This is a genomic window from Agrobacterium sp. NPDC090283, from assembly GCF_044769685.1.
Classification (GTDB): domain Bacteria; phylum Pseudomonadota; class Alphaproteobacteria; order Rhizobiales; family Rhizobiaceae; genus Agrobacterium.
Genome location: NZ_JBIVYG010000021.1, coordinates 1 through 57,203 on the forward strand (window position 1 = coordinate 1; position 57,203 = coordinate 57,203).

The window sequence follows — 57,203 nt, forward strand, 5'->3', positions numbered from 1 at the left end:
CCTATGCCCGGCGTCATTACCGGCATCTCGGTCGGCGAGGGCGACGAGGTGGAGGCCGGGCAGGCGCTGGCGACCGTCGAGGCCATGAAGATGGAGACAGTCTTGAAAGCGGAAAAGCGCGGGGTCGTCAAATCCGTCACCGCGCGGCCCGGAGCAAGTCTCGGCGTTGGCGAGACCATTCTTGAATTCGAATAGTGCTTGGAGCGTAAACGCCGTGGAACAGGCACGCGAAAGATAAGGGGATCGTCATGACGGCATTTTCGCCTGCGCTTCTTGCGGGCTATCGCAGCTTTATGGGTGGACGTTACAGTGAAGAGCGCGAACGATATCGGAGTTTAGCCGAGGTCGGCCAAAAGCCCCATACGCTTGTAATTGCCTGTTGCGATTCCCGCGTGGCGCCCGAGACAATCTTCGATTGCGGGCCGGGAGAGCTTTTCGTGGTTCGAAACATAGCGAATATGGTGCCGCCCTGCGAGCCGGACACGCACTTGCACGGAACCTCGGCTGCGTTGGAATATGCAGTTCAGGTCCTGAATATCCGCAACATCATCGTTATGGGGCACGGCAATTGCGGCGGAGTTAAAGCGGCCCTCGACCCTCTTCTCCAGCCCTTGTCGGCCGGCGACTTCATCGGGCGGTGGATATCACTCGTTCGACCGGCTGCGGAGCAGATCCGGGGCAGCGACTTTATGACGGCGGTGGAACGCCAGACAGCTCTTGAGCGCGTGTCGATCCGGAATTCGCTGGCGAACCTCAAGACCTTTCTTTTCGTCAAAGAGGCCCTCGACCGGGGCGATCTCGTCTTGGGTGGCGCATGGTTCGATGTCGCGAGCGGTGAGTTATGGATCATGAACGATGATGGGGGTTTCATTCGCCCCAGTATTGAGGAGGCTGTCCCGATCGATTAGCGATCGGCCTTATCGGAGTCGGACTCTTGGCGCCACCTTCTTTGCAGTATTGGATGGTTGCTTTCCGAGGTGGTTACTGCGAACTGTTCCGCTGAACGGCGCTGAACATGCATCAAAATCTAGGATTTGAAGTGTTGCGAACATCTTCGTGAAATGTGCGCTGCGGCAAGCGGGTAATTCTCCTTTCTCTCGAAAGAGATTTATCGCCGCTTCTACACTGTAGTACACAATAGGCCGTTTCGGTTGCCGGTATGAAGAGATTTTAGAAAAGCAAGGAGCGGTTGCTATGACCGCAAGTAATGATTAAATCCTGCCCCCCAAACCAACGAAACAAAACTCCCGCCCAAAATTCCGCAGGCCTTTTTTGCGCTTCCGAGTTCGGGAAATCACTCCACGAGGCAAAACCCGAATACCCCAAATCGACTCCCTGTAATCGCGGAAAAGCCGGATAGGACGTTTGCGATGGATCGCTCAAGGCGAAAGATTTGGGAGAACAGCGCGGATGTATTCCCCAAGCGTTCTGGCTGCCGACGTCGCCTGTGAGTCGGCAAACTCGATGGCAATACCGATCGTCGGCAGGGGTGGTAGTCCGCTTTTGACGATATGAAGGTCGGGTGGAACGGCGGTCCTTGTCAGAACGCTGATGGCGTGGCCGGAGCGCGCGATTGCGATGAGGCCGGCAAGGCTGTTGCTGGCGAAGGCGACACGGTAGCGGCGATTGGCGGTTTCCATGGCGTCGCACGCCGCGCGGTGATCCAGCGTCACGGGTGCGGAGAGCGCAAGCGGCAGCACGTCCTTGGTGATGAGACCCGGCTCCGGTCTGTCCGCCACCCAGACGAAGCTTTCCCTGCGGAGCACGTCGCGGTGATCCGGATCGGATTGCGAAACCAGCGCCATGTCGATCTGGCGGCGCTGCAGGAGGGGCCGCAATTCCGTCGTCGGCGCACAGACCATGCGCAGATCGACTTTCGGGTAAGTGCCGAAGAAGCCTCTCAACAGTTCCGGCAGGAAGGCGATGGAGTAATCTTCAGGGCAGCCAAGGCTCACGGTTCCCTGCAGCGTCGCCTCGCCCATATCGGCAAGGATTTCATCATGCCGGGCAAGCAGGGCGCTGGCATGGGCAAGCAGTTTTTCGCCCGCCGCGGTTACGCGCACTCCAGAACCCGTTCGCTGCAGCAGGGTGTGGCCGACCAAATCTTCCAGCCGCTGCATCTGTGTGCTGAGAGCGGATTGGGTGCGCCCGATCTGCGTGGCGGCGACGCTGATGGAGCCCGCACGAGCGACAATGATAAAGTTCTTCAGCAGCGTAAGGTCGAGCATGGCGATATCAAAATTATCGATATCGGAGTAAAATACTATCAATTGGACTGGGGTGGCAATGGGTTGTTATGGTTCGGCAAGATAAACTTTTGGGGAATGTGCCATGGACAATCTTGCGAAGAACTTCGCCTCGCTCAATGACGAACCGGCCTTCTGGGAGGCTGCCAACAAACACCTGACCCGCTACGGACCGGCCTTTGAGGAGATCATCGTCGAACGGGCCGAGGGAAGTTTCGTTTACGATGCGGATGGGCGCGCCATTCTCGATTTCACCTCCGGCCAGATGAGCGCTTTGCTCGGGCATACCCATCCGGATATCGTCGCCACCGTCAACCGGCAGATGGCATCGGTTGCGCATCTCTTCTCCGGCATGTTGTCCCGTCCGGTCGTTGAGCTCGCGGCGCGGCTGGCGGCGCTCGCGCCGGGTCTCGATCGCGTGCAATTGCTGACAACAGGGGCTGAATCCAACGAAGCGGCGATCCGCATGGCGAAGCTCGTCACCGGCGGGCATGAGATCGTCGCTTTCGCGCAGAGCTGGCACGGCATGACCGGGGCTGCGGCATCCGCGACCTATAGCGCCGGTCGCAGGGGTTATGGCCCGGCCACGGCCGGCTCACTCGTTATTCCCGCGCCGAATGCCTATCGCCCTCGCTTCAGGAATCCCGATGGATCGAATGACTGGCAGGCCGAGCTCGACGATGCCTTCGAACTGATCGACCGCCAGTCGACCGGCAATCTCGCTGCCTTCATTGCCGAACCGATCCTGTCGAGCGGCGGTATCCTCGAATTGCCCGTCGGTTATCTCGCTGCGTTAAAGAAAAAGTGCGAGGAGCGGGGCATGCTGCTCATCCTCGATGAAGCGCAGACTGGTGTCGGCCGGACCGGACACATGTTCGCCTTCCAGCGCGATGGCGTAACGCCCGATATCATGACGCTGTCGAAGACGCTCGGCGCCGGCCTGCCGCTTGCGGCGGTGATGACGAGCGCGGAGGTCGAACAGAAGGCCTTCGAGAGGGGTTTTCTATTCTACACGACCCATGTTTCCGATCCCCTGCCGGCGGCAGTCGGCGTGACGGTTCTCGATGTGGTGGCGCGCGATGGCCTGGTGGAACAGGCGATTGCCCGTGGAAATCGTTTGAAAGAAGGATTGCTCTCGTTGCAGCAGCGGTTCGAATGCGTTGGAGATGTGCGCGGGCGCGGGCTTTTGCTCGGACTTGAAGTCGTCGCCGACCGGCATACGAAAGCCCCGGGTTTCGAACTTGGCGCGCGTATCATGCAGGAAGCGATGCTGCGCGGCCTCAGCATGAATATCGTCAAGCTGCCCGGCATGGGCGGCGTTTTCCGCATTGCGCCAGCACTGACGGTATCGGATTCGGAAATCGACCGCGGGCTGGAGATACTGGCGGATTCGATCGAATCCGCCCAGCTTGCCCGCTAGGTGTGGCCGGCATTTGCCGGGAAGGTCAGTTCCACCCTGGCTCCTTCGCCGGGCCTGGAGCTGATATGCGCTTCGCCGCCGCTCTGGCGAACAAAACCATAGACCATGGCGAGGCCGAGGCCCGCACCGCCATGGTCGCCCCGGGTGGTGAAATATGGCTCGAATGCCTTGTCCACGGCCTCCGGCGTCATGCCGATGCCCTCGTCGGTGACGGCGATCACAAGCATCTCTTTTCTGAAGGCGGCTTCGATGGAAATCAGGCCGCCATCGGGCATGGCGGCTGCGGCATTGAGGCAGAGATTGAGGATGGACTGCTCGAAAAGGGCCGGGTCGAGCGGTATCGAGGGAAGGTCGTCATCGATATCGAGCGCGATCCGGCATTTGGGACCAACGGCGATTTCGAGAATATCGGCCATGCCGCGCAGCAGGCTTGCGACATTGATGACGCTTGGATGAATCGGCTGCTGGCTGCCGATGGTCAGCATGCTGCTGGCCAGAGACCGGCCGCGATCCGCCGCCTTGCGGATACGGGCGATGTGCCGGTTCTGGCGATCGTTGAAACCGGCTTCCCGTTCCAGAAGTCCAAGACTGCCGGTGATGATGCCGATCATGTTGCCCACCTCATGGCTGACCTGGTGAGTCATGCGCATGATGCCATCAAGCCTCTGGGCTTTGACGGCCTCCGCTTCCTGGCGATCGAGAGCGGTCACATCGCGGGCGAGCAGCACGATGCCGCCGTCCGGCTGGCGTGAGATCGATACTTCGATTACCCGCTGATCGTCAGTGCGATGGCGCAAGACTGCGCGGTCAAGCAATTCCCCCGGCTCCGTATCGAAGGGCAGCAGAGCCGGATCGATTTCCGGGATCGGTTCGACGAACCGGCGAAGCGGCAGTTTTCGCGACGAGCCGGAACGTCCGACGAGTTCGATGATGCGGCGGTTCATGGTGATGGGCCGGCCGGCCGGATCGAACAGCGCTATTCCCTCATTCATGGTGCGAAAGGTCGAGCGGATGGTGCGGGCTGCCGCTTCCGCCGTGCGTCTGAGGCGTGACACGCGGTCGACGCTGTCATGGAAGGCGCGGAATGCATCGAGCAGACGGATCAATTCCGTTTCCGGCCCCGAATAGGAGGGCGGGCCGACATCCGTCTCGCCCTTGGCAAGGGCATTCATGCCGTTGGAGAGCGTCACGATTCCGCGCGAGACACGCATCACCGAGCGGATCGAGAAGATCGCGACGACGAGAACCAGAAGCGAGGCGACGGCGACAATGATCAGCAGCCGGTTGAGAGCATCGGAGGTCGAAATCAGGTCTTCGTTCAGGCTGCGCGCAACCGCATCGCCCTGGGTCTCGGTCACATGGGAAAGATCACGCGACACGGTGTGAAGCTGGGAGACCGAGGCGCGGATGGCGAACATTTCCAGAAGGTAGCGGCTCTGGGCTTCGAAGACCCGCTCATAGGGCTGAAGCTCCGCCACGGGCAGGCGCTCACCGGGGTAACCCTGCTGGCGCGCGGTGGTTTCCGCCACGTAGCGGCGGCGCAGTTCGCCAAGCTGGAAAAGGCTGTCGGATGCGGATGCGGCCTGCACGATGCCGTTCATTCGCCTGCGCAGTTCGGGATCGAGGATGCCCTGACCGGTGGCGATTTCTCCGAGCGCCGCTGCCGCTTCCGCCTTATGGCCCTGTGCCGCATCGGCGTCCTTTGCCAGATCGAGTGTTTGGGCCCGGATAAGCTGGAGCAGTTCAACGATGCGCTCGCTCGCAAAGCCGCGTGCTGCCCGCTCGCCGCTGCCCGGCTCCGTCATCTCAAGCAGCAGGTCGACCTGCTGGACCACGGAGCGACTTTCGCTGGAAACGCGATAGGGCGAGGCGGCATTCATCAGGAAAGGCGCGCTGGAAACGAGATCGGAGACCTGCCGCGAGACCAGCGATGCCTTGGCGAGACTGGAAAAGGCCTGCAAGCCATAGGCCGCCATCTCATCGCGGGCGCGCTGCAGGCCATAAATGGCGATGGCGGACAGGCTGAAGACGAGGAGGCAGGTAAAGACGATCGCAAAGGGCAGGCGAAAGGCGATGGAGGACAGGAAGGAGCGGCTGATCACGGGGAAAGCTCGCCCTCATCGGTGTGGAGCACATATCCCTTGCCGCGCCGTGTCTTGATATGGCGCGGCAGATCGGGGTTGATCTCGATCTTGCGCCTGAGCCGCAGCACCAGCACATCGACATTGCGATCGATATAGCGGTCGCTTTCCGAACCCAGCCGGTCAAGGATCTGCGAACGGCTGACGGGCTGGTTGGGTGTTTCGGCAAGAATTTCCAGAAGCGCGAATTCGGCGCTCGTCAGCGTGCGGCTTGGATCCGCAAGGCAGACGGCGCGGCGGGCATCGAGATCGACCGCCCAATCGCCGAGGCGCAGCGCCCCGCGTCCGTGATCGCGCTCGCTGTCCTTCTCCTGTTTCAGCGAAGGGATCGTCCGGCGCAAAACGGCCTTGATTCGCGCCGTGAGTTCGATGGGTTCGAAGGGTTTGACCACATAATCGTCGGCGGCCGTTTCCAGGCCGAGAACCCGGTCGGCGGCGCTGCCGGCGGCCGTGACCATGACGATGCCGATATCACTATCGACCTTGCTGCGCAGCCGCTGGGCGAAGGTTCGGCCGGATGTGCCGGGCAGATTGTGATCGACAAGCACAAGCTGCATCCTGTCGCGCGCCAATATCTCGTCCGCCTCCTCGGCGGAGCGGGCGCAGGTGGGCAGCCAGCCCTCGGCCTCGACGAGGTCCGAGATGAGCTCAGCCATATCCGGATCGTCCTCGACGATCAGAATGCGAACCTTCTGATTAAGCACTGCGTATTCCTCCCGCTGTCATCATAGGCGCGGCTGCGACGATCTTCAAAGGCTCGCTGGTTATCTTCCCTGTCATAATTGTAATATCTGTCATCTTGTTCGGCGGTGCAGTGAAAGATTGGTAACCATTCTTCGATTGCGGTGCGGACAGGATGTGACATGCTGTTGGTGGAGACTGGAACGGGGAGGTTCCAGGCAGGGAGGCTTTAAGTGAAACGATTGACCGCACTTGCGGCGAGCATGGCTTTATGGCTGTGCGGCGCAGGGCATGGCATGGCCGAGCCGAAGTTGAACGTCCTGTGCGGCGTCGACGAGGCCTGGTGCGTGGCCATGCAGCGGGCTTTCGAAGTAAAAAGCGGCCTTGAGATTTCGATGGTGCGCCGAAGCACCGGCGAAATCCTCGACCAGATCCGCGCGGAACGATCTCATCCGACTGTCGACGTCTGGTGGGGTGGCACCGGCGATACGCATCTGCAGGCCGGCTCGGAAGGGTTGCTGGATGAATACCAGCCCGTCCATCAGCAGGATTTGCTGCCCTGGGCGCAGAACTTCTCCGTGATGTCGGGATCGCGATCTGCGGGAATCTATGCCGGCGCGTTGGGTTTTGCCTATAATTCGGAACTGCTTGCGAAGAACAATCTGCCGGCGCCGACCTGCTGGAAGGATCTGGCGAAGGATGTCTATCGCGGCCACATCCTGACCGGCAATCCGAACTATTCCGGCACGGCCTTCACCATGCTCGCCACCCTGGTGCAGCTGTTTGGCGAGGAAGAGGCTTTCGGTTTCATGGCGAAGCTCAACCAGAATGTGGTGAGTTATACCAAGGTTGGTGCAGCACCGGTCAAGGCGGCGGCGCGGGGCGAGATCATGATCGGGATTTCCTTCATGCATGACGCCGTGACGCAGAAGATCGAAGGTTTTCCGCTGGTGATCGTCGCGCCGTGTGAGGGCACGGGCTATGAAATCGGGGCTGTCAGCATCGTCAAGGGCAACAGCAATACGGCCCTTGCGCAGGACTTCGTGGAATTTGCGCTGAGCCCGGAAGGGCAGGCGACCGGGGCTGCGGCGGGCCAGAACCAGGTGCCTTCCAATGCCCGGGCGATATTGCCGCTGACGGCACCCGATATATCGATGATCAAGATGGTGGATTACGACTTCGCCACCTTCGGACAGCCGGAAGAGCGAAGTCGGTTATTGAGCCGCTTCGACAGCGAAATTCACCCGAGCCAGACCCAGTAAGGGCCAGAAAACCGACATCCCAAAAAGACAGCGTGCGCGCCGCAGGGCGCCGCGACCGGCGGCGCCATGTCCGCGCGTTGCCCAAGAATTCAGACGCAAGCTACAGGAGGATAACCATGCGACTGACGATACTTTCCACCCTGCTTTTTGCCGGTACGGCACTCAGCGCCGTTTCCGCGCAGGCGGCGGGCGAACTCAACCTGATCTGCTCGGCCGACGTCGTCATCTGCGAACAGATGAAGGGCGATTTTGAAAAGTCGCACGACATCAAGGTCAATATGGTGCGCCTGTCTTCGGGCGAGACCTATGCCAAGGTGCGCGCGGAAGCCCGCAACCCGAAGACCGATATCTGGTGGGCTGGCACCGGCGATCCGCATATGCAGGCGGCCTCGGAAAACCTGACGCTGGAATACAAGTCGCCGATGCTCGACCAGTTGCAGGACTGGGCCGTGAAGCAGGCCGAAAGTACCGGTTACAGGACGGTCGGCGTTTATGCAGGCGCGCTGGGCTGGGGCTACAACACCGAAATCTTCAAGTCCAAGGGTTACAAGGAGCCGAAGTGCTGGGCCGACCTGCTGGCGCCGGAACTGAAGGGCGAAATCCAGATCGCCAATCCGAATTCCTCCGGCACCGCCTATACGGCGCTGGCGTCGCTCGTGCAGATCATGGGCGAGGATCAGGCGATCGACTATCTGAAGAAGCTCAACGCCAATATCTCGCAATATACCAAGTCCGGTTCGGCACCGGTCAAGGCGGCGGCGCGTGGCGAAACGGCGCTCGGCATCGTCTTCATGCATGATGCGGTGGCGCAGACGGCGGAAGGTTTCCCGGTCAAATCAATCGCGCCATGCGAAGGCACGGGTTACGAGATTGGCTCCATGTCGATCATCAAGGGTGCCCGCAACCTCGACAATGCCAAGACCTGGTACGACTGGGCGCTGAAGCCGGAAGTGCAGTCGCGCATGAAGGATGCCAAGTCCTTCCAGCTTCCCTCCAACAAAACGGCGGAAGTGCCGAAGGAAGCGCCGAAGTTCGAGGACATCAAGCTCATCGACTACGACTTCAAGACCTATGGCGACCCGGCCAAGCGCAAGGCGCTGCTGGAGCGCTGGGACCGCGAGGTCGGTGCGGTCGCCAACTGATCTGAACGACTGATCTTCACTCCGGCGACAGGCATCCCGGCTTTTTAAGCCGGGGTGTCCGCCACTCTTTCATCGGCATGAAACAAGCGAGGTCGGCCATGACACGTGGCAATCGCAGGCTGGACATCGTCCTGGCGCTCGGGGCTTTTGCCCTCATTCTTCTCCCCTGGTATCGCATCGAAGGCGGCTTTTTCAGCTTCCGCTGGCTGTCCGGATTTTTCTCTTCCGCCAGCAATGCGCCCGGTGTGCTGCAAATATTGTCCTATGGAAAACCATGGCTCGTCGGTGTTGTCGTCTTTTTCCTTGCCGCATGCCTTGTCCGGCCGATGCGTGATCCGATGCGGCGCGGCGGGCTGCTTGCCGTCATCGGCGCTGCCGGTCTCGTTTTCCTCGCCTTGCAGGGACTGGCCATCGGTTTTACCGGCTGGAGCTGGACGGTGAGCGAGAACCTCTTCGGCCTGCTTGCCGATGGCCAGCCCTCCATGGGTGCCGGCGCCGTCGTCCTGTCGTTCGTCTTCGTGCTGCTTTTCGCTTTCGGGCTTGCCGAACGCGGCGTCATGAAAGGCGACGCCTTCGTCGTCGGCGCCATTTCCGTTCTGGTTTTCCTCGTTACGGTTTTTGTCTTCTACCCGATCGGCAGCATGCTGGTCGCCTCCGTTCAGGATTTCGATGGCTCCTTCAATGCCGATGGCTTCATCCGCAATATCAAGGATCCCGGCATCTGGAGCCTTGGCTGCGTGGTGGGCGAAGAGCGTTGCGGCGTCGCTTGGCGCACATTGTTTCTGGCCCTGATGACCGCCTTCGGTTCGACCGTGCTCGGCCTCGGCTTTGCGCTGATCGCCACCCGCACGCGCTTTCCTTTCAAGAAGGGGTTGCGGCTTCTGACGGTTCTGCCGATCATCACGCCGCCTTTCGTCATCGGTCTTGCCCTGACACTGCTTTTCGGCCGTGCCGGTGTCGTCACCGAATGGCTTTCCTATCTCTTCGGCATTGAACCGGGTCGCTGGCTTTACGGTATGACCGGCATCTGGATCGCGCAGGTGCTTTCCTTCACTCCCATCTCGTTTCTGGTGCTGATCGGCGTGGTTGAAGGCGTTAGCCCGTCGATGGAAGAAGCCTCGCAGACGTTGCGTGCCGACCGCTGGCGCACCTTTTGGCGAGTGTCGCTGCCGCTGATGAAGCCCGGTCTCGCCAATGCCTTCCTGATCGGCTTCATCGAGAGCATGGCGGATTTCGGCAACCCTCTCGTCCTTGGCGGCACCCACGGCGTCTTGTCGACGGAAATCTTCTTTGCCGTCGTCGGCTCGCAGAATGATCCCTCCCGCGCCGCGGTTCTGGCGATCATCCTTCTGTGCTTCACGCTTTCGGCTTTCCTTGCCCAGCGTTTCTGGCTGGCCGGCAAGAATTTCGCCACGGTGACCGGCAAGGGCGACAGCGGCGCGCATATTGCCCTGCCGCGCGGCCTGTCCATTGGTGTTCACGCCATCGTCGTGCCGTGGATGGTCTTCACCATCGTCGTTTATGGCATGATCCTTGTGGGCGGTTTCGTGAAGACTTGGGGCCTCGACAATTCCCTGACCCTCGACCACTACATCCGCGCCTTTTCCGTCAGCTTTTCGAATGGGTCGATTGCCTGGACCGGCGTTGCCTGGAACTCGTTCTGGACGACGATGAAGATCGCGCTGGTTTCCGCGCCATTGACCGCTGCCGTCGGCCTTTTGACCGCCTATATCATCGTGCGGCAGAAATTCGCCGGGCGGAACCTCTTCGAATTCGCGCTGATGATGAGCTTTGCCATTCCCGGCACGGTTATCGGCGTGAGCTATATCATGGCCTTCAACCTGCCGCCGGTTGAAATGACCGGCTCGGCGCTGATCCTGATCGCCTGCTTCGTCTTCCGTAACATGCCGGTCGGCGTGCGCGGCGGCATCGCGGCGATGAGCCAGCTCGACAAGAGCCTCGACGAGGCCTCGCTGACGCTGCGGGCCAATAGTTTCCGCACCATTCGCAAGGTCATCCTGCCGCTCTTGAGGCCCGCGATCACGGCCGCACTGGTCTATTCCTTCGTGCGCGCCATCACCTCCATCAGCGCAGTCATCTTCCTCGTCAGCGCCGAATACAACATGGCGACCTCCTATATCGTCGGCCTCGTCGAGAACGGCGAATATGGGGTCGCGATCGCTTACTCCTCCATGCTGATCGTGGTGATGATCACCGTCATTACCGGCTTCCAGCTCATTGTCGGCGAGCGTCGCCTGCGGCGCGAAAACCGCGTCGCCGGCCTGCCATCCGCTTCCTCCGTTCCTCTTGCCCAGGAGAAAACCGCATGATTTCCGTAAAGCCCGGCTCCGTCACCTTTCAGAATGTCCGCAAGACCTTCGGTGCTTTCACCGCCATTCCCGACCTGTCGCTCACCATCGAACCCGGAACGCTGGTCACCCTGCTCGGCCCCTCCGGCTGCGGCAAGACGACGACGCTGCGCATGCTGGCGGGTCTCGAACACCCGACCTCCGGCCGCATCCTCATCGGCGATCAGGATGTGACGATGCTGCCGGCCAATGAGCGCGATGTCTCGATGGTCTTCCAGTCCTATGCGCTTTTCCCGCATATGACGGCGCTCGACAATGTCGCCTATGGCCTGCAGTCCTCCGGGTTGCGCAAGGCGGAAGCACGGGAAAAGGCGGAAGAGGGGTTGAAGCTCGTCGGTCTCGCCGGCATGGGTCACCGCCTGCCTGCCGAGCTCTCCGGCGGCCAGCAGCAGCGCGTGGCTGTCGCCCGTGCGCTGGTGCTGGAGCCGCAGGTGCTCTTGCTCGATGAGCCGCTTTCCAATCTCGATGCCCGCCTTCGCCGCCGGGTTCGCACGGAAATCCGCGAATTGCAGCAGCGGCTCGGTTTTACCGCCGTTTATGTGACGCATGATCAGGATGAGGCGCTGGCGGTTTCCGACCGGATCATCGTGATGAAGGATGGCGAGATCGCCCAGTCGGGTGCGCCGCGCGATCTCTACGAAGCACCGGCCTCCGCCTTCATCGCCGATTTCATGGGCGAGGCGAATGTCGTCGGTTGCGAGGTCATCGGCGTTGAGGGTGCCGATGCGCTTATCCGTGTCGGGGGGATCGATCATCGGGTTTCAGCCCGCAATGCCCGGCCGGGCCCGGCCAAACTCGCGGTGCGGCCGGGCTCGATTTCCATTGGACAGCCGGGCGGGCAGGGGCTTGCCGGACGGGTGCTGCACAGCGCCTATCTCGGCGGGCACGTCGAATATGAGGTGGAAACCGATATCGGTACGCTTTTCATTGTCGACCACGCCGTGGAAACCAGCCTGCCGGCGGCGAGCGATGTGACGCTGGGGTTCAAGAACCGGGGTATCGCCTTGATTCAGGCTTGAAGCCGCCGGTCCTGCATTCCTGCTGCTGCGACAGAGGCAGCTTGGTCTGCCTCTGTCTGTCAGGAGCGTCAGGGTCAGATGTCCTTTGCCAGACGCAGCGCGTCGTAGATCGCCGCATGGGTATTGCGCGCGGCGACCGCGTCGCCGATCCGGAAGAGCCGGTAGGCGCCTTCCGGATTGCGCTCGACCGTTTGGGATGCTCCCGCAAGCAGGGCGTCGTAGGAGATTTCCCCGAGGTTCTTCGAACCGGGCTTGAGGTCGAAATAAAGGTCATCGAGCGGGATTGTGCCGTGGTTGACGACGATCTGGTCGACGGTTCTCGATTTCGTCACGCCGCCATAATCGCTGCCGACATGGGCCACAAGCTGGTTGCCGTTTCTTTCCGCCGCTTCCAGCCGGTAGGTAACGGTGAAAGTCACATCGCGCTTTTGCAGCGAGCGCATATAGGGAACGAGGTTCATTGCCATGACTTCCGGGGCGAAGGCGCGGTCAGGTGTCATGATCTCCACTTTCGCCCCGGCCTTTGCGAGGAATTCGGCCGCCTGCAGGCCCGCGTGATCGCCGGCATCGTCAAAAACCAGCACATTCGTTCCCGGCTTGACGTCTCCTGAAATGATATCCCATGCCGAGACCACGAGATCGTTGCCTCTGGAAAGCACGTCGGTATGCGGCAGCCCACCGGTGGCGATGATGACCACGTCCGGGTTTTCCGAAAGAACCGTGTCCGCCTCCGCCCAGGTGTTGAAATGAAAGGTGACGCCCAGCCTCTCGCACTGGCTCATGCGCCAGTCGATGATGCTGATCATCTCACGGCGGCGTTCGCTCTGCGCTGTCAGCCGGATCTGGCCGCCGGGATTGTTGGCGGCCTCGAACACGACGACCTCATGGCCGCGTTCGGCACAGACACGCGCGGCCTCGAGCCCGGCCGGTCCGGCACCGACGATCACCACCCTCCGGCGTTCCGCCGCTTTGGGTATCTCGTGCGGCATGGTTTCTTCACGGCCCGTTGCCGCATTGTGGATGCAGAAAGCGAGACCGCCCTGATAGATCCGGTCGAGACAATAGTTGGCGCCCACGCAGGGGCGAATGTCGTCCTCGCGTTTTTCCATGATCTTGCGCACGATATGCGGATCGGTCATGTGGGCGCGGGTCATGCCCACCATGTCCACCTTGCCGGCAGCGATGGCGTGGCGGGCGGTGGCGACATCGGGAATCTTGGCGGCGTGGAATGTCGGGAAGCTGGTCGCGGCGCGGATGTCACCGGCGAAATCGAGATGCGGCGCATTGGCCATGCCCTGAATGGGGATGACGTCGGTCAGGCCCGGGTCGGTATCGATATGGCCCCTGATGACATTGAGATAATCGATCAGGCCGCTGTCCTTCAGACGTCTGGCGATTTCGATGCCCTCTGCCTTTCCGGTGCCGCCCTCAAGACATTCGTCGGCGGTGTAGCGGACACCGAGAATGAAATCGTCGCCCACGCGTTCGCGCATCGCCCTGAAGACGTCAAGACAGAAGCGCATGCGGTTTTCAAGCGGGCCGCCATAGGGGTCATCCAGCTCGTTTGTCAGCGGCGAGACGAACTGGTCGATGAGATGGCCATAGGCTTCCAGTTCCACCCCGTCCATTCCGCCCGCCTTCATGCGTTCGGCGGCGTCGGCGAAGTCCTTGATGATACGCTCGATATCCCAGTCCTCGATCTTCTTCGGAAAAGCCCGATGCGCCGCTTCCCGATGATGGGATGGGGCAAGGATCGGCAGCCAGTCGCCCTTGTCCCAGCGGGTGCGGCGGCCGAGATGCGTGAGCTGGATCATGATCGCCGCACCCTGTTCATGCACGGCGTCGGTCATTTCCCGGATCCACGGGACGATCTCATCCTTGTAGGCGAGCAGATTGTTGAAGACGGGCGGGCTGTCCCTGGAGACGGCGGCGGAACCGGCCGTCATCGTGAGCGCAACGCCACCCTTCGCGCGTTCCACGGTGTAGGCGCGGTAACGTCCCTTCGGCATGCCATCCTCGGGATAGGCGGGTTCGTGCGAGGTGACGATGATGCGGTTGCGCAGCGTGAGGTGTTTTAGCTGGTAAGGCTGAAGAAGGGGATCACTCGACATGGCCTGCTCCAAAAGGGTTTCTGTCCCAAGGCTAAGCGCGAATGTACACTTGTGTCAATTTACAAAACACAATTGTCTTTCCTTTTGACATGAGTGTACATCCGGCTTGTCGCGCAGAGACCAATTTGCTACGAACTCGTCATGGAAGCGACATTGAACGAAACCGGCTGGCGTGGATCGCAGGAGGGGTGGCTTGAGGCCGCCTATCAGGCTTTGCTGGAATCGGGCGTGGATTCCGTCAAAATCCTGCCTTTGGCGAAAAAGCTCAACCTGTCTCGCACGAGCTTCTACTGGTTCTTCAAGGACCGGGAGGAATTGCTGGCCGCGCTGGTTGCCCGCTGGCGGGAGAAAAATACCGGAAGCATCGTCCGGCAGTCGGAAGCCTATGCGGAGACGCTGGCCGAGGCCATGCTGAATGTTTTCGATTGCTGGCTGGATTCCTCGCTGTTCGACAGCCGATTTGAATTCGCCGTGCGAAGCTGGGCCCTTCAGTCCGACGAGATTCTTGCGGAGGTTCGCAAGGCCGACGAGATGAGAATGGCGGCGCTTTCCCGCATGTTCGTGCGGTTCGGCCTCAATGAAAACACGGCGGATGTGCGTGCCCGGACAACCTATCTCGTGCAGATCGGTTACATTTCCATGCAGTCCGAGGAAGACGTGGCGGTGCGGATGCAGCGGATTGCGGACTATATCGTCATCTATACCGGTGAGATGCCGCAGCAGCGCGAGCTTGACCGGTTTTATGCGAGACACGGGTACAGGCCGGGTTCATCGACCTGATGGGCCGCCGTCGCGACAGGCGCAGAGAAGATTTCCGCGTCGCTAAAATGCACGCCACGCCTTCGGATTATGATCGGCAAGGGGTACAAGACAAATTGTCTGCCCGTCCTCCTGCAATGTAGCTGCAACATTCGCCGACCAGTGGTGGGGATGGCAAGAATCCATCTTTGGGGAAAGTCATTGCGAATCTTGCTTCTTGAGGATGAACCCGAAATGGCGCGCGCGCTTCTCGAAGCCCTGCGCCGGCGCGATGTGCTTGCCGATCACGTCAGCACCATCAGCGACGCCGATGCTCTGGCCCGGGATGGGTCTTACGATGTGCTGGTCCTCGATCGCCGCCTTCCCGATGGCGAGGGGCTGAACCTGGTGGCCTCGCTTCGCCGGAGCAGACATTCCGTGCCGATCCTCGTTCTGACGGCGCTCGGAAGTGTCGATCACCGTGTCGATGGGCTTGATGCCGGCGCGGATGATTATCTTGCCAAGCCCTTTGCGATAGAGGAACTGCTCGCCCGTCTCAGGGCACTGCACAGGCGCGGCCCTTCTCTTTCCGACAAATATGCACATTTCGGAAATCTGAGCATCGATGCCCGAAGCAATGAAGTCAGCATTGCAGGCTGCATCATCGAGTTACGGCGCCGGGAATATCTGGTGCTCGAAGCGCTGATGCGGCGGCCTAACCGCATTGTCACGCGGTCGAACCTGATCGAGGCTGTCTATACGCTCGACGACGAGATCGAATCCAACGCTCTCGATGCCCACATTTCCCGTATCAGGAAGAAGCTGGCGCAGGCCGAGGCCACGGTGGAGATAAGAGCCGTGCGGAACATCGGTTATCTCATCCGGTTGAAAACATGAAGAGAGCGCGCAATCGATCCCTGCGATGGGGGCTGATGAAGCGCCTTTTCGCATTGCAGGCGTTCCTGCTCGTCCTTTTCGTTATCCTTCTCATCGGCTGGATATGGATCATCGATCCGCGGCTCGAAGGTGCGAATGAAGAGGCTGCGCGCATCGTCGCGGAGAGCGTGACGAAGGACGGACAGGGCAGGCCGCAACTTTCGGCGACGCCGGAGCTGTCGGAGCTGAAACGGCGTTATCCGAATCTCTGGTTTATCGTGCGCGACGCCAGTGATGTCGTCCTGCAATGCGGGGTTGTCCCGCCGCCCGTCCTGTCGGCGGTGTTTCCCTGGAGTTTTGACCGCGCGCGCCTGGAAGCAGCCGGAACACTCCGCGCCACCGTGGAAAACCGCGATACAGCCGCAGGTCGGCTTCAGTTCATCGCCGGGACGGAGGAAGGAATTCCCAATGACGGTCTGAGTATCTGGATCAACGTTCAGCTGGACCTGGAAAAGGATGCCGAGGGTGCCATCCGCTGGCTGACCGTGCTGCCGGCGCTGGGCTTCATCATCCTCATCGCCGTCGTGCCCATGCTGATCCTGACGGGCATCGCGACGCTGCTCGTGACCCCGCGGGCGGTTGGCCGCTCTTTGAGCGGGCTGATGGAAACCGTGAAGCAGGCGCAGTCCATCGATTTCGAGAACCGTTCCGAGCGTATCGACCGCTCTAAAGTTCCCCTTGAAATCATCCCGCTGGTGGATGCCTTCAACGTCGCGCTGTCGAAGCTTGATGACGGGTATAATCGCCGTAACCGCTTTCTTGCCGATGCGGCGCATGAGCTGAGGACGCCGATCGCCATCGTACGTACCAGAGCCGACCTCTTGCCCGATGATGCGCTGAGCCGTCAGATCAGGGCCGATATCGATCGTCTCACCCGCGTTGCGCATCAGCTGCTGGAGATGCAGGCCGTGGGTGCGGTGGCGTTGCCGGCGGAGCCGCGCGATCTCAACAAACTTGTTGAGCGCATCGCGACCGACCTTGCCCCGATTGCGATGGATGCCGGATATGAATTCGATTTCGAGCCAAGCGCCGGTGCGGCCGTCTTTACGGTGCAGGCCTCGATTATCGAGATGGCGGTCGTCAACCTCTTGCGCAATGCAATCGACCATGCCGGCGGCAAGGGTGCGATCACGATCCGGGTCGACGTGATGGGAGCCATCGAAGTCTGCGATGAAGGCCCGGGCATCCCGGTCTGCGAGCGGGAGCAGGTATTCGAGCCCTTCTACCGCATCAACGCGAATGCGCCCGGAGCGGGCCTTGGGTTAAATCTGGTCCAGAAGGCGGCGGAGCTTCATCGCGGCCGTGTTCTCTTCTTCGACCTCGATCCCGGCTTTTGTGTTCGGCTCGAAATGCAATCGATAGCTTTGAAAGACGCTCCGACTTAAGCGCTCTTTGAACGAGCAAAGGGCGTTCCGACACTGAAATTTCTTACGATCCGGTTAAGAAAATTCATCTAAGTCATTTAAATAAATAAATTATTTCTAATAAAATTCGCTCCGTGCAATGCAAGCGTAATTCTCGCGGAGAAAATCCCCTTATCTGCTGAACGCATCCGCACATCATGTTGGTTGGCGCAGCAGACAAACGGGAGCCGGTTTCCGGTTCTTCAACGCGAACTGAAACCTGCATGCGCCGGAAGATGGCGCATCGGTTTCGTCTGGAGTCATTCATGTCGATTATCAAGAAATCGCTTGTCGCCGCGACTATCGCCGTCACGGTTGCAGCCAATGCCTATTCCGCCGATCTTACGAACTACAATACGCAGCAGTCCTTCGATTATGGCAGTCAGCCAGCCTTCTCATGGGGTGGGGCCTATGTCGGTGTGCATGGTGGCGTCGCCTCCCCGAAATTCAACCCGCTGGCGAGCGGCCGGGGTCTGACGGGGGGCGTTCAGGCCGGTTATAACTTCCAGTTCGGTTCGGGCGTGGTTGGCGCGGAACTCGAAGGTTCCTACCTCGGGAACGAAGCGCGTGTGCCGAACGGCCGTTTGAGGGAGCGTTTCCGGGGCGCGGCCAAGATGAAGGCTGGCGTGGCGCTCGACCGGACGCTTGTTTACGGTACTGCCGGCCTGACCACGACGAAGTTCAAGGATGGCAATGGCGTAACCGGTCCCGATGGCTGGAAACAGGGCTATCTGGTCGGGGCGGGCGTCGAACAGAGTTTCGGCGGCGGCCTCTCGGCAAAGTTTGAATATAATTATGTGAGCACGGGAAATGTGGCGACGACGACGGCCAGCGGCAGGTCGAAAACCGATGTCAGCGATCATGTCATCAAGGCCGGCCTCAACTATCGTTTCTGATCGGCCCGTCCCATGACAGATTTCAGGGAGAATTTTCAAAAAAACGCCGCCGCTTTCAGCCTGGAAGCGGCGGTAAACAGATCGGGCGCAAAACATTCGGGACCGGGGCTGAAATTTGAAACCCTGGACGATCATTCGCATTCGAGCGAAGGTTGCCGGAAGCTCGTAACATACCATTTGGCCCCGGAGCTGCGGGTGTAGAAGGTGTAGAAGCAGTCGATGCGCTCGATGTAACCCGGCGTTTCGGACACTTCGTAACGTTCGCCACGCCGTGTTGTCCGCACCTCACCACTCGACGATCCGGCAACAGCCTGCGTTTTGTTCTTCCGCCATTGATAGGCCTGCTGGCCGGGACCCAGGCTGTAGACATTGTCCGGCGGGCCGTAGTCCAGCATCACGCTGGTGATGGGTGCGCCGATATAGCTTTTCATGACAGTCGAGGCGCAGGCCGTGAGCAGTATCGATGCGCCGGTGACAAGAAAGATTGCCGCCGGCACTGCAAGGGACGATCTGTTGGACATGGAAGTTCCTTTCTGCGGTGATGTCCGCAGGAATAGGAAGCGGTTATTGCAAGTACATTGCACGGGCAAGGCGGAGCGAGGCAGGGGCTTTCGCTGCAAGCGACGCTGTCCGGATTGCCGCTATCAGAGACCGGCAATATTGCGGCCGATATGGCGCAGGATGCTTTTGAAAAGTTTCACTTCCGCGGGATCGAGGCCTTCGATTGCGGTTTTTTCGAACATGGCGGCGATGGGCATGAGTTCATCGGCCAGTTCCTCACCCTTCGGGGTGAGCGTGATGCGCACGATGCGCGCATTGTCGGCCGGCCGTTCGCGGCTGACGAGGTTGCGCCGGACCATCAGCCCCACGAGCCGGGACAGCGTGGAAATCTCCACCGACACCATGTCCGAAAGCTCGGTCAGCGTCTTGCTCTCCTGCTGCCGCAACGTCGCAAGCACGCGATACATCGGCAGGGTGATGTCATAGGAGGCCAGCCTCAGAGAAAAGCGCTCGCCAAGCCGAACACCCACCCAGTTGAGCAGGTAGGGTACCGAATCGGTGAACTGATAAGACACGAGCAAATCCCTGTTTGAGAGCCATCTGCGCATATGCTGATGTGCGCCTATCGGCTGTACCGGCACAATCCATCCGTTTCAATAGCTTCGCCCCATAAGACGGGGAATGCGGGGTTCTTCCCTTCGCAAAAATGACGAAAAACATTTGCGTTGACAAATGTTGCAAATGCAAATAAATAAGATTGCAGGATTTGGGAGGATCTCATGACATCAGCATTGTTTGGCCTGAGCAGCCTTGCGCCTGAAGGCGTCGGTCAGAATTTCCGTTCAACGATGCGTCGTTTTCCGGCGACTGTGACGGTTATCACGGCCTGTGCTTCGGGTGATCAGCGCGATCACGGCATGACGGTCACGGCCGTCACTTCGGTCTCGATGGAGCCGCCGTCCCTGCTGGTTTGCCTGAACAATCGCACCCTGCTGCATGAACTGCTGCTGTGCCGGCCCGATTTCATCGTCAATGTGCTGACGCAGGATCAGATTGCCCTGTCGGATGCCTTTAGCGGCAAGGTGTTGCCGGAAGAGCGTTTCCGCGACGGTCAATGGCAGCGCCACGACAATGGCGTTCTCTATCTGCCCACGGCCCATGCGGCCATCGCCTGCCGCCGGGTTGCGGCCATGCCCTATGGAACCCATACCGTCTTCATCGGGCAGGTGGTTTCCGCCGATGTCAGCGAGACGACGCGGCCGCTGCTTTATGAAAACGCCCAATATTGTGCCGCAAGCCCCGCAAGCCTGCCCGCCTGATCATGGCCGCCCAGATAAACCCGGTGAGATAACGTCCGGCCAGTAAAGTCCGGCCAGTAAAGTCCGGAAGGAGACAATCATGAATGATATGAGCCATGCGCCGCTGCCGGCGCAAACGAACCCGCGTGTCCGCCTCGCCAGCCGTGTCGCCGGCATAGCCGATCTTTTCCGGGCGAGCGCCAGACAGACGGAGGAGGCCCGGCGCGTTCCGGCCAACCATATAGAGGCGCTACGCGGTATCGGTTATTTCGACATCGTCAAGCCTCGCGCCTTCGGCGGCAAGGGCGGAGACTTCGCCGAACTGGTCGAGGCCAATATCGAGCTTTCGGCCGCCTGTGCTTCGACGGGCTGGGTCGCCGGCCTGCTGTCCGCCCATCAATGGCTGCTGGCGATGTTTCCGGAAGAGGCGCAGGCCGATGTCTGGGGTGAAAACCCCGATGCGCTTCTGTGCGGTTCCTATGCGCCGGTAAAGATGGCGGAGCTTGCCGATGGCGGTTATCGCCTGAGCGGCAAATGGGCCTTCGCCTCCGGCTGCGAAAACGCGCAATGGTCTCTCTGCGCCGCCATCCTGCCGCCGCGGGGTGAAGGAAAGCCGGTTCCGGCCTTTCTGCTCGTTCCTGCCGGGCAATATGTGATTGAAGACACCTGGCATGTGGTGGGCCTGGCCGGCACGGGTTCCAAGACCCTCGTTCTCGATGATGTCTTCATTCCCGGACACCGGGTTCTGACCTTTCCGGATGCCACCAGCGGAAAGACGCCCGGCGGACATTATTATGCGGAAGAGGGCCTGTTCAACATGCCGCTTCTGACCGGCATTCCTTCCTGTCTCGCGGCGGCAGGCGTCGGTGCGGCCAAGGGCGCGCTTGCCGCCTATGTCGATCATGTCGGCGGCCGGGTGACACGCGGTGCGGTGGCGGGCGGCAATAATCGCATGGCCGAATTCCCGACCATCCAGCTGCGTGTCGCGGAAGCTGCCGCGAGCGTCGATGCGGCTTGCGAAATCCTGCTGCGCGATGTGGCAAAGGCACAGGCGCTGGCCCAGGCTCGTGTTGAAGGCCGGGCGGAATTCACGGTGGATGACCGTCTTTTGAGCCGTCGCGGCCAGTCCTTTGCGGTGTCTCTCGCCCTGCGCGCCGTGCAGGCGCTCAACGACTCCACCGGCGGCGTCGGGCTCGATCTTGCCAATCCCGTTCAGCGGGCCTGGCGGGATGCCAATGCGGTCGGCCGCCATATCAGCATGAACTGGGATGCCGTGGGCACCATGATCGGCCAGAGCATGCTCGGGCTGGAACCCAAGGGCCAATATTGATCGCCTCTCAGGCGGCAAATCATACATTGAATTCGGAGGAAACCACATGCAAGGCAAGGTCGCTCTCGAGGAGCATTTCGCAATCCCGGAAACACTTCAGGATTCGGCCGGGTTCGTGCCCGGCGACTACTGGAAGGAACTGCAGCACCGCCTGCTCGACATTCAGGATACGCGCCTGAAGCTGATGGATGCGCATGGCATCGAAACCATGATCCTGTCGCTGAATGCGCCCGCGGTGCAGGCCATTCCCGACAGGAAGAAGGCGATCGAGATCGCGCGACGGGCCAACGACGTGCTGGCCGAAGAATGCGCCAGACGGCCGGATCGTTTCCTCGCTTTCGCCGCCCTGCCGCTGCAGGACCCGGATGCGGCGACCGAGGAACTTCGGCGCTGCGTCAACGAGCTTGGCTTCGTCGGCGCGCTCGTCAACGGTTTCAGCCAGGAGGGCGATGGCCAGACGCCGCTTTATTACGACCTGCCGCAATATCGCCCGTTCTGGGGCGAGGTGGAAAAGCTCGACGTGCCCTTCTACCTGCATCCGCGCAACCCGCTGCCGCAGGATTCGCGCATCTATGACGGCCATCCCTGGCTGCTCGGCCCCACCTGGGCTTTCGCGCAGGAAACGGCGGTGCATGCGTTGCGTCTGATGGCATCGGGCCTGTTCGATGAACATCCGCGCCTCAACATCATTCTCGGCCATATGGGCGAGGGCCTGCCCTACATGATGTGGCGCATCGACCACCGCAATGCCTGGGTGAAGCTGCCGCCGCGTTATCCCGCCAAGCGCCGTTTCGTGGATTATTTCAACGAGAATTTCCACATCACCACCTCGGGCAATTTCCGCACCCAGACATTGATCGACGCCATTCTGGAAATCGGTGCGGATCGCATCCTGTTTTCCACCGACTGGCCCTTCGAGAATATCGACCATGCCTCCGACTGGTTCAACGCGACGACCATCGCCGAGGCCGACCGGGTGAAGATCGGCCGCACCAATGCGCGCCGCCTGTTCAAGCTCGACGGGCGCTGAACCATGCGGCCCTTCGTCTATGTGGCTGCTCCCGCCCGCATCGTCTTCGGCGCGGGCCGTTCCGCGGGTGTGGCGGAGGAAATCCGTCGCCTTGGCCTGTCGCGGGCGCTGGTGCTTTCCACGCAGCAGCAGAAGGGCGATGCGGAGGCTTTGGCCGCCCGGCTCGGCCGGCTTGCCGTCGGCATTTTCTCCGAAGCGGCCATGCATACGCCGGTCGAGGTGACGAAAAAAGCGGTCGAAGCCTATCGTGCCGCCGGTGGGGACTGCGTTGTGGCGCTCGGCGGCGGTTCCACCACCGGTCTCGGCAAGGCCATTGCGCTGCGTACCGATGCGGCGCAGATCGTGATCCCGACCACCTATGCCGGCTCAGAGGTGACGCCCATTCTCGGCCAGACGGAAAACGGGGTGAAGACCACCATACGCGGGCCGGAAATCCTGCCGGAAGTGGTGATCTACGATGCGGAACTGACGCTTGGATTGCCTGTTGGTATCAGCATGACGAGTGGGCTGAACGCCATGGCGCATGCGGCGGAGGCGCTCTACGCGCAGGACCGCAATCCCATCGCCGGCCTGATGGCGGTCGAGGGGCTGCGGGCGATGATCGAGGCGCTTCCCGGCGTGAAAACTGCGCCGCAGGATGTGAAGGCCCGCGAGGCAGCACTTTATGGCGCATGGCTGTGCGGCACGGTGCTTGGCGCCGTCGGCATGTCGCTGCATCACAAGCTTTGCCATACGCTTGGCGGCAGCCTCGATCTGCCGCATGCGGAAACCCATGCGGTGCTTCTGCCGCACACCATCGCCTATGTGGAGCAGGCGGTGCCGGATCTGCTCGCACCGCTTGCTTCTCTTGTCGGCGGCAGGGCCGGGGCGGGGCTCTACGATTTCGCCGGCCGGCTTGGCGCGCCGTCAAGCCTTGCTGCTCTTGGGGTCAAGCCGGACGATCTTGACCCCATGGCGGAGCTGGCGACCGCCAATCCTTACTGGTGCCCGCGGCCAATCGAAAAAACTGCGATCCGCGACCTTTTGCAACGCGCCTTCGAGGGCGCGCGGCCGGAGTGATGGGAGGAGACGATGGATATGAAGATGAGCAATGATGACGGCTACTTCGTCGAGGAACGTTCGGCTGAAACCGTGATCGCGCGGATGCGCGACTGTGACGATCCGCGTCTGAAGGAAATCATGGCGGTGGTGACGCGCAAGCTGCACGAGGCGGTGAAGGAAATCGAACCGACCGAGGAGGAATGGATGAAGGCCATTCATTTCCTCACCGAGGTCGGCCAGATCTGCAATGAGTGGCGGCAGGAATGGATACTCTTTTCCGATATTCTCGGCGTCTCCATGCTGGTCGACGCCATCAACCATCGCAAGCCGAGTGGTGCGTCTGAATCGACCGTTCTCGGCCCCTTCCATGTGGCGGATGCGCCGGAAATGCCGATGGGTGCGAATATCTGCCTCGATGGCAAGGGCGAGGATATGGTGGTCACCGGCCGCATCCTCGATACCGAGGGGGCGCCGGTCGCCGGCGCGCGCATCGATGTCTGGCAAGCCAATGACGAAGGCTTTTATGACGTGCAGCAGAAGGGCATTCAGCCCGATTTCAACCTGCGCGGCGTTTTCGTGACCGGGGAAGATGGGCGCTACTGGTTCCGGGCGGCGAAGCCGAAATATTATCCGATCCCGGATGACGGCCCGGTCGGCCAGCTGCTGCGGGCCATGGGGCGGCATCCCTACCGGCCGGCGCATCTGCACTATATCGTTTCGGCGGAAGGTTTTACCACGCTCGTCACCCATATTTTTGATCCCGATGACCCCTATATCCGTTCGGATGCGGTCTTCGGCGTGAAGGAAAGTCTGCTCGCCAATTTCCAGCGGGTGGACGATGCGCGGAAGGCGCGGGATCTGGGTTTCATCAGCGACTGGTTCTGGTCGGTGAACCACGATTTCGTGCTCGCCCGATGAGCGGCGCGAGCAACCGAGCCCGGCTTTACGTGCGTTTCGCCGAAAGCGATCCCGCTGCGGCCGTGCAGCGGGCGGCGCAGATTGAGGCTCACAAGGCCCATCTGCGCAATGGCAAGGCGATGGCCGAAGGGTTCAAGATTCTTGTCTCCGGCCCGATGAGCGCGGTTGCCGACGGCCCATCCGCCGCCCTCATTATTGCGCAGGCGCGCTCGATCGAAGACGTCATCGCCTTTAGCGATGCCGACCCATTTGTCATTCACGGTGTTTATAACCGCATTCATATTTTGAGCTGGACGCCGACGCTATCGACGATTTCCGGGCTGGAGCTCGGCTGAAATTTCGTCGGCGTCATGCGCTTGGCATTTATCAATATTGCATTTGCAATTTTTGCAAATGCAATATTTAATCGAAGACGAGTGATACTGGCGATATGTGGCTTGACAGGAGCGGGACACGTATCAGGGTGGAGAACGCCGGGCACTCACGGAGGATATCGCAGAACGGGAAGACGCTTATCCATTCCGGGTGGCGCGTTCATGCGTGAAAGGGAGGAACATGTCCACAAATTATCTGAGCGCCGCGTCAGCGCGGACGAAAAACCCGGCCGGCGTTATCGCGACATGCGGCCTGATGATCATGTTTGACGGTTACGATCTGGTCGTTTATGGCGCCGTCGCACCGGCACTGCTGAAAGAAAGCGCCTGGGCGCTCAACCCGGCCATGGTCGGGCGCGCCGCCGCGCTGACGCTGGTGGGCATGCTGCTCGGAGCGCTTTTTGCCGGCACCATGGCCGATCGCATCGGCCGCCGAAAGGTGGTTCTTCTCAGCCTCGCCGGCTTTTCGGCGATGATGATCGCCTCGGCCATGACGCCGAATTTTCTCGCCTTCGAAATCACGCGCTTTTTCGCCGGCCTCGGGCTTGGCGCGCTGCTGCCGACGGTGACGGCGCTGGTGCTGGAATTTTCGCCACCGCAGCGCAGGGCACAGGCCAATTCCCTGTCCTTCCTCGGTTATCTTATCGGCGGCATCATTTCCGGCGTCATGGGCATCCTGCTTCTGGAGACCTATGGCTGGCGGCCATTGATGCTGATCGGCGGTCTGCCGCTTATTCTTCTGCCGATCTTCATGCGGTTCCTGCCGGAATCGCCCGAATGGCTGGCGAGCAAGGGCCGGCAGGCGGAGGCTGACGGCATTTGCGACAGCTACGGTCTGCAACGCATCGTGCCGCATGCGAAAATTCAAAAGGGTGGTGTCGGCGCGCTGTTTTCGGAAGGCCGGCTGCTCTCGACGCTGAATGCCTGGGGCATCCACTTCTGCTCGCTGCTGCTCACCTTCGGCATGGTCAACTGGCTGCCCACCATCATGAACAAGATGGGTTATGATATCAGTTCGGCGCTCAGTTTTTCCGTCATGCTCAATGTCGGGGCCGCGATCGGCATCCTCATCGGTGGGCGGTTTGCGGATAAGGGCAACGTCAAGGTAGTCGTGGCGATCCTGTTTGCCATCGGCGCCGTCTCGATCTTCGCCCTGACCGTCAACAAGGGTCCGCTTCTTTATGCCTTCGTCGCCCTTGCGGGAGCCGGAACCATCGGAACCCAGATTCTCGCCAATGTTCTGGTGGGCAGGCTCTACCCCGTTCATATTCGTGGCACGGGTCTCGGCTTCTCGCTGGCGGTCGGGCGGCTCGGCGGCATTGCCGGCCCGATGATCGGCGGCCTGGTGCTGCAACGGGGTCTGGCGCCCGAGTGGAACTTCTACATTTTCGGCTCGGTTGCGCTCCTCGGGCTGATGCTGACGGTGCTGACCCTGCTTTACCGCACCTCGGGTGACGCGCGGGTTTGAGGAATGAAGCTGCCGGCCGCTGGACTGAAATCCGCGGCCGGCATAGATCATGCTTTTCGGGAAACCGGCGCTGTTGTCGCCATCTGCTGCAACGTGCGTTCGTTCGTGCGTTTGGCCCGTGCCAGTGCATCGTCGCGATCTTCCGGCAGCGTATAGGTCATGTAGGACAGCGACGTTTCGAGGTCGTTGTTGTTGTGTCCGAGAATGGCGGCGAAATAGCTGTTCTTGGTCACATGCGGCGGCGCGAAATTGTGAAAGGCCACCTCGGCATAGAGGTGCCGGAGGCCATAGGGCTTCGGAAGCTCTTCCTTCGGCCAGATATCCTCGAACAGGTTAAAAACCGTGTCCCTGAGCAGCAGGCGGGTTTCGGATGAGAAATCATCGATCGACATGCCGTGCCACAATTTTCCCTGTCCGCTTTCGCGCAGGCGCCTATAGGCAGCCAGAATGGTTTCCGAGCGGGCAAGTATGGGGATTTCATAGGTAATCCCGAATTTCGTTCCTTCGCCCTGTTTCGTCTTGGCCTGGCCGTTGAACAGAAGGCTCCATTTGGAAACGCCCTTGCCATAGGGGGCAGGCGAAAATTCGGCCTGGGTAAAGACTTCATAGGGGCGGCGGCCCGTCATGCCGATCAGGCCGATTCCAATCATCAGGGGATCGGCGGACAGGAGCTTCTCGGCGCAGATCTTCAGAACCTGCCGGTAATTCTCGAAGGTGATCAGCGCTCCGTGCTTTCTGGCGATCTTCTCCATCTTCACCCGGCGCGCATCGTCATACATGGCCGCATCGCCGGTGGCGATCTTCAGCATCGGATGGTCGTCGCCGAACGCCTCGCGAATGGCGTTACGATATTTGGTGATGTAGGAGATGATGGTGGTCTGGGCTCTGCCCTTCATGGTGCTGATTTCAGCATTCCACAGGGTCTGCATCTCTTCTTTCGTTCCCATGCCGTTCATCGCCGAAATGAAATCGGCGATACGCAGCAGGACGGTCGGCTTGCGGCCGGCGGTATTGAATTCCGCCCGCTCGATTTTTTCGACGATGGAGGTCGCCACACCGGTTTTCGGATAGTCGGCCCGTTCGATATAGGTGTTCAGCCGCTCGCGCAGTTTCTTCATGTTGCAGATGGCAAGCGGTGTAGTCTTCGGCCCGAACTCGGCCTTCAGCGCATTGCGATATTTCATGATGTAGAGTTCGAGCGTCTTTTCGGTGCGGCCATTGTCGAAATGGTAGCGGACCTCGGCATCCCACAGATCGCGGATTTTTCTGTTTCGCGAGGCATCGTCGCTTTTCATCGCCTCTTTGACTTGGCTGACGAATTGATCAATGCGTTCCACGAGGACCGGAGTTTTTGTTTTTCGTTTTGCGGCGAGCATGCGGCGGCTCCCTGAACCGGTCCGGAAATATAAAATCCATGGTTGGCGATCAACAACAGAAGGGTTGCGGGAATGTGATGAACATTCGCCGCACACCGGTTTCTTTTGAATAATAGTTTAACCGATTCCGCAAGCATGACCGCGATGCGGAAAAGCATCGGCGATGCTTCGGCCGTCAAAAGATCACCAGGGGCGCCTTTGCCCGGGCTGGAGACGACGCTCGCTGAGCGTGATGCAGCTTATTTCGGCAGCCGCGTCTTCAGCGATGTCACGATACGCTTGGCCAGCCCCTCATAGTCCTCGTCAAAATGGTGGCCGCCCTCGATGCCGACCGCTTCCACGCCCTTGGCTTTCAGGCCGGGGCAGGGGTCTTCATCCTCTTCGTCCGTGCCATAGATGCATTGCACCAGCTTCGGATCGATCTTGGCGATGTCATCCAGCGTTTTGCCGCCCTTGCCTTCACCGGCAACGCCAAGCCAGCCTTCGACGGAAATCTCGAAATCCACTTCGGTCGAAAGTCCCATCAGCGTCAGTTGCACGACATGCGACTTGTCGCGGTCCGGCAGCAGATTATAGGTGGCGGGAAGAATATCGGCACCGAAGGAATAGCCGATCAACACCACATTGCGCACTTTCCATTCCTTGCGATAGGTGTCGATGATGCGGCCGAGATCGGTGGCGACCTCCTGCGGTTTCTTTTCCTTCCAGAAATAACGGAGCGAATCGACGCCGATGACGGGTATGCCCTCCTTCTGGAAAGCGCCGCCCACTTCCTCATCGAGATCGCGCCAGCCGCCGTCGCCGGAATAGATCACCGCCATGGTATCCATGACCGGGCTGGTTTCCAGAACCTTGATCGGCAGGCCGAGCGGGCTGTCGGTGTCGCCTGCGGCGTCGATCTGGTCGGACAGGGTCTGGGTCAGCACCTCGTCCGCCTTGTCATCCACGTCGGTGACGTCGATATCGGGATGCAGCTTGACGAGCGCATTGACGTGGTCGCGGCCCTTCTGGTCCGCGGCAGCCGTGAACAGCACGCTGACGGGGGCGGGCAGCGGGCCGTCGGTCAGGCCATAGACCGTTTCGCCATCCGCCTTGTCCTTGGTGGCGGGTGTGCAGAGGATTTTCTCAAGCGGCAGGCCGGCCTTGGGGTCGACGGCGATGGCTTCCCGGACGGTGGAGACGGGGCTCTGCGCGATCATCGCCAGCGCCAGAGTTCCGCCCTTGCCGATGCCGGTGAGGATGGGCTGGCGATAGCTGCTCGTGCCGGCGGTGCGCTGGATCTGCTGCGAGAGCGACTCGATGTCCGAGATCATATAGATGCACTCGTCGTCATCGGCCTCGAGCGCCTTCAGATATTCCTTGAAATCGATGCCGACCACGGCGGCGCCCTTTTCCACCAGCGCCTTGGCGCGGGTCTCGTCGGCGGCCGTCCAGCCATCGGCGTCGGAAATCAGGAAGACGCTGGCGAGGATATCGCCGTCCGGCACCATGATGTGCTCGGCGGGGATCATGCCCGTCTCATAGGCGGGCTTGTCCTGTGCGTAAACAGAGGTGGAAGCGAACAGGACGGAGGCGGTAAGAACCGCTTTCAGCATGGGGGATTTTCTCATTTTCCGATCACTCCTCTGACACCGCCGCTGATCAGAACCGTCGCATCCATCAGCGCCATGGCGGCGTCTGCGCCGTTCTGCACGGCAAGATAACGCGGTTCCCATTTCGGGTGGAACTTGGCCTTGAAGGCGCGAAGTCCCTTGAAGTTGTAGAAACGTTCGCCGTGTTCGAACAGCGTGCTGCCGATGCGATCCCAGACCGGTGCGGCATCGCGTTTCGACATGCCGGACATGGGGGCCATGCCGAGATTGAAGCTCTCATAACCCGCCTCACGCAGATATTGCATGATGCTGACGAAGAGAAAATCCATCGAGCCGCGCGGCGCATCCGGCGAAAAACGCATGAGGTCGACGGTGGCTTCCTTTTTGGTGTCCGTCACCATCAGATTGGCGAAGGCGGTGATCTTTCCATCCTTGCGCAGCACGGCGACGGGTTGCGACAGGATGTAATCCGGCTCGAAAGCGCCGAGCGAAAAGCGCTTTTCCCGGGTATTGTGGTGGGCGAGCCAGCCATCGGAGACCTGTTTCAGCTCGTCCAGAATATCCGCCACCTGTGCCTGCTCAACCACCTCGAAGGTCAGCCCGTCGCGCGCGCCGCGGCTCAGCGACTGGCGAAGATTGGCAAGCTTGCCGCCCTTCAGTTCGAATGCGGTGAGATCGACCAGCGCCAGCTCACCGAGCTTGAAGGCGCGCAGGCCCGCATCGGCGCAATGGGAGAGGAGGAAAGGCGAAATCTGGTAAAAGGCAGCGCGCGCGCCGGCGGCGCGGGCGGCTTCCACAAATTGCCAGACCAGATCCGGGAAATCATCCTCGTCGCCGACCGGATCGGCGAAGGCGATCCATGAGCGGCCCTGAATGCCATACATGATGAAGGCGTTGCCGCTTTCGGAAAACATCACGTGCTTGTCGCCCATGCGCACCAGATTGGCGTCGGCCGCATCCTGCGTCATGACGATGCCGGTGGCACTGGTGACGTCGTCGGCCTTGATGGCGTCCGGCCTGAAGGCCACCGGCCGCATCAGGCTGAAGATGGCGATGGTGGAGGAGGCCAGCACGAGGCCGAGAAGTGCGCGCAATCCGCGCGGCGCTTCCTCGGAGAATTCGAATTGCCACCATAATGTCTGGCTGTAATCCGTATCGCGATAGACAAAGAGCAGGATTGTCGCCGCGCCGGCAATGATGACGGCCATGGCGGCGAGCCAGCTTGGGCCCAGCGCCTGTTTCACCAGCGAGGCATGGCGGTTGAAGCTGCGCATATTGACGGAAAGGGCCGCGATGAAGACGCCGAGAATGGCGGCTTCAAACACGGCGATGGCCTTGAGCAGCGAGAGAACCAGCGCCAGCGAGGCGGCCACCAGCGCAATCCACCAGGCGCCGTCCAGCCGCTGCCCGAGGCCGCGCGAGGCGACGACAAGCACGAGGCCGAGAATACTCGTCAGAAAATGCGCCGCTTCGATGATGGGAAGCGGTACGAAATTGGAGAGGAAATCCAGATTGCTGTCCGGCGTCGGCGTCACGCTCGAGAAGATCAGCATGGTGCCGAGGATCATCGCGAAGGTGGATAGCAATGGCGGCGCGAGCCGCACGGCAAGCTGGCTGATATCCGAGACGACAGGCTTTGCCGCGAATTGCTTCATCTCGGAGACGAGCATGACCAGAATGGCGACCACCAGCGGCAGCACGTGGTAGATCACTCGGTAGAGAACGAGGCTTCCGAGCAGCTGGTCGACGCTGATGGCATTGCCGAGCCCCGCGACCATCACAGTTTCGAAGACGCCGAGCCCGGCCGGTACGTGGCTGAGGACGCCGAGGCCGACGGCCGTGGCGTAGATCGCGAAAAATGTCGGCCAGCCGAGATGCGTATCGGGCAGCAGCACGTAAAGCACCGAAGCGGAAGCGGCGATATCGAAGGCGGAGACGAGGAACTGGCGTGAAGACGTTCGGCTGTCGGGGAGGCGCAAACGCCATGCCCCAAGCCGGATCGCGTGCCCGTTGCGCCCGACATAGGCGGCAACGACGAGGATGGCGATGACGGCCAGTGCCGCGCCTCTCAGAACCAGCGCATCAACGCCGATGATGGCGGCAATGCGTGGTGCGACGATGAAGGTGGAGATGGCGCTGACCGACAGCAGGCCGAGCCCGAAGGACAGCGTGACGAAGGCGATGACACGGGCGATTTCGCCGGGCGACAGCCCAAGGCGCGAATAGGCGCGAAAGCGGATCGCGCCACCGCTGAGGGGTCCGAAACCGGCGGTATTGCCGATGGCATAGGCAGCAAAGGCGGTTGCCGCCATGGGCGGGAAGGGCAACTTGCGGCCGATATATTCGATGGCATTGGCGTCGTAGAAGATCAATGCCAGGAAGCTGAGAGCCGTGAAGACGATGGCGAGCAGCACGGCTGAGGCCGACGTCTCCGTCAAAGCATCGATGACGTCGTCATAGCGGACTTCGGAGGTCAGGTGATAGATGGCAAACGTCATCATCACGAAGACCAGCGTAATGGCGATCGCGGTCAGATAGGGGCGGTTTCTGGCAAAAAAGCTTTCAACCGCGGATTCCGTAACATCGGTCTGTGTAATTTCGCTCTTGTCTGCCATTTACTTTGCCCAGCGCCAGTTCCTGTTGGCGAACCACAGGATTGTGTCGCTAATTCGTTTCGGTTGCGGAAATGTGATTAGCAGAAAAGCATGAAGTGTCGATGTGAAGTTTGTGTCCGATCATGCGTGAATTCCACCAGGTTTACGGCGGAAAATACAACTATGGAATGCATGATTTGCCGGATTGTTCCGAATGGCACCAAATTGACCGTTGCGGTTGCTTGGTGGTGCCGTTTGATGCGACTACACGCTCCTTTCGATTGAAGGAGATGCCAATGAACATGCCCCTAAGAATAGTTATTTCGCTCGTCGTCGCGCTCGCGGCCGGTGGTGGATATATGGCGGTGGACAAGATGCGCGGTGCCGAGTGGGTCGTTTCGCCGCAACAGATCGCGGAGGCCAAGGCAAAAGGGCAGATGGGTTATGAATCCCGTCCGGGCACCGTGACCGTATTGCCGATCCGCAGCGAGACGGCGGATGTGCTGCCGATGAAATGGGCGTTGATCGGTGTCGTCGCCGGGTTTCTGGCTTTCCGGGCGACCGGCAAGAAAAAAGCGGCGAAAGCTTAAGGCTCTGCCGCTTTGTGTCTCCGGCGCCCTGCGCCGGAGATGGATCGCACTTTATGCCTCACGCGCCCCAGGTTTTTTCGAGCACACGGATCCAGTTGCCGTGGCAAATCTTGGCAAGCGCCTCGTCGTCATAACCGCCGTCGCGCAGGGCTTCGACCAGCAGCGGCAGATCAGCCGCATCCTTCATGGCGGCCGGAATGGTGGTGCCGTCGAAATCCGAACCCAGCGCGACGTGATCGATGCCGATGCGGTTGACGATGTAATCCACGTGGCGCACCAGCTCGCTCAGGTCGGTATCCGGGTTCTTCACGCCGTCCTGCCGCAGGAACAGCACGCCGAAATTGATGCCCGCGAGGCCGCCCGTGTCGCGGATGGCGTCCAGCTGCCGGTCCGTCAGGTTGCGGCTGTGGTTGCACACGGCATAGGCGTTGGAATGCGAGGCCACCAGCGGCGCATCTGAAATCCTGGCGATGTCCCAGAAGCCCTGCTCGTTCATGTGCGACAGGTCGACCATGATCTTCAGCTCGTTGCAGGTCTTTATCAGCCGCTTGCCGGCGTCCGTCAGGCCGGGACCGATATCCGGCGTCGAGGGAAAACGGAAGGGAACGCCATAAGCGAAAATGTTCGGGCGGCTCCAGACCGGCCCGAGCGTGCGCAGGCCCGCTTCGTGGAGAACATGGAGCGCATCCAGATCGGCGCCGATCGCTTCCGCGCCCTCGATATGGAAGACGGAGGCGAAAGCGCCTTTCGCCATGGCGTCGCGGATATCGGCGGCCGTGCGGCAGACCCTGAGCGCGCCCTTCGACTGTTTCTCGGCGCGGAACAAAAGGCCGGCCATGGCAAGCGTCGCCTTCAGCGCATCAGCCTCGTCCGGTGTCGAGAAATCACCGTTGGCGTCCTTTTCCATGCTGGGCGAAGGCACGTAGACGGCGCAGAGGCCGCCGGCGAGGCCGCCTTTCCTGGCGCGCGGCAGGTCGATATGGCCGACCGTATCGCCTTCAATCAGAAGTGTTTCAGGAGAAGCATTGCCCGAGCGCCATAACCGCAGCAGCACGTCGTTGTGGCCGTCGAAGACGGGTACGGTTTTTTGATCGGTCATGGTCATTCACCTTTGGAAACGGAGTTGCGCGGACGCGCCCGCGGGAGAGTTTTCAGAATTGGTAGAGGAAAGGTCAAGGCGGGAGCAAATGCAATCCGTGCATAGGCTCTGCCAAATTTGGAATTGGTCGGGCCTCGTTTGCTCGTGGTAATCGCGGGAAAACATAAAAAAAAACGATTGGATTGGGGCAGACCCATACCATTTTTCGAAAAATAAGGTCCGAAAGGGGATTTTCGATGATTTCAAGACGCAACCTGTTGATTGCCGGCGCTGCCGTTCCGTTCCTGTCCTATGCACGCATTCCGGCCTTTGCCGCGACACCGAAGGATATTCTGGTCGTTGCGCAGCAGCTGGACAATATGACGAGCCTTGACCCGCATGAGGGTTTCGAAGCCGTCGGCGGTGAAATCATCTCCAACATGTATCAGAAGCTGGTGCGCGCCAACCGCGAGGATTCCACCAAAGTTGATCCGGTTATCGCGAAATCCTGGGAAGCCGATGCGGACAGCAAGGTCTTCACCTTCGTGATCGGTGACGAAGCGACATTCGCGAGCGGCGCGAAAGTCACGGCGGAAGACGTCGCCTTCTCGCTGCAGCGCGCCATCAAGATGAACAAGAGCCCGGCCTTCATCATCAGCCAGTTCGGCTTCACGCCCGACAATGCCGAGACGACCATCGTTGCCGCCGACGACAAGACGGTGAAGCTGACAACGGCAAAGCCGACCGCCATCTCCTTCCTGCTTTATTGCCTCTCCGCCAATATCGGCGCGATCGTTGAAAAGAAGGCGGTTCTTGCCAATGCGTCGGGCGAAGACCTCGGCAATGGCTGGCTGCAGAAGAATAGCGCCGGTTCCGGCGATTTCATGCTGCAGGCCTGGAAGCCGAGCGAAAGCGTCGCACTCACCGTCAACCCGAACGGTCCTTACAAGGGCAATATCAAGCGTATCGTGCTGCGCCACGTCACCGATCCGTCTTCGCAGCTGCTGATGCTGCAGAAGGGCGATATCGACATCGCCCGCGACCTGACGTCGGAGCAGCTGCGTACCGTCAAGGACGATGCCAATATCGAGCTGGAGCGCAAGTCCATCGCCTCGCTGGTGCTGATCTCGCTCAACCAGGGCAATGAGAACCTTGCCAAGCCGCAGGTCTGGCAGGCGATCAAGTGGGCGCTGGACTATAAGGGCATGCAGGAAAACCTGGTGTCGCTGACGCACGAGATCCACCAGAGCTTCGAGCCGAAGGGTTTCCCCGGCGCCGTTAACGACATTCCGTTCCAGCGCGATGTCGAAAAGGCCAAGGCTTTGATGGCCGAAGCCGGCCTTGCCGACGGTTTCGAGATCAGCATGGACCACTATTCCGCCCAGCCTTATCCGGATCTGGCGCAGGCCATTCAGGCCAACCTTGCCGATATCGGCATCAAGGTGCGTCTGCAATCGGCTGAAAACCGTCAGGTTCTGACCAAGATGCGCGCTCGCGAACACCAGATGGCGCTTTCCGCATGGGGCACGGATTATTTCGATCCGCATTCCAACGCCGATGTCTTCAACATCAACAAGGATAATGGCGACGACGCCAAGTCGAAGCCCTTCCTGTGGCGTTCGCGCTTCAAGAACGACGACTTCGCCGCCAAGGCGGAAGCCGCCCGTGACGAGAAGGACCCGGCAAAGCGCGTGGAGCTTTATGAAGCCCTGCAGCGCGAGCACATGGAAAACAGCCCGTTCGTGTTCATGTTCCAGACCACGAAGACGGCAGCCTTCCGCAAGGGCGTTTCCGGCTTCGAACTCGGCGTTCTCTCCGAGGGCAATTCCTACCACGATGCGAAGAAAGCGTGACATTGAACAAGCGCGTTAAAAGCATATCGTCGATACTGAGCAGCGTCCTCCTGACGCTGTTCGGTTTGATGGTCATCACCTTCATGATCGGGCGCGTCATGCCCGTCGATCCCGTCATCGCGGCGGTCGGCGACAACGCGCCCGAAGATGTCATCGTGCGGGTGCGGGCCGAAATGGGCCTCGACCAGCCGCTGGTCGTGCAGTTCTTCCACTATGTCACGCAGGTCCTGCATGGCGATTTCGGCAATTCGATCCTGACCCGCAATCCGGTCTGGATCGATATCAAGCGCGTTTTCCCCGCCACGTTTGAACTTGCCACCGCAGCCCTCATTCTGGCCGCGCTGATTGGCATTCCGCTCGGCGTCTGGGCCGCCGTGAAGCAGGGCAAGCTGACGGATCAGGTGATCCGCGTCGTCTGCCTTGCCGGTCACTCCGTGCCGGTCTTCATGCTGGCGCTGATTTCGCTGCTCGTTTTTTACGCCACGCTTGGCGTTGCACCGGGACCGGGCCGGCAGGACATCATCTATGACGGCATGATCACGCAGGTCACCGGCCTGATGACGGTCGACACGCTGCTTGCCGGCGACTGGGACGCCTTTTACGACGCCATTGCCCATATGGTGCAGCCCGTCTGCATCCTCGCTTATTTCAGCATGGCCTATATCACCCGCATGACGCGCGCCTTCATGATCGACGCGCTGAAGGGTGAATATGTCATCACCGCCCGCGCCAAGGGGCTTTCGGCCATGACCGTGATCTGGGGCCACGCCTTCCCGACGGTCGCCGTGCAGCTCGTCACGGTTCTGGCGCTCACCTATGCCGGCCTTCTCGAAGGTGCCGTGGTGACGGAAACCGTCTTCAGCTGGCCGGGCCTTGGTCAATACCTCACCGTCTCGCTCATGAACGCGGACATGAACCCGGTCGTCGGAGCAACCCTGTTGATCGGCTTCATCTATGTCGCCCTCAACCTGCTCGCAGACGTGCTTTACAGAGTTATGGATCCTCGCGTTCGATGATGTTAGCTAATTTCAGAAACTGGGCTCTGGATGAGACGCCGCATTCCCGCACACAGGCTGCCTGGGGAAACCGGTATCGCATCTGGCTCAACCTCAAGTCCAATCCGCTGGCGGTGATCGGTCTGACCATCATCGTCCTGTTCATCGCCCTGTCGCTTCTGGCGCCGCTGCTCGCGCCCTATGATCCGGCGATGCAGAATCTCGGCAATCGCCTGGCATTCCCAAGCGCCGAACACTGGTTCGGCACGGATGAACTCGGTCGCGACATTCTCTCGCGTATTCTTTACGGCGGCCGCGTCACGCTCGGCATGGTCATTGCCGTCGTCGTTCTCGTGGCACCCATCGGCCTCGCCATCGGCTGCATCGCCGGTTATTTCGGCGGCATTGTCGATACGGTGCTGATGCGGGTGACGGATGTGTTCCTGGCCTTCCCGCGCCTCATCCTCGCGCTTGCCTTCGTTGCGGCGCTGAAGCCCGGCGTTGAAAGCGCCATTCTCGCCATCGGGCTCACCGCATGGCCGCCCTATGCGCGCCTTGCGCGAGCCGAGACCATGACGGTGCGCGGCAGCGACTTCGTTGCGGCCTACCGGCTGACCGGCGCTTCCGCCTGGCGCATCATTGCCCGGCATATCGCGCCGCTCTGCGTGCCGAGCCTTATCGTGCGCATCACGCTCGACATGAGCTCGATCATCATCACCGCCGCCAGCCTCGGCTTCCTCGGCATGGGTGCGCAGCCGCCTTCGCCGGAATGGGGTGCGATGATTGCGACGGCCAAGCGCTTCATCTTCGAACAATGGTGGGTCGCCACCATTCCCGGCATCGCCATCTTCCTCGTTTCGCTCGCCTTCAACTTCCTTGGCGATGGCCTGCGCGACGTTCTCGACCCGAAGGGACATTGAGCCATGCTGGTCGAAATCGAAAATCTGAAGATCGCTTTCCAGACCCGCACCAGCCGTTTCGAGGCGGTGCGCGGTGTCTCCATGAAGCTCGGCACTGAAAAGCTCGGCATTGTCGGCGAATCCGGTTCGGGCAAGAGCCTGACGGCGCGGGCGCTGATGAAGCTTCTGCCCTCCAATGCGGATATCCGCGCTGACAAGCTCGCCTTCGACGGCATCGACGTGCTGTCCGCCAGCGAAAGGCAGATGCGCCAGATCCGCGGCAAGCGGGCGGGGTTCATTCTGCAGGACCCGAAATATTCGCTGAACCCGGTGAAGACCATGGGTGCGCAGATCGCCGAAGCCTGGCGCGCCCATAAGGGCGGCAGCAAGCGTGCCGCCATGGAAGCGGCAATCGGCCTGCTCGATCAGGTGAAGATCCGCAATCCGCGTCAGGTCGCCTCGTCCTATGCGCATGAGGTTTCCGGCGGCATGGGCCAGCGCGTGATGATCGCCATGATGCTGGCGCCCGATCCGGAGTTGCTGATCGCCGACGAGCCGACCAGCGCGCTTGATGCGACGGTGCAGGCGGAAATCCTGCGGCTGATCGAGGAACTGGTTTCGGAACGCGGCATGGGCCTCATCCTCATCAGCCACGACCTGCCGCTCGTTTCGCATTTCTGCGACCGCGTGGCCGTGATGTATTCCGGCCGGGTCATGGAGGAGCTGAAGGCGTCCGAGCTCCTGAAAGCCGAACATCCCTATACAAAGGGACTTCTGAACTGCATTCCCTCGCTGACGCATCCGCGAGAGCGTCTTCCCGTTCTCAACCGTGATGCAGCGTGGTCCAGCCAATGATCGACGTCGATAATCTCCGTATCAAGTTCGGCGACCGCGAAGTGGTGAAGGGCGTGTCCTTTTCGGTGGAAAAGGGCGGCAGCTTCGGCATCGTCGGCGAAAGCGGATCGGGCAAGTCCACCATCCTGCGCGCCATGGCGGGCCTTAATGAAAGCTGGGAAGGGCGCATCGCCTTTGCCGGTAAGGACGCACCGCTGAAGCGCACGCCGGAATTCTTCCGGCAGGTGCAGATGGTGTTTCAGGACCCCTATGGCTCGCTGCATCCGCGCCAGACCATCGACCGCATTCTCAGCGAGTTGCCGCTGGTGCACGGCATGGACAATATTGAAAAGCGCATCCAGCAGGCCTTGTCCGACGTGGCGCTGCCGCAGGCGGTGCGGTTCCGTTTTCCGCACCAGCTCTCCGGCGGCCAGCGCCAGCGCGTGGCGATTGCCCGGGCGCTGATTGCCGACCCGCAGGTGCTGCTGCTCGATGAACCGACTTCGGCGCTCGATGTGTCGGTCCAGGCGGAAATCCTGAACCTGTTGCAGGACCTGCGCGCGGCGCGCAACCTCACCTATATTCTCGTCAGCCACAATCTCGCGGTCATTGCGCATCTGTGCCCGCAGGTTGGCGTGATGCTGAATGGCGACATGGTGGAGCAGCTGAGTGCCGGCGATCTGCGAGATGGCCGGACCAGACATCCGCATACGGAAGAGTTGCGTAGCCTGAGTATCCGGCTGGAAGAGCCGGCCTGAGATCGGGCCGCGTAGCCTACGTCGCCCATGGACCGAGTGGGCGCTGCTCGCTTCTTCTCCCCGCCGGGGAGAAGTCCGCGGCAGCGGGATGAGGGGGCAAGCTCTCCGTAAATCTCTACCGTCGCCCCCTCATCCGACCCTTCGGGCCACCTTCTCCCCGGCGGGGAGAAGAAACGAGCCGCAACGCCGAGGCTTGTCCATCCGTAACTGAGCCGAAAGACGAGATCGAACAATGTCACAGCAATTCGACTGGAACGCCGCTTCAACCCTTTCGCAAAGCTTCGTCTCGCAATGGGCGGACAATGAGCCGGGCGGGGCGGTCATCGGTTTCGATCTCCATGGCATCCGTTTCGCCCATGCCGGCGGTGTCGAAAGCCTCTCGACCTTCACGCCGTTTACGCCACAGAGCGTGGTGCGTTATGCCTCCGTCACCAAACATGCCTTCTGCGCCATGGTGCTTGCGCATTCCGATATGATCGGCTTCGATGACCCACTCGGTAAACATCTGCCGGAGCTGCAGGCGCCACTTCGCGATGTCACCGTCGGGCAGGCGCTGGATATGAGCGGCGGCCTGCCGGATACACGTGAATGCCTCTCGCTGCTTGGCCTTTCCGTCTATACCGAAACGAAGGCTGGACCGCTTCTCGAATATCTATCGCGGCTCACCCGCCTGAATTTTTCGGCCGGTAGCGAGGTTTCCTATTCCAACACGGGTTACCGTCTGGTGGAAGCGGTGCTGGAGCGCCGGGGTTTCCGTTTCGATGATTTCGTGCAGGAACAGATTGCCGGCCCGTTCGGCGTGTTTCTGAAGGCGCCGGATGTCTGGAACGATCCAGTCGACGGGCTGGTGCCGGGTTACTGGAAGGCCGAAGACAACTGGCAGCTTTCGGCCGCCGGCCTGCATATTTCCGCTTCGGGGAGCCTTGCGGGCAGCGCCGAAGCACTTACCCGTTGGTTGCAGGGTCTGATGCGGGGCGAGGGAGGCTTCGCGGGTGTTCTTGACGCGCTTTCGGCTGAACGACCGCTCGCCGATGGGCGGATGAGCGAATATGGCCTCGGCCTGCGCTGGTCGCATCTCGGTGACAGGCGTTTCGTCGGTCACGGCGGTTCGCATCCGGGCTACAAGACTTACTTTCTGCTTGATCCGGAAAACGGCACTGGCTTCGTCGTGGTGTCGAACCGCGAGGATACCAATGGTTTCAAGATCGCGCTGGAAGGCATGGCGGCTTTGACCGGCCTGCCTTTGCCCAAACCCGCCGCCAGTCTGCCGGAAGGTCTCTATGTCACCGAAAGCGGGCCGTGGTGGCTGGAGATCAAGGGCAGCACATCCACCTTCATCGATGGTGACGACACGCTTTATGAAGATGCCGATGGCTGGGTGTCTTCCCGTTCCGCATCCTCTCCGATGCGTCTCAGGCTGGATGGTACCGCCATTGTCGGTGAGGCCGGCCACGCCGCCCGCGGCTTCCTGCCGGTCGGCCAGCATCTCGTGCCGGACGATCTTTCGGGCTTGTGGCGCTCGGATGAGGGAGCGGAATTTATCATTAGCGGTTCGTCGCTGACGATGGGCATCGGCCCCACGCGCCGGAGTATGCCCTTGAAGGCGCTCGGCAATGGCCGTTTCCTTTTCACACTCATTGATGGGCCATGGACGAAGCGCGTCTGCCTCAACCGGCTGGGTGACGACCGGATCGAGCTGGTGTCCAGCCGGGCGCGGATGATCGAATATTCGCGAAGCTTTTAGCCCGCTGTTAAATTGTGACCATGGCGGTCCTTCGACCTTTCTTGCCGTCCGTTTAGCACCTATAGTTCCCGTATGGTAAAAGGTGTTCTGAGGTTCTTTTTTGACTATGGCGCAGGTGGTTGCCTCTGGGCAGGCGACAGCGAAACATGCGCGAGATTGGATGTTGGACCCGTCGATGCGGCTTTCTTTGGCCTCAACGGTCAGATGCCTTCCAAGCCAAAGCTGGTTCTCTCCGAGACGGCGCAGCAACTGCGTGATCGTCTTGATTTTGAGCATTCCGGATATCTTAATCCCTTGTATCCACTCGATCCGAGCCTATGGACGCAGGGTGTTTGTGACCGCTTCAACACAGATGTAGATAAGCTCCTCGTACTTTTGCGTCAGGAGTTGGAAGCCGACTACAGCATCGTCGATGAGCAACACCGCTATGAGGAAGACCCAAGGCTTGACGAGTATCTAACTGAAAATCCCAGCCTTGCTCGTATCGATGAAGTGAAGGTGTCGACTGTGGGTTGGGTCCGAGGGGAGACCTAAAATATGCTAAGGTGTCATTTTTCTCCCAATCAGAACCCCGATATCAAGAGGGTTTCAATCGGCTTCCATTGCTCCTAATAAAGACCCGTGTTCCCGGCAGGCCGGGACAACATCTTTGTGGGAGAACAGGCCCTTGGAAGTCAAATGGCTCGAGGATTTCCTGGCGCTGGCCGGAACGCTCAATTTCTCGAAGGCGGCGGATGAGCGGCATGTGACGCAATCCGCCTTCAGCCGGCGCATCAAGCAGCTGGAAGCCTGGGTGGGGGCGACGCTGGTCGACCGCGCTTCCTATCCTTCGCGGCTCACTGAGGCGGGCGCGAAGTTCGTGCCGGTGGCGCAGGAGACGCTGAAACAGCTTTACCATGCGCGGCGCACCCTGCTGCAGGAAGAAGGGGCCGATGCCAGAACCGTTCGGCTGACGGCGCTGCATACCCTGTCCTTCACCTTCTTTCCCGACTGGCTGAAACGGGTGAACGAGACGGCCGGACCGCTGTTTTCAGTTCTGCGACCGGATTCCGGCAGCATGGAGGAAAACCTCAATTCGCTGGTGGACGGGCAGAGCGATTTTCTTTTGACCTATGCCCATCCCGAAGTGCCGATGCTGCTCGATGCGCAGACCTTCGAATTCCGCGTGCTGGGTGCGGAAAACATCATTCCGGTTTCCGCACCGGCGAAAGATGGTTCACCGCTGCATGCGCTGGTGGAAAATGCGCGAAAACCCTTTGCCTATCTGGATTATGAAAAGGCCTCGTTTTTCGGGCCGTTGCTGCGCGATCTCCTGAGCGCGCGGCTGCCGCAATTCGAGCGGGTGCATGAGGGCAGCATGTCGGTGGGGCTGAAAGCCATGGCGATGGCCGGCTGGGGTGTCGCCTGGGTGCCGGAAAGCCTGATGCGGCACGAGCTGGATAGCGGCGCTCTGGTGCGCGCCGCTGATTCAAGTTTCGATATTGCCGTCGATATCAGGCTTTATCGTTCCAAGGAGAACCGCCGGCCCGTGGTTGAGCGCATCTGGGCGGTTCTCGAAGGTTAAAGCATTTCCGGGAAAAGTGGCCCCCGGTTTTCCATCCGGAAATGCGGCAAACAAAACGCTTTCGATCAGATGGCCGTGCGGCGGGCGTTTTCGAGGTAGAGCGCGCGCAGGCGGCTCACCATCGGGCCGGGCTTGCCGTTACCCACCGGCTTGCCATCGATCTTCGTGACCGAAACCACGAAGTTGGAGGCGCTGGTCAGGCAGGCCTCGTCGGCATTCAGCGCCTCTTCCAGCGTGAAGGGGCGTTCTTCCAGCGTGAAGCCGGCTTCCTTGGCCAGCTGCAGGGCGGCAAGACGAGTACAGCCGGGCAGGGTCTTGTTGCTGTTGCCGCGGGTGATGATCTTCTTGTCGGCGGTGACGATGTAGGCGGTCGAGGACGCGCCTTCGGTAACGAAACCATCCTCGATCATCCAGGCTTCGTCGCAGCCTTCGGCCTTGGCAATGCGTTTTGCCATGACCTGCGGCAAAAGGCAGACGGTCTTGATATCGCGGCGCTCCCAGCGCTGGTCGGGAACGGATTTGACGGCGATGCCGGCTTCTTCGACCGGGGTGCCGATCAGCTTCTTGGCCTGGGTGAACATGACAAGCGTCGGCTTCAGATCGGCGGAGAACAGGAAATTGCGGTCTTCGGCGCCACGCGTCAGCTGCAGGTAGATCATGCCTTCGACGAGGTTGTTGTCGGCAATCAGGCGGCGTTCTGCCTCGACGATCTCTTTCGTGGTGACCGGCAGCGGCACGTCGATTTCGCGGGCGCTGCGCTCCAGCCGGGCCATGTGCAGGTCGCTGTCGATCAGCTTGCCTTCCAGAACGGAGGTAACTTCATAAATGCCGTCGCCAAACAGGAAACCGCGGTCGAAGATGGAGAGGCGGGCGTCCGCTTCGGGCAGGAATTCGCCGTTGACGTAAACGATGCGACCGGATGGGCTAGTCATGAAAACTCCGTCTGGAAAAGTCAGGCTGAAAGAAGGGTTTTAAGGGCGTCGATGGAAATGGCTTCGACCGTGGAGGCCTTGCCGGTGCCGGCATTAAAGCCGGTTGTCGTATTGGCCGCGCAGAGCGAGTTCAGGATCGCCTCCTCCGTCGCCTCAATCGCTGCCTCGAAGAGCGGAGAAATCGCATCGTTGGAAAGTTCTGGATAGTCTGCGACGGCCTTGCGGCGCGCAGGCGTGCGGCGCAGCCGCTCATCGGTGGAAAAGGCCAGAGCGTAATCGCCGGAGCCATTGCTGAGTGCTGCACCCGTGCGCGCCAGCCCGCCGAAGCTTCTGGCCGCCAGACGCTTCAGATTGCGGGAGGAGAGTGGCGCGTCGGTGGCGACAATGATGACGATCGAGCCGTCCTTATCCTTATGGGCAGGGCTGACATAGGGTTTGCCGCAGACCAGCAGATGGCCGCCGTAATTGGACTGCACGAGAATGCCGAGCGTATAGGTCGTTCCGGCGATGGTGACGACGCGGGATGCGGTACCGATGCCGCCTTTCATGCCGAAGGCCACCGTGCCGGTTCCGGCACCCACGCCGCCCTCGGCTACCGGGCCGGTGGCCGTGTTTTGCAGTGCGGCCGATATTTCCTCGACCGTAGGGCGGCCGGCACGGATGTGGTTCAGGCGGGAATCGTTGGTTTCGCCAACGACGGCATTGATCGAGACGACTTTCTCATTGCCCGGCTGTGCCAGCGTATGGCGGTTGATCGCCTCGATGGCCCGACCGGTTGCCAGCGTGTTGGTGAGGATGATTGGTGTTTCGAGTTCGCCCAGTTCCTCGATCTGGGTGGAGCCGGCAAATTTGCCGAAGCCGTTATAGACGGCGAAGGCGGCGGGCACCTTGTCCTGAAAGAGATTGCCGCCATGCGGCAGGATCGCGGTTGCGCCAGTGCGGATCGTGTCGCCTTCGATGACGGTCGAATGGCCGATGGTCACGCCTTCGACATCGGTGATGGCGTTGAGCGGGCCGGTTTCGAAATGGCCGGGCCGGAAACCGATATCGCGCAGTCTCGGGCGGGTCGTCTGATGCATCGGGCGATCACTTTTGCGGAATGCAGGCTCAAGGTGGAACAGGCGCGGCTTCATGAAAAGCTTTGCTCTGACTTGACGTTAGACTACTTCGCCGGGAAACGGCATCGCAAAAATGGAATAGTTTTATGCGGGCAATGGATGCGCTCAGGAGGCGCGCAGCGGAGCTTCGCCTTCACGCTCCAGCCATTGCCGCATCGCGTCTTCCGTCTCTTCGCGCGTCGGTGCGCCGATGCGGCCGCCGAAGACGGTGCATTTCAGCGCGGCGGCAACGGAGGAGAGGCGGATGGCGGCGCGGCTTTGCATGCCTTCAGCCATCGCCAGCGCAAAGGTGCCGTGGAAGATATCGCCCGCCGCCAACGTGTCCACCGCCTTGACCTGCATGGTCGTCTGGAAATGCACCGTGGGATCACCGGCCTCCGTCCACCAGCAGCCTTGCGGACCGGCGGTGACGGCGATGAAGGTCTGCGGGTAGCGGGAATGCAGTACCGGCAGCATGTCCTTCACCGTTTCAAGCCCGGTCAGCCGGGCAGCGGCGGGTTCGGAAAAGACGATATGGGTTGCGGCGGGCGCAAGCTTCTCCAGCGTTTCCACCGGCGCAACATCACCATCCAGAATGGCGGGTTTGCCAAGCGCGCGCGCCACGGTGAGCACATCAAGCGCCAGCTCCGGCCAGCGCACATCCACCAGAACGGCATCGAACGGGGCGATATCTGCCGGCGTGCAGGAGCGTTTTTTCTCATGCAGACGATGATCGTAAAAAGGCACGATCAGCCGGTCTCCCCGGTCATCGATGATGATCGTCGACAGGGCCGAGTGCGCGCCGGCGGCGATGGTCATGCCGGTAACATCGATGCCGCTTTCGGCGAGATCGCGCAGGATGCGGGTGCCGGTTTCGTCGTCGCCCACCGCACCCCAGAGGCTGGCGCGGCCGCCCATGCGATGCACGGCATAGGCAGCGCTCGAGGCCATGCCTTCGGCGATCTGCAGCATCTCATAGGGCAGGACCTTGCCTTCGCCCTTCGGCATGTCATGCACACGAAACAGGGTGTCCAGAACGGCGGCACCCACGCAGAGCACATGCTTGCCGCCCGCTTCCTTTACCATTCTCTTCGCTCCTGCCGTGTTCAGATGCGCTTGCCGCTGTCCTTGTCGAACAGATGCACGGTTGCCGGATCGATGGCAATGTGGATCGTATCGCCGAAGCGGACATTGAGGCGCTCGCGGAACAGGCAGGCGATCTCGTCGCCCTTGCAATTGAGCTTGGCGTAGATTTCCGAGCCGGTGCCTTCGACCAGTTCGACCCGGCCTTCAATGCCGGTCTCGGCGGCGCGGATATGTTCCGGCCGCACGCCATAGACGAGGTCGCGGCCGCCGAGCTTGCCGATATCGGCATTGGCGGGCAGCGGCAGGCTGAGACCCTTTGCGGTGCGGAAGACGCCTTCCTCCACCCGGCCGCGAATGAAATTCATGGCCGGCGAACCGATGAAACCGGCAACGAAGAGGTTGGCGGGATTGTCGTAAAGCTCGAGCGGCGCGCCGATCTGCTCGATCACGCCATCATGCAGCACCACGATCTTGTCGGCCATGGTCATGGCTTCCACCTGGTCGTGGGTGACATAAATGGTGGTGGTGCCGATGCGCTGGTGCATGGCCTTGATCTCGCCGCGCATCTGCACGCGCAGCTTGGCGTCGAGGTTGGAAAGCGGCTCGTCGAACAGGAAAACCTGCGGATCGCGCACCAGTGCGCGGCCCATGGCGACACGCTGGCGCTGGCCGCCGGAAAGCTGGCGCGGATAACGGTCCAGCAGATTTTCCAGTCCCAGAATGGCGGCGGCCCTGTCGACCTTGGCCCTGGTTTCCTCGGCGCTGACCTTCTTCAGCTTCAGCGCGAAGCCCATATTGTCCTTGACCGTCATATGCGGATAAAGCGCGTAGTTCTGAAAGACCATGGCGATATCGCGGTCGCGGGCGGGCAGGTGGCTCACCTCGCGCGCGCCGATGTGGATTTCGCCATCGCTCAGCTCTTCCAGTCCGGCGATCATACGCAGCAGGGTGGACTTGCCGCAACCGGAGGGGCCGACGAGGACGACGAATTCTCCGTCCTTGATATCGATATCGATACCGTGGATGACGTTGACCGAGCCGAAGCGCTTCTGGACATTTTGAATATTGACCGGTGCCATGTTTTTGGTTCCCGTTATAATTTGAATTCAGCCGCCCTTGACGGCGCCGGCGGTGAGACCCGCCACGATCTGTTTCTGTGCGAACATGGTGAGCAGCAGCACCGGCAGCGTGACGATGAGCGCGGCTGCGGCCAGCGGTCCCCAGCTGACCTGTTCGAAGGACAGCATGTTGTAGACCGCGACCGGCAGGGTGCGCGTTTCACGGCTGGCCAGCACGATGCCGAAGACGAAGTTGTTCCACGAGAAGATGACCGCGAGGATGAAGGAGACGACGATGCCGGGCTTGGCAATCGGCAGCGCCACCAGCCGGAACACCTGCCAGGAGGATGCGCCGTCGATGCTTGCTGCCTCTTCCAGTTCCTTCGGTGTGGTCTCGAAATAACCGATCATGATCCAGACGACGATCGGAACCGTCACCACAAGATGGATGATGATCTGCGGCCAGAGCGTGCCCAAGAGGTTCAGCCATTGGAACAGCAGGAACAGCGGGATGAGGAATGAGAGGCCCGGCGTCATGCGGGCGATCATGATGACGACGGCGGATTTTTCCGCCTTCAGCCGGGCGATGCCGTAACCGGCGGGTACGCCGATGACGAGCGCCAGAATGGTGGCCGCACCGGTGACGAGGACCGAGTTCCAGAAATAGAGGAAGAAATTGTTCTCCTCGAACACCTTCACATAGTTCGACCAGGCGAAACGTTCGGGAATGAGGATCGGCGGATAGGCGCCGTTGTCGATCTCATATTTCAGCGATAGCGAGATCATCCAGATGAAGAACAGGATGACCGGTGAGATCATCACCAGCGCCACGAAGAAAAGGCCGATGCGGTCGAGTGTCTTGCGTTTCAGGATTTTTCCAGACATCAGCGATCCTCCATCTCGTTCCACTGCGAGCGCTGGCGCACCATCAAAAGCACGAAGGACAGCGCCACGATGATGATGAAAAAGACGACGGCCATGGCCGAGCCGTAACCGATGTCGTAATAGGAAAATGCCGTATTATAGAGATAGATGTTGATGGTTTCGGATGCCGTGCCGGGGCCCCCTTGAGTCATCGCATAGATGATGTCGAAGCTTTTGACGGCATCGATGGAGCGGATGATGACGGCGATCATCAGAAACGGCGCAATCATCGGCATGGTCAGGTAACGGAACTTCTGCCAGGCATTGGCACCGTCGATTTCAGCACTTTCATAGGGTTCGCGCGGCACTGCGGCCAGCCCGCCGAGCACGATCAGCATGACCAGAGGTGTCCATTGCCAGGTTTCCACCAGCACCAGCGAGGGAATGACGGTCGACTGGTTGTAGATCCATTCCAGCGGCCCGATGCCGATGAGCGACAGCAGATAGTTCAGGACGCCGAGCTGCGGGTGGAACATCATGGTCCAGACGAGCGCGATGGCGACCGGGGTCGCCATCATCGGCATGACGAAGACGCCGCGCAGAAAACCGCGCAGCGGAAACTGCGCATCGAAAACCAGCGCCGCCAGCGTTCCGAGGAACAGCGGGGCGACCACCGACAGCACGGTATAAATGAGCGTGTGCCAGAGCGATTCCCAGAACCTGATATCGCCGGCGAGCCGGATATAGTTCTCGAAACCGATAAAGCTCTGCTCCTGTCCGAGCGTCCAGCGGTGCACGCTCATCCACAGGGTAAAGACCCATGGAAAAACGATGACAGCCAGAATGACGATAAGTGCCGGTATGACGAAGGGCCAGTAGTTGGGAGCAAGCCTTGCCGGCCTGCTCCCTTCTTTACGACTGACGCCTGTCTTGGTGTTTTCGATGCTCACGGAGGCCATTATCCCTCGCTACGTGCCAGAACGGGTGCGAACTGTTCCGTCGCCTTTTTCAGTTCAGCCGCCGGGTCCGCGCCGCCGATCATGTTGGTGAGGCCGACGCCGTAGATGTCGCGGAACTCCGTCACCGGAATGATGACGGGAAGCGCAAGCTGGGAGACCTTGCCGGAACCGACAACGGCGTCCAGCCAGGCGGCCGGCATCTTCACGCCTTCGCGGACCTTCTGGTCTTCGAGGATGGACTGGCGGAATGGAACGCCGGCGCCGGCCTGCAACAGGCGCGCGCCCATTTCATGCGAGATCGCCCATTGGCAGAAGAGGTAAGCGGCTTCCTTCTTGCTGCTGGCTTCGACGACGCCGAGGCCATCGCCAAACGTGCCGGCGGCCTGAACTGCCGGGCCTTTCGGCATGACGCCGTAACCGACCTTGCCGACGACGCGGGATTTTTCCGGGTTCTCGATCGGCGGTGCAAAACCGACGCCATCGAACCACATGCCGATCTTGCCCTGCAGGAAGGCCGATTGCGCTTCCGCCCAGTTGAAGCCGGAGACGCCGGGAGGGGCTGCCTTGGTCATCAGGCGCTGGTAAAGCGCTGCCGCTTCCACCGCTTCCTTGGACTCGGTATCGATCTTTCCGTCCGCACCGATCGGCTTTGCGCCGTAACCCAACATCAGCGAGGTCCAGACTGGAGTATTGGCGTTCTTCAGGCCACGGGCGACGAAACCATAGGTGTTGGTTGCGGGATCGGTGATCTTCTCCGCCGCCATTACCAGTTCCTCGAAGGTTTCAGGGTATTTCAGGCCCTTGGCCTCGAAGAGTTCCTTGTTCCAGTAGACGATCCAGTAATCCACCGAGAAGGGTAGCGAGCGCAGCACGCCGTCGCTATCCTTGGCAAACAACATGCCGGCTTCGGCGAAATCCTTTTCGACGAGCGACGGATCGGTAAGCGACGGGTCCTTCAGGAAGCCGCTGATATCTGCCAGCCACTTGCCCTTTTCGAACTGGCGCTTCTGGACGTGATAGCTCAGATGCACGACGTCGAAGCTCGGCTTGCCGGAGGAAAGCTCGATGACGACCTTCTGGCGCTGCTGCTGTTCTGGGGTTGCCTCGGCATTGACCTTGATGCCGGTCAGTTCTTCGAATTCGCCGAGATATTTGATCAGCGTTTCGCTGCGCGGGCTTTTGACGAGATTGACCTCAAGCGTGGTGCCGGCGTGTTTTTTCCAGTTCACCGCCGCCGATGCCGGGCGAATGCCGAGCATCGCGCCGCCGCCAATCGCGGCCGTGCCTGCCAGAAAGGCGCGACGCGTGGGGTTGAGCAATGAATGCGTCATGTCAGTTCTCCTCCAGATTAGCCGGAAATTCTCCTCACCCCGGCTTGTTGCTTATTTTCATGCAATCCCGGCGCAGGACCGTTTTCGACCCTGCCGGAATTGCCTTACACCGCCAGCGCCCTGTCCCTTGCGTTGCGGATATGGGCGGTCAGCCGTTCCACGGCGTCTTCCACGGATCGTTTCTCGATGGCTTCGAGAATGGCGAGATGTTCCTTCATCACCGACTTCACATGGCCGGCGATGCGAAAGCGCTCCTGGTTGATCAGGCGCATCTTGATGGAATTGACGCGGTAGGCATTCGAGATGATCGAATTGCCGAGACTATCGATGAAGGCATCGTGCATGCCCCAGTCCACCTGCTGGGCATGCTGATCGAGCTCCGGCGATTCTCCGCTATTTTCAGCCGCTTCGGCAATATCGCGATGCTGTTTCAAAAGCTTGGCGATGGCCTCATCGGAAGCCGAGCGGGTGAACAGCGCCACGGCCTCCTTTTCAAGGAAGATGCGGAACTGGAATGCTTCACGGATAAGGTTGATGTCGATATGGGCGACCTGCAAACCCCGCTGCGGCACGGTCTTGATCAGCCCTTCCGCCTCCAGCCGCGGAATTGCCTCCCGGATCGCCCCCAGCGGCAGACCTGTCAATTCCACGAGGCGGCGTTGCGAGATGAATTGCCCCGGGCGAACATCACGCGAGAGGAGGTGATGCGTAAAGCTTTCATACGCCCGTTCCCGCAATGTCTGTTCGCCGGTATCGTCCATGCTCAACCTTTCAAGGGCCGTTCAAGCGGCCTGTTTGCGAAACAGCGCGTCGAAAGCGCCTTCGATCTGCCGCCGATCCTCAGGTGAAATGGCGACGAGCGGTGCGCGCACATCCGCCCAGATATTTTCGCCTGTTGTGTGTGATACCAGCACCTTGACGGCAGGCGTAACCGGGAATTTCAGAAGTTCCACAACAAGATCGACGATGCGCTTATCGTCCTTGCCGTCAACGGCCATGGCGCGGACTTCCTGCGTCAGGAAATTGGCGACACCGGAGATGGCGCCCTGGCCGCCGAGGCGGACGCCCCGGGCGAGATCGCGCTCATCGCCGATGAGGATGGCAAGGTCACCATGTTCCTTCAGCAGACGTTCGGTATGGCTCCAGTTGCCGGAGGAATCCTTGACGCCGGTAACGACGCCCGGAAATGCAGCCTTCAGCCGTCCCACTAGCTCGACGGACAGCGTTACCATGGTCACGGAGGGGATGTTGTAGACGAGGATGTCGCGTGCATCCTTGCCGATCTTTGAAAAGACCGCCGAGAACCAGGCAAACAGGCCGTCATCGCTGACATTCTTGAAATAGGACGGCGGAGCGAGAAGAATATTGCGGGCGCCGGCTTTCAGGGCTTCGGCCGACTGGTCTGCCGCATCCTCGATGGAATCCACGAGAACGCCGGTGACAATGCGCGACGGCGCAATACCTGCCGCGATGAAGCGGGAAAGGATGTCCTGCCGTTCGCGGCTGCCGACGGAGCAGCCTTCACCTGTCGTGCCGAAGAGTGTCACGCTGTCACAGCCATTGGACAGGCAGCGGCGGGCATGGGCGATCATGGCATCGATATCGACCGTTCCGTCCGTTTTGAAAGGGGTCGTCAAGGCTGCCGAAAGGCCAAATTTCTGGGTCAATTAAGATGCTCCTCCAAGGTGACGGCAGATTGATGGCATACTGACATGTTAGTTGTAAAGAGGTAATTGCAATATGATTGTTCGGAGGGTGAAGGCAAGGAAATTTGCTTTGGTGGCGGTCTGGGCGCGGGGCCCGTGAGCTGCGCGGCGCGCGATTGTGGCGTATAGAGGCGCGCCGGTTCAGGGAGACCGCAAATACCAATCCTTTTCCGGGAGGAGGTTGCATGCCAAAATAAAATTTGACTGTTGGAGTAAAGATTTTTATCAGGCAGTCTGAATATAGGGATAAGGGACCATCATCATGACCATTGTGGAGCCGGCAGCGCCTGTAACAGAGATCGAGCAGAGCCGCGTCAAGCGCCTGAAAGCAGCGACGCGTGGCGCGCATGGCGATCTCGATAGCTTCATCATGGCGTCGAAGCCGTTCGAGAGCCGCGAGAACTTCGGCAAATTTGTCGAAACGCAATATCTTTTCCATCGCGATCTCGATGTCTTTTTCTCCAATGCCACGCTTGATGGCCTGCTGCCCGACCTCAAGGGCCGCCGTCGTCTTTCCATGATCGAGCAGGATCTTTCCGATCTCGGTCTTGCCATTCCCGAAACGGCCGAGCCGCGCTTCAGCGCCGAAACGCCCTTCGATCTGCCGGAGGCAATGGGCTGGCTTTATGTGGTCGAAGGCTCCAATCTCGGCGCGGCGTTTCTGCTGAAAGACGCGGCGAAGCTCGGACTTGGCGAGGAATTTGGCGCCCGCCATCTGGCCGGCGCGCCGGAAGGACGCGGCCTGCACTGGCGCACCTTCACCGCAGCACTCGATGAAATTTCGCTGACGGTCGAAGAGGAAGAGCGCGTCGTCGCCGGCGCCGAAGAGGCATTCCGGGCGGTTCATGCCTATGCGCAGCAGCGGCTGGGTTGAGGTTTTGGCATAGCTTGATCGCGGGAAGCCCCGTTGTTCTTAGCATGCCGTCGACAGCGCTCCATACGCGACGTCATCCTCGGGCTTGACCTGAGGATCATTGGTTTCAGTGGGTTATGGATCCTCGGGTCAAGCCCGAGGATGACGGCAAAAAAGTCGGGGCTCTTCCGTCCCAAAATTCAAGGCCATCGAAGGATCGACTTTTCCTTTTATTTCTGCCGAATAAACAGGCAAATATTTTGACCAAATGATAAATTTTTTATCTTTCGGTCGAGGCTCCCTCACGCCTCAAAATTTTATCCATTTGATAAAATTATTTTATTTGGTCTGGCACAGAACCTGCTACTCTTTTGTCAAGTCAGGAGACACCTGACGCAAAAAAGGGAACAGCAAAATGGAAGTTGGTGTTTTTATCCCGATCGGGAACAATGGGTGGCTTCTTTCCGAAAACGCGCCGCAATACAAGCCGAGCTTCGATCTGAACAAGGCGATCACGCTGAAGGCTGAGCAATATGGTTTCGACTTCGCGCTGTCGATGATCAAGCTGCGCGGCTTTGGCGGCAAGACTGAATTCTGGGATTATAATCTGGAATCCTTCACGCTGATGGCGGGCCTCGCCGCCGTCACCTCCAAGATCAAGCTGTTCGGCACGGCCGCAACGCTGGTCATGCCGCCGGCTATCGTCGCCCGCATGGCGACAACGATCGATTCCATTTCCGGAGGCCGCTTCGGCATCAACCTGATCACCGGCTGGCAGCGGCCGGAATATAGCCAGATGGGACTGTGGCCCGGCGATGATTATTTCGGCGATCGTTATGAATATCTGGGTGAATATACGACTGTTCTGAAAGAGCTGCTGACGGAAGGCCAGTCGGACCACAAGGGCAAGTTCTTCCAGATGGACGATTGCCGCATGAAGCCGGTGCCGCAGGGTGATGTGAAGCTCATCTGCGCCGGTTCGTCCAATTCCGGCATGGCGTTCTCGGCCAAGTTTGCCGATTACAGCTTCTGCTTCGGTGTCGGCGTCAATACGCCGAAGGCTTTTGCCCCCACCAATGAGCGGCTGCTGGCGGCGACGGAAAAGACCGGTCGCGAGGTCAAGTCCGTCGTGCTGACGATGGTGCTTGCCGAGGAAAAATCCGAAGACGCCTGGGCGAAGTGGGAGCATTACAAGGCGGGTGCGGATGAGGACGCGATAAAGTGGCTCGGCCTGCAAAGCGCCGTCGACACCAAATCCGGCTCCGACACCAATGTTCGGCACATGTCCAATCCCGTTTCTGCGGTCAACATCAATATGGGAACGCTGATCGGCTCCTATGAGGAGGTGGCGGCGATGCTGGACGAGATGAGCGAAGTGCCGGGAACCGGCGGCGTGATGCTGACCTTCGACGATTTCCTCGAAGGCGTCGAAAAATTCGGCAAATATGTGCAGCCGCTGATGAAGAGCCGGGCGCATGTTCAGGCGGCACTGGAGGCAGCGGAATGAGCGAAGCCGTCGTGGCGGGTTACAAGGGGCCGGAAAGCCGTTCGGAAAGTGTCACACTTCCCGCAAGGCCGGAGCCGATTACCCTCAAACCCAGCGAGACCGCCGTTGTCGTGGTCGACATGCAGAATGCCTATTCGACCGAGGGCGGTTATGTCGATCTTGCCGGTTTCGACATATCGGGAGCCAAGGGCACCATCGCCAACATCAAGAAGACGCTGGATGCGGCGCGGGCGGCGGGCGTCCAGGTCATTTACTTCCAGAATGGCTGGGACAAGGATTATGTCGAGGCGGGCGGGCCGGGCTCGCCCAACTGGCACAAGTCCAATGCCCTGAAGACCATGCGCAAAAGACCGGAACTGCAGGGCCAGCTCCTGGCCAAGGGCACATGGGATTATGCCATCGTTGACGAGCTGCAACCGCAACCCGGCGATATTCTGGTGCCGAAGACGCGTTACAGCGGTTTCTTCAACACCAATATGGACAGCGTGCTGCGTGCCCGCGGCATCCGCAATCTGGTCTTCGTCGGCATCGCCACCAATGTCTGCGTGGAAAGCTCGCTGCGCGACGCCTTCCATCTCGAATATTTCGGGGTGATGCTGGAGGATGCCACCCATCATCTCGGTCCGGACTATATCCAGCAGGCGACGGTCTACAATGTCGAGAAGTTTTTCGGCTGGGTCGCCACCGTCAATGATTTCTGCGGCGTCATTTCGCAGGCCGCACCCGTCAGCGCTTGATATCCAACCACAAAGAGGAAAACGAAATGCCGAAAAAGATCGTCGTGCCTGCCGGTACCAGCAAACCCATCGCTCCCTTTTCGCCGGGAACCCTTGCCGATGGCGTGGTTTACGTTTCCGGCACGCTGCCCTTCGACAAGGACAATAATGTCGTGCATGTGGGCGATGCCAGCGCCCAGACGCGCCATGTTCTGGAAACCATCAAATCCGTCATCGAAACCGCCGGCGGCACGATGGAGGACGTGACGATGAACCATATCTTCATCACCGATTGGGCCAATTACCAGGCCGTCAACACGGTCTATGCCGAATATTTCCCCGGCGACAAGCCGGCGCGCTATTGCATCCAGTGCGGTCTCGTGAAGCCCGACGCGCTGGTGGAAATCGCCACCGTCGCCCATATCGGCAAATAAGGCGAAGCGGCAGATGATGCATTTCGAGGTTCATGGCCGGACGGATACCGGGGCGCCCACCATCCTGCTGTCTTCGGGGCTGGGTGGATCGGGCACTTACTGGACGCCGCAGATCGATGCCCTTTTCGATCATTTCCGCATTGTCACCTACGATCATCGCGGAACCGGCAGGACTGGCGGCGAGGTGCCGCTGGATGGCGGCATATCGGCGATGGCGGATGATGTGCTGGAAATCGTCTCGGCACTGAACCTCGAAAAATTCCACTTCATGGGCCATGCGCTTGGCGGCCTGATCGGCCTCGATATTGCGCTGCGGCGGCCGGGCCTTATCGACCGGCTCGTGCTTATCAATGCCTGGAGCAAGGCCGATCCGCATTCCGGGCGCTGCTTCGATGTGCGGATCGAGCTTCTGGAGAAATCCGGTGTCGAGGCCTTTGTCAAAGCCCAGCCGCTGTTTCTCTATCCGGCCGCCTGGATGTCGGAGCATCAGGAGCGGCTGGCGCGGGACGATGCCCATGGCGTTGCGCATTTTCAGGGCAAGACGAATGTGCTTCGGCGTATCGCGGCGCTGAGGGCCTTCGATGTGGACGCCCGGCTTGCCGAGATCGGCAACGCGGTGCTGGTGGTGGCGACGAAGGACGATCTGCTGGTGCCCTATACCCGCTCGCTGCGGCTGGCGGATGGTCTGCGGCAGGGCGAACTCTGTCTTCTCGATTTCGGGGCGCATGCGGTCAACATCACTGAGCCCCAGCTTTTCAACAGACGGCTTTTGCAGTTTCTGCTGCCGGCCCAGCAAACATTCTGACAGGATTTCTAAGACAATGACGACAGCACTCGACGACAAGGCACTTGCAGCACTTTTCACCGCGGCACGCACCCATAATGGCTGGGCTGACAAGCCGGTTGGCGACGAGACGCTGAGAGCGCTTTACGATCTGACGAAGATGGGGCCGACCTCGGCCAATTGCTCGCCGGCGCGTTTCGTGTTCGTGCGCAGCCAGGAAGCGAAAGAAAAACTGAGGCCGGCGCTTTCTTCGGGCAATCTTGAAAAGACCATGGCGGCACCCGTCACCGTGATTGCCGCCATCGATCGCGAATTTTACGAGAAACTGCCGATGCTGTTTCCGCATGCCGATGCCCGTTCGTGGTTCACGTCCAGCCCGGCCGTGGCCGAAGAAACGGCCTTCCGCAATGCCACGCTGCAGGCGGGTTATCTCATCCTTGCAGCCCGCTCATTGGGACTGGATACCGGGGCAATGTCCGGTTTCGACAAGGGCAAGGTGGATGCGGCGTTTTTCGCCGGCACGACATGGAAGTCCAATTTCCTGATCAATCTCGGCTATGGCGATCCGTCGAAGCTTTTCGGGCGGCTGCCGCGCCTTGGCTTTGAAGACGCCTGCGTGCTGGCTTGATGGCCTGTTAAGGAAGGATGGGTTAGATGCAGATGATGTCTCTTGAAAAGGAAGCGGAAATGGAGACGAAGACTGCACAAGAGCGCAGCCTCGATTATAGAAACGCCATGGCGCGGCTCGGTGCGGCGGTCAACATCGTCACCACGGATGGCGCGGCAGGCCGTGCCGGTTTTGCCGCGACGGCGGTTTGCAGCGTTTCCGACAATCCGCCAACGCTTCTTATCTGCCTCAACCGCAATTCTTCGGCTTACAGGGTGGTGAAGGCCAATGGCGTCGTCTGCGTCAACACGCTCGCCGCGCATCACGAAGTGCTGAGCACGCTTTTCGGCGGCAAGACGCCGGCGGAGGAACGTTTCGCCGCCGGCAGCTGGGGCGTGCTCGAAACCGGTGCCCCGGTTCTGGAAGACGCGCTCGTCTCTTTCGACTGCCGCATCCGCGAGGCGCATGACGGCGGCACGCATGACATCCTCATCTGCGATGTCGTCGATATGCGGATCAATAAGGGTGATGAGGCGCTGATGTATTTCAACCGGCGTTACCGGGTGCTTTGAGGGCGCTCCTTCGAGCCGACGGCTGGGCTTCTCCTCCGTCATCCTCGGGCTTGACCCGAGGATCCACAACATGACGCGCGATGGATCCTCGGGTCAGGCCCGAGGATGACGTCGAGGTGGTATAGCGTTCTCAAAAATCAATGGGCGTTCCCGGTCTCCCGGAAACGCCCTTTTCATTACTTGATCAGCGGCAGAAGATCATTGATCGATTTCTTCGCATCACCATAAAACATGCGCGTATTGTCCTTGTAGAACAGCGGGTTCTCGATACCGGAATAACCCGTGCCCTGGCCGCGCTTGGAGACGATGACCAGTTTCGATTTCCACACTTCCAGAACCGGCATGCCGGCAATCGGCGAGTTCGGATCGTCCTGTGCCGCCGGATTGACGATGTCGTTGGAGCCGATGACGATGACGACGTCGGTATTGGGGAAGTCGTCGTTGATCTCGTCCATTTCCAGCACGATGTCGTAGGGCACCTTCGCTTCGGCCAAGA

54 protein-coding genes (1 of these 54 running past the window's edge) are annotated in these 57,203 nt (G+C 60.3%); 34 read left to right on the plus strand and 20 right to left on the minus strand.

The window, feature by feature from the left end:
* On the plus strand, positions 1-195 hold a 195-nt coding region (locus ACIQUH_RS23660), incomplete at its 5' end, for a biotin/lipoyl-containing protein (RefSeq protein WP_400819673.1).
* A 53-nt stretch (positions 196-248) separates the two neighbouring features.
* Complete coding sequence (locus ACIQUH_RS23665; protein ID WP_400819676.1) at positions 249-908, plus strand: carbonic anhydrase; 660 nt, start codon at positions 249-251, stop codon at positions 906-908.
* Positions 909-1,379: 471 nt separating this feature from the next.
* Here ACIQUH_RS23665 and ACIQUH_RS23670 read toward each other — a convergent pair whose 3' ends face one another.
* Positions 1,380-2,228 (minus strand): LysR family transcriptional regulator, encoded by an 849-nt coding sequence (locus tag ACIQUH_RS23670; protein ID WP_400819679.1) that lies wholly within the window; start codon positions 2,226-2,228, stop codon positions 1,380-1,382.
* A 103-nt stretch (positions 2,229-2,331) separates the two neighbouring features.
* Here ACIQUH_RS23670 and ACIQUH_RS23675 point away from each other — a divergent pair, with 103 nt between their 5' ends.
* A complete protein-coding gene (locus tag ACIQUH_RS23675) occupies positions 2,332-3,666 on the plus strand; it encodes an aspartate aminotransferase family protein (RefSeq protein WP_400819682.1) in 1,335 nt (444 codons plus the stop codon).
* Here the strand turns inward: ACIQUH_RS23675 and ACIQUH_RS23680 are convergent.
* Positions 3,663-5,768 carry a sensor histidine kinase gene (locus ACIQUH_RS23680; RefSeq protein ID WP_400819685.1) on the minus strand — a complete coding sequence of 702 codons (2,106 nt, stop codon included), beginning with the start codon at positions 5,766-5,768 and terminating at the stop codon, positions 3,663-3,665. The genes ACIQUH_RS23675 and ACIQUH_RS23680 overlap by 4 nt on opposite strands.
* Positions 5,765-6,511: a response regulator transcription factor gene (locus ACIQUH_RS23685; protein ID WP_400819688.1), complete on the minus strand. Its 747-nt coding sequence runs from the start codon at positions 6,509-6,511 to the stop codon at positions 5,765-5,767. Before ACIQUH_RS23685 ends, ACIQUH_RS23680 begins: the two co-directional genes overlap by 4 nt.
* 240 nt (positions 6,512-6,751) lie before the next feature.
* Here ACIQUH_RS23685 and ACIQUH_RS23690 point away from each other — a divergent pair, with 240 nt between their 5' ends.
* From ACIQUH_RS23690 to ACIQUH_RS23705, 4 genes are all read left to right on the plus strand, one after another.
* Positions 6,752-7,750, plus strand: a complete 999-nt coding sequence (locus ACIQUH_RS23690) for an ABC transporter substrate-binding protein (protein WP_400819850.1) — start codon at positions 6,752-6,754, stop codon at positions 7,748-7,750.
* Between the two features lie 116 nt (positions 7,751-7,866).
* Positions 7,867-8,892 carry an ABC transporter substrate-binding protein gene (locus ACIQUH_RS23695; RefSeq protein WP_003503939.1) on the plus strand — a complete coding sequence of 342 codons (1,026 nt, stop codon included), beginning with the start codon at positions 7,867-7,869 and terminating at the stop codon, positions 8,890-8,892.
* Between the two features lie 98 nt (positions 8,893-8,990).
* The gene (locus ACIQUH_RS23700; RefSeq protein ID WP_400819692.1) at positions 8,991-11,222 is read left to right on the plus strand and encodes an ABC transporter permease; all 2,232 of its coding nucleotides are present in this window, start codon (positions 8,991-8,993) and stop codon (positions 11,220-11,222) included.
* Positions 11,219-12,280: an ABC transporter ATP-binding protein gene (locus tag ACIQUH_RS23705; RefSeq protein ID WP_400819695.1), complete on the plus strand. Its 1,062-nt coding sequence runs from the start codon at positions 11,219-11,221 to the stop codon at positions 12,278-12,280. Before ACIQUH_RS23700 ends, ACIQUH_RS23705 begins: the two co-directional genes overlap by 4 nt.
* Positions 12,281-12,354: 74 nt before the next feature.
* Here ACIQUH_RS23705 and ACIQUH_RS23710 read toward each other — a convergent pair whose 3' ends face one another.
* Positions 12,355-14,391 carry an FAD-dependent oxidoreductase gene (locus ACIQUH_RS23710; RefSeq protein WP_400819697.1) on the minus strand — a complete coding sequence of 679 codons (2,037 nt, stop codon included), beginning with the start codon at positions 14,389-14,391 and terminating at the stop codon, positions 12,355-12,357.
* Between the two features lie 141 nt (positions 14,392-14,532).
* Here ACIQUH_RS23710 and ACIQUH_RS23715 point away from each other — a divergent pair, with 141 nt between their 5' ends.
* The 4 genes from ACIQUH_RS23715 to ACIQUH_RS23730 all read left to right on the plus strand — a co-directional run bounded on the left by ACIQUH_RS23715 (position 14,533) and on the right by ACIQUH_RS23730 (position 18,364).
* Entirely contained in the window at positions 14,533-15,171 is a 639-nt protein-coding gene (locus ACIQUH_RS23715) for a TetR/AcrR family transcriptional regulator (protein WP_400819699.1), read from the plus strand.
* Between the two features lie 180 nt (positions 15,172-15,351).
* The gene (locus ACIQUH_RS23720; RefSeq protein WP_400819701.1) at positions 15,352-16,026 is read left to right on the plus strand and encodes a response regulator transcription factor; all 675 of its coding nucleotides are present in this window, start codon (positions 15,352-15,354) and stop codon (positions 16,024-16,026) included.
* Between the two features lie 35 nt (positions 16,027-16,061).
* Positions 16,062-17,450: a sensor histidine kinase gene (locus ACIQUH_RS23725; protein WP_400819703.1), complete on the plus strand. Its 1,389-nt coding sequence runs from the start codon at positions 16,062-16,064 to the stop codon at positions 17,448-17,450.
* A 284-nt stretch (positions 17,451-17,734) separates the two neighbouring features.
* On the plus strand, positions 17,735-18,364 hold the full coding sequence (locus ACIQUH_RS23730) for an outer membrane protein (protein WP_400819705.1): 630 nt from the start codon (positions 17,735-17,737) through the stop codon (positions 18,362-18,364).
* Between the two features lie 131 nt (positions 18,365-18,495).
* Here ACIQUH_RS23730 and ACIQUH_RS23735 read toward each other — a convergent pair whose 3' ends face one another.
* Positions 18,496-18,885, minus strand: coding sequence for a hypothetical protein (locus ACIQUH_RS23735; RefSeq protein WP_400819707.1), 390 nt, complete (start codon positions 18,883-18,885; stop codon positions 18,496-18,498).
* 123 nt (positions 18,886-19,008) lie between these two features.
* On the minus strand, positions 19,009-19,440 hold the full coding sequence (locus ACIQUH_RS23740; RefSeq protein ID WP_400819710.1) for a MarR family winged helix-turn-helix transcriptional regulator: 432 nt from the start codon (positions 19,438-19,440) through the stop codon (positions 19,009-19,011).
* A gap of 204 nt (positions 19,441-19,644) precedes the next feature.
* On the opposite strand from ACIQUH_RS23740, the gene graD reads away from it, so the two are divergent.
* From graD to ACIQUH_RS23775, 7 genes are all read left to right on the plus strand, one after another.
* Complete coding sequence (graD, locus tag ACIQUH_RS23745) at positions 19,645-20,184, plus strand: FADH(2)-dependent resorcinol hydroxylase reductase component (RefSeq protein WP_400819712.1); 540 nt, start codon at positions 19,645-19,647, stop codon at positions 20,182-20,184.
* 79 nt (positions 20,185-20,263) lie between these two features.
* Positions 20,264-21,493 (plus strand): FADH(2)-dependent resorcinol hydroxylase oxygenase component, encoded by a 1,230-nt coding sequence (gene graA / locus ACIQUH_RS23750; RefSeq protein WP_400819714.1) that lies wholly within the window; start codon positions 20,264-20,266, stop codon positions 21,491-21,493.
* Positions 21,494-21,539: 46 nt separating this feature from the next.
* Entirely contained in the window at positions 21,540-22,523 is a 984-nt protein-coding gene (gene tsdA / locus ACIQUH_RS23755) for a gamma-resorcylate decarboxylase (protein WP_400819717.1), read from the plus strand.
* 3 nt (positions 22,524-22,526) lie between these two features.
* Positions 22,527-23,582, plus strand: a complete 1,056-nt coding sequence (locus tag ACIQUH_RS23760; RefSeq protein ID WP_400819719.1) for a maleylacetate reductase — start codon at positions 22,527-22,529, stop codon at positions 23,580-23,582.
* 12 nt (positions 23,583-23,594) lie between these two features.
* Positions 23,595-24,482, plus strand: a complete 888-nt coding sequence (gene graB, locus ACIQUH_RS23765; RefSeq protein WP_400819722.1) for a hydroxyquinol 1,2-dioxygenase — start codon at positions 23,595-23,597, stop codon at positions 24,480-24,482.
* A complete protein-coding gene (locus ACIQUH_RS23770) occupies positions 24,479-24,817 on the plus strand; it encodes a YciI family protein (RefSeq protein WP_400819725.1) in 339 nt (112 codons plus the stop codon). The genes graB and ACIQUH_RS23770 overlap by 4 nt, the downstream gene beginning before the upstream one ends.
* A gap of 220 nt (positions 24,818-25,037) precedes the next feature.
* Complete coding sequence (locus tag ACIQUH_RS23775) at positions 25,038-26,324, plus strand: MFS transporter (protein WP_400819727.1); 1,287 nt, start codon at positions 25,038-25,040, stop codon at positions 26,322-26,324.
* Between the two features lie 47 nt (positions 26,325-26,371).
* Here the strand turns inward: ACIQUH_RS23775 and ACIQUH_RS23780 are convergent, their stop codons facing one another.
* The 3 genes from ACIQUH_RS23780 to mprF form a co-directional block, all read right to left on the minus strand.
* Positions 26,372-27,700 (minus strand): telomere resolvase, encoded by a 1,329-nt coding sequence (locus ACIQUH_RS23780; RefSeq protein WP_400819729.1) that lies wholly within the window; start codon positions 27,698-27,700, stop codon positions 26,372-26,374.
* A gap of 239 nt (positions 27,701-27,939) precedes the next feature.
* Positions 27,940-29,310: a virulence factor gene (locus ACIQUH_RS23785; protein WP_400819731.1), complete on the minus strand. Its 1,371-nt coding sequence runs from the start codon at positions 29,308-29,310 to the stop codon at positions 27,940-27,942.
* Positions 29,307-31,907 carry a bifunctional lysylphosphatidylglycerol flippase/synthetase MprF gene (gene mprF, locus ACIQUH_RS23790; protein WP_400819734.1) on the minus strand — a complete coding sequence of 867 codons (2,601 nt, stop codon included), beginning with the start codon at positions 31,905-31,907 and terminating at the stop codon, positions 29,307-29,309. Before mprF ends, ACIQUH_RS23785 begins: the two co-directional genes overlap by 4 nt.
* Positions 31,908-32,182: 275 nt before the next feature.
* Between mprF and ACIQUH_RS23795 the strand changes: the two genes are divergently transcribed.
* On the plus strand, positions 32,183-32,476 hold the full coding sequence (locus ACIQUH_RS23795; protein ID WP_400819852.1) for a hypothetical protein: 294 nt from the start codon (positions 32,183-32,185) through the stop codon (positions 32,474-32,476).
* A 58-nt stretch (positions 32,477-32,534) separates the two neighbouring features.
* On the opposite strand, the gene ACIQUH_RS23800 is transcribed toward ACIQUH_RS23795, so the two are convergent.
* A complete protein-coding gene (locus tag ACIQUH_RS23800) occupies positions 32,535-33,575 on the minus strand; it encodes a dipeptidase (RefSeq protein ID WP_400819736.1) in 1,041 nt (346 codons plus the stop codon).
* 236 nt (positions 33,576-33,811) lie between these two features.
* Here ACIQUH_RS23800 and ACIQUH_RS23805 point away from each other — a divergent pair, with 236 nt between their 5' ends.
* From ACIQUH_RS23805 to ACIQUH_RS23840, 8 genes are all read left to right on the plus strand, one after another.
* Positions 33,812-35,407: an ABC transporter substrate-binding protein gene (locus ACIQUH_RS23805; RefSeq protein ID WP_400819738.1), complete on the plus strand. Its 1,596-nt coding sequence runs from the start codon at positions 33,812-33,814 to the stop codon at positions 35,405-35,407.
* Between the two features lie 2 nt (positions 35,408-35,409).
* Positions 35,410-36,423, plus strand: a complete 1,014-nt coding sequence (locus ACIQUH_RS23810; protein ID WP_065114132.1) for an ABC transporter permease — start codon at positions 35,410-35,412, stop codon at positions 36,421-36,423.
* On the plus strand, positions 36,420-37,322 hold the full coding sequence (locus ACIQUH_RS23815; protein ID WP_400819741.1) for an ABC transporter permease: 903 nt from the start codon (positions 36,420-36,422) through the stop codon (positions 37,320-37,322). The genes ACIQUH_RS23810 and ACIQUH_RS23815 overlap by 4 nt, the downstream gene beginning before the upstream one ends.
* 3 nt (positions 37,323-37,325) lie before the next feature.
* Entirely contained in the window at positions 37,326-38,156 is an 831-nt protein-coding gene (locus ACIQUH_RS23820; protein WP_004433197.1) for an ABC transporter ATP-binding protein, read from the plus strand.
* Entirely contained in the window at positions 38,153-38,893 is a 741-nt protein-coding gene (locus ACIQUH_RS23825) for an ABC transporter ATP-binding protein (RefSeq protein ID WP_400819743.1), read from the plus strand. Before ACIQUH_RS23820 ends, ACIQUH_RS23825 begins: the two co-directional genes overlap by 4 nt.
* Before the next feature lie 232 nt (positions 38,894-39,125).
* Positions 39,126-40,637: a serine hydrolase domain-containing protein gene (locus ACIQUH_RS23830; protein WP_400819746.1), complete on the plus strand. Its 1,512-nt coding sequence runs from the start codon at positions 39,126-39,128 to the stop codon at positions 40,635-40,637.
* A 72-nt stretch (positions 40,638-40,709) separates the two neighbouring features.
* Positions 40,710-41,171 (plus strand): hypothetical protein, encoded by a 462-nt coding sequence (locus ACIQUH_RS23835; RefSeq protein WP_400819748.1) that lies wholly within the window; start codon positions 40,710-40,712, stop codon positions 41,169-41,171.
* Positions 41,172-41,304: 133 nt separating this feature from the next.
* Positions 41,305-42,201 (plus strand): LysR substrate-binding domain-containing protein, encoded by an 897-nt coding sequence (locus tag ACIQUH_RS23840; protein WP_400819750.1) that lies wholly within the window; start codon positions 41,305-41,307, stop codon positions 42,199-42,201.
* A 65-nt stretch (positions 42,202-42,266) separates the two neighbouring features.
* Here ACIQUH_RS23840 and ACIQUH_RS23845 read toward each other — a convergent pair whose 3' ends face one another.
* The 9 genes from ACIQUH_RS23845 to ACIQUH_RS23885 form a co-directional block, all read right to left on the minus strand.
* On the minus strand, positions 42,267-43,133 hold the full coding sequence (locus tag ACIQUH_RS23845; RefSeq protein ID WP_065114128.1) for a D-amino-acid transaminase: 867 nt from the start codon (positions 43,131-43,133) through the stop codon (positions 42,267-42,269).
* Between the two features lie 20 nt (positions 43,134-43,153).
* Entirely contained in the window at positions 43,154-44,212 is a 1,059-nt protein-coding gene (locus ACIQUH_RS23850) for a P1 family peptidase (RefSeq protein ID WP_400819753.1), read from the minus strand.
* Between the two features lie 144 nt (positions 44,213-44,356).
* A complete protein-coding gene (locus tag ACIQUH_RS23855; protein ID WP_400819756.1) occupies positions 44,357-45,316 on the minus strand; it encodes a sugar kinase in 960 nt (319 codons plus the stop codon).
* 20 nt (positions 45,317-45,336) lie between these two features.
* On the minus strand, positions 45,337-46,395 hold the full coding sequence (locus tag ACIQUH_RS23860) for an ABC transporter ATP-binding protein (protein WP_400819759.1): 1,059 nt from the start codon (positions 46,393-46,395) through the stop codon (positions 45,337-45,339).
* 27 nt (positions 46,396-46,422) lie between these two features.
* Positions 46,423-47,244, minus strand: a complete 822-nt coding sequence (locus tag ACIQUH_RS23865; protein ID WP_031233854.1) for a carbohydrate ABC transporter permease — start codon at positions 47,242-47,244, stop codon at positions 46,423-46,425.
* Between the two features lie 14 nt (positions 47,245-47,258).
* A complete protein-coding gene (locus ACIQUH_RS23870; protein WP_400819762.1) occupies positions 47,259-48,197 on the minus strand; it encodes a carbohydrate ABC transporter permease in 939 nt (312 codons plus the stop codon).
* Positions 48,197-49,528, minus strand: a complete 1,332-nt coding sequence (locus ACIQUH_RS23875) for an ABC transporter substrate-binding protein (protein WP_400819764.1) — start codon at positions 49,526-49,528, stop codon at positions 48,197-48,199. The genes ACIQUH_RS23870 and ACIQUH_RS23875 overlap by 1 nt, the downstream gene beginning before the upstream one ends.
* A 104-nt stretch (positions 49,529-49,632) precedes the next feature.
* A complete protein-coding gene (locus ACIQUH_RS23880; protein ID WP_110756346.1) occupies positions 49,633-50,289 on the minus strand; it encodes a GntR family transcriptional regulator in 657 nt (218 codons plus the stop codon).
* 21 nt (positions 50,290-50,310) lie between these two features.
* The gene (locus ACIQUH_RS23885; protein WP_400819768.1) at positions 50,311-51,195 is read right to left on the minus strand and encodes a dihydrodipicolinate synthase family protein; all 885 of its coding nucleotides are present in this window, start codon (positions 51,193-51,195) and stop codon (positions 50,311-50,313) included.
* A 301-nt stretch (positions 51,196-51,496) separates the two neighbouring features.
* Between ACIQUH_RS23885 and ACIQUH_RS23890 the strand changes: the two genes are divergently transcribed.
* From ACIQUH_RS23890 to rutF, 7 genes are all read left to right on the plus strand, one after another.
* Positions 51,497-52,108, plus strand: a complete 612-nt coding sequence (locus ACIQUH_RS23890; RefSeq protein WP_400819771.1) for a biliverdin-producing heme oxygenase — start codon at positions 51,497-51,499, stop codon at positions 52,106-52,108.
* Positions 52,109-52,502: 394 nt separating this feature from the next.
* On the plus strand, positions 52,503-53,594 hold the full coding sequence (rutA, locus tag ACIQUH_RS23895) for a pyrimidine utilization protein A (protein ID WP_400819774.1): 1,092 nt from the start codon (positions 52,503-52,505) through the stop codon (positions 53,592-53,594).
* A complete protein-coding gene (gene rutB / locus ACIQUH_RS23900; protein ID WP_003492071.1) occupies positions 53,591-54,331 on the plus strand; it encodes a pyrimidine utilization protein B in 741 nt (246 codons plus the stop codon). The genes rutA and rutB overlap by 4 nt, the downstream gene beginning before the upstream one ends.
* A 26-nt stretch (positions 54,332-54,357) precedes the next feature.
* Entirely contained in the window at positions 54,358-54,744 is a 387-nt protein-coding gene (gene rutC / locus ACIQUH_RS23905) for a pyrimidine utilization protein C (protein ID WP_003492069.1), read from the plus strand.
* A 13-nt stretch (positions 54,745-54,757) separates the two neighbouring features.
* Positions 54,758-55,549: a pyrimidine utilization protein D gene (gene rutD, locus ACIQUH_RS23910; protein ID WP_400819778.1), complete on the plus strand. Its 792-nt coding sequence runs from the start codon at positions 54,758-54,760 to the stop codon at positions 55,547-55,549.
* Positions 55,550-55,565: 16 nt separating this feature from the next.
* On the plus strand, positions 55,566-56,156 hold the full coding sequence (locus tag ACIQUH_RS23915; RefSeq protein ID WP_400819780.1) for a malonic semialdehyde reductase: 591 nt from the start codon (positions 55,566-55,568) through the stop codon (positions 56,154-56,156).
* Positions 56,157-56,182: 26 nt separating this feature from the next.
* The gene (gene rutF, locus ACIQUH_RS23920; RefSeq protein WP_400819782.1) at positions 56,183-56,707 is read left to right on the plus strand and encodes an NADH-dependent FMN reductase RutF; all 525 of its coding nucleotides are present in this window, start codon (positions 56,183-56,185) and stop codon (positions 56,705-56,707) included.
* 176 nt (positions 56,708-56,883) lie between these two features.
* On the opposite strand, the gene ACIQUH_RS23925 is transcribed toward rutF, so the two are convergent.
* Positions 56,884-57,203, minus strand: partial view of an NAD(P)(+) transhydrogenase (Re/Si-specific) subunit beta gene (locus tag ACIQUH_RS23925; RefSeq protein WP_080835866.1) — the end only. The gene runs 1,126 nt beyond the window's last position; 320 of the gene's 1,446 nt are visible here — the last part of the coding sequence; its start codon lies off the right edge, out of view; the stop codon is at positions 56,884-56,886.

Coding starts and splice junctions, on each gene's coding strand:
- ACIQUH_RS23665 (WP_400819676.1), top strand. CDS start 249: ATGACGGCATTTTCGCCTGCGCTTCTTGCGGGCTATCGCAGCTTTATG.
- ACIQUH_RS23670 (WP_400819679.1), bottom strand. CDS start 2,228: ATGCTCGACCTTACGCTGCTGAAGAACTTTATCATTGTCGCTCGTGCG.
- ACIQUH_RS23675 (WP_400819682.1), top strand. CDS start 2,332: ATGGACAATCTTGCGAAGAACTTCGCCTCGCTCAATGACGAACCGGCC.
- ACIQUH_RS23690 (WP_400819850.1), top strand. CDS start 6,752: ATGGCTTTATGGCTGTGCGGCGCAGGGCATGGCATGGCCGAGCCGAAG.
- ACIQUH_RS23695 (WP_003503939.1), top strand. CDS start 7,867: ATGCGACTGACGATACTTTCCACCCTGCTTTTTGCCGGTACGGCACTC.
- ACIQUH_RS23700 (WP_400819692.1), top strand. CDS start 8,991: ATGACACGTGGCAATCGCAGGCTGGACATCGTCCTGGCGCTCGGGGCT.
- ACIQUH_RS23705 (WP_400819695.1), top strand. CDS start 11,219: ATGATTTCCGTAAAGCCCGGCTCCGTCACCTTTCAGAATGTCCGCAAG.
- ACIQUH_RS23710 (WP_400819697.1), bottom strand. CDS start 14,391: ATGTCGAGTGATCCCCTTCTTCAGCCTTACCAGCTAAAACACCTCACG.
- ACIQUH_RS23715 (WP_400819699.1), top strand. CDS start 14,533: ATGGAAGCGACATTGAACGAAACCGGCTGGCGTGGATCGCAGGAGGGG.
- ACIQUH_RS23725 (WP_400819703.1), top strand. CDS start 16,062: ATGAAGCGCCTTTTCGCATTGCAGGCGTTCCTGCTCGTCCTTTTCGTT.
- ACIQUH_RS23730 (WP_400819705.1), top strand. CDS start 17,735: ATGTCGATTATCAAGAAATCGCTTGTCGCCGCGACTATCGCCGTCACG.
- ACIQUH_RS23735 (WP_400819707.1), bottom strand. CDS start 18,885: ATGTCCAACAGATCGTCCCTTGCAGTGCCGGCGGCAATCTTTCTTGTC.
- graD (WP_400819712.1), top strand. CDS start 19,645: ATGACATCAGCATTGTTTGGCCTGAGCAGCCTTGCGCCTGAAGGCGTC.
- graA (WP_400819714.1), top strand. CDS start 20,264: ATGAATGATATGAGCCATGCGCCGCTGCCGGCGCAAACGAACCCGCGT.
- tsdA (WP_400819717.1), top strand. CDS start 21,540: ATGCAAGGCAAGGTCGCTCTCGAGGAGCATTTCGCAATCCCGGAAACA.
- ACIQUH_RS23760 (WP_400819719.1), top strand. CDS start 22,527: ATGCGGCCCTTCGTCTATGTGGCTGCTCCCGCCCGCATCGTCTTCGGC.
- graB (WP_400819722.1), top strand. CDS start 23,595: ATGGATATGAAGATGAGCAATGATGACGGCTACTTCGTCGAGGAACGT.
- ACIQUH_RS23770 (WP_400819725.1), top strand. CDS start 24,479: ATGAGCGGCGCGAGCAACCGAGCCCGGCTTTACGTGCGTTTCGCCGAA.
- ACIQUH_RS23775 (WP_400819727.1), top strand. CDS start 25,038: ATGTCCACAAATTATCTGAGCGCCGCGTCAGCGCGGACGAAAAACCCG.
- ACIQUH_RS23780 (WP_400819729.1), bottom strand. CDS start 27,700: ATGCTCGCCGCAAAACGAAAAACAAAAACTCCGGTCCTCGTGGAACGC.
- ACIQUH_RS23785 (WP_400819731.1), bottom strand. CDS start 29,310: ATGAGAAAATCCCCCATGCTGAAAGCGGTTCTTACCGCCTCCGTCCTG.
- mprF (WP_400819734.1), bottom strand. CDS start 31,907: ATGGCAGACAAGAGCGAAATTACACAGACCGATGTTACGGAATCCGCG.
- ACIQUH_RS23795 (WP_400819852.1), top strand. CDS start 32,183: ATGAACATGCCCCTAAGAATAGTTATTTCGCTCGTCGTCGCGCTCGCG.
- ACIQUH_RS23800 (WP_400819736.1), bottom strand. CDS start 33,575: ATGACCGATCAAAAAACCGTACCCGTCTTCGACGGCCACAACGACGTG.
- ACIQUH_RS23805 (WP_400819738.1), top strand. CDS start 33,812: ATGATTTCAAGACGCAACCTGTTGATTGCCGGCGCTGCCGTTCCGTTC.
- ACIQUH_RS23815 (WP_400819741.1), top strand. CDS start 36,420: ATGATGTTAGCTAATTTCAGAAACTGGGCTCTGGATGAGACGCCGCAT.
- ACIQUH_RS23820 (WP_004433197.1), top strand. CDS start 37,326: ATGCTGGTCGAAATCGAAAATCTGAAGATCGCTTTCCAGACCCGCACC.
- ACIQUH_RS23825 (WP_400819743.1), top strand. CDS start 38,153: ATGATCGACGTCGATAATCTCCGTATCAAGTTCGGCGACCGCGAAGTG.
- ACIQUH_RS23830 (WP_400819746.1), top strand. CDS start 39,126: ATGTCACAGCAATTCGACTGGAACGCCGCTTCAACCCTTTCGCAAAGC.
- ACIQUH_RS23835 (WP_400819748.1), top strand. CDS start 40,710: ATGGTAAAAGGTGTTCTGAGGTTCTTTTTTGACTATGGCGCAGGTGGT.
- ACIQUH_RS23845 (WP_065114128.1), bottom strand. CDS start 43,133: ATGACTAGCCCATCCGGTCGCATCGTTTACGTCAACGGCGAATTCCTG.
- ACIQUH_RS23850 (WP_400819753.1), bottom strand. CDS start 44,212: ATGCATCAGACGACCCGCCCGAGACTGCGCGATATCGGTTTCCGGCCC.
- ACIQUH_RS23855 (WP_400819756.1), bottom strand. CDS start 45,316: ATGGTAAAGGAAGCGGGCGGCAAGCATGTGCTCTGCGTGGGTGCCGCC.
- ACIQUH_RS23860 (WP_400819759.1), bottom strand. CDS start 46,395: ATGGCACCGGTCAATATTCAAAATGTCCAGAAGCGCTTCGGCTCGGTC.
- ACIQUH_RS23870 (WP_400819762.1), bottom strand. CDS start 48,197: ATGGCCTCCGTGAGCATCGAAAACACCAAGACAGGCGTCAGTCGTAAA.
- ACIQUH_RS23875 (WP_400819764.1), bottom strand. CDS start 49,528: ATGACGCATTCATTGCTCAACCCCACGCGTCGCGCCTTTCTGGCAGGC.
- ACIQUH_RS23880 (WP_110756346.1), bottom strand. CDS start 50,289: ATGGACGATACCGGCGAACAGACATTGCGGGAACGGGCGTATGAAAGC.
- ACIQUH_RS23890 (WP_400819771.1), top strand. CDS start 51,497: ATGACCATTGTGGAGCCGGCAGCGCCTGTAACAGAGATCGAGCAGAGC.
- rutA (WP_400819774.1), top strand. CDS start 52,503: ATGGAAGTTGGTGTTTTTATCCCGATCGGGAACAATGGGTGGCTTCTT.
- rutB (WP_003492071.1), top strand. CDS start 53,591: ATGAGCGAAGCCGTCGTGGCGGGTTACAAGGGGCCGGAAAGCCGTTCG.
- rutC (WP_003492069.1), top strand. CDS start 54,358: ATGCCGAAAAAGATCGTCGTGCCTGCCGGTACCAGCAAACCCATCGCT.
- rutD (WP_400819778.1), top strand. CDS start 54,758: ATGATGCATTTCGAGGTTCATGGCCGGACGGATACCGGGGCGCCCACC.
- ACIQUH_RS23915 (WP_400819780.1), top strand. CDS start 55,566: ATGACGACAGCACTCGACGACAAGGCACTTGCAGCACTTTTCACCGCG.
- rutF (WP_400819782.1), top strand. CDS start 56,183: ATGCAGATGATGTCTCTTGAAAAGGAAGCGGAAATGGAGACGAAGACT.